The following is a 56864-nucleotide window of genomic DNA, read 5'->3' on the forward strand; positions in this document are numbered from 1 at the left end:
GATCTTGCAATCACAGCCAGTCTTGAAGAGATTACTTCTCTACAAACGCTTTTTCAATCACGTAGTCACCCAGTTCACCAATGCGTGGTGAAACCTTGAAGCCGCGTTTATCCAGCATCGCCGCTGTATCCACCAACATGGCTGGGCTACCGCAAATCATGGCGCGGTCTGTTTCTGGGTTCAATGGCGGCAAGCCAATATCTTCGAACAGTTTGCCACTTTCCACCAGGTCAGTCAGGCGGCCCTGGTTTCTGAACGGCTCACGCGTCACGGTTGGGTAGTAAATCAGTTTGTTACGCACTTCTTCACCAAAGAATTCGTTATTTGGTAAATCTTTAGTGATGAACTCTTCGTAGGCCAGCTCGTTGACGTAGCGTACGCCGTGAATCAGGATGACTTTTTCAAAACGGTCATACACTTCGATGTCCTGGATCAGGCTCATAAATGGGGCCAAGCCGGTACCAGTCGAGAAGAAGTACAGATTCTTACCTGGTTTCAAGTCATGTGTGACCAAGGTGCCGGTCGGCTTGCGGCTGACCAGCAATGGGTCGCCCACTTTCAAGTGTTGCAGGCGTGAAGTCAGCGGGCCGTTAGGCACTTTAATGCTGAAAAACTCCAGATGCTCTTCATAGTTTGGGCTGGCGATACTGTAAGCGCGGGTCAAAGGTAGACCGTCAACTTCCATACCAATCATCACAAACTGGCCATTTTCAAAACGCAGACCTGGGTCGCGAGTGGCCTTAAAGCTGAATAAGGTGTCGTTCCAGTGATGAACGCTCAAAATCGTTTCGGTGGAATATTTTTTATTACTCATGTCTTATCTTTTACTCGCGACTAGGCAAAGGGGTTGAATTTAAAGGGTTAATTATAGCGCAGCTGTCAATTGTGGCACGGCTTCAAACAAATCAGCCACCAGACCATAGTCTGCAATCTTGAAAATCTGCGCTTCCGGGTCCTGGTTAATGGCCACAACGACCTTGCTATCTTTCATGCCGTAAGCATGCTGGATGGCACCGGAAATACCAACAGCGATATATAGCTCAGGCGCAACCACCACGCCAGTCTGGCCCACTTGCAGGTCGTTAGGCGCATAGCCTGCGTCTACCGCAGCACGGCTGGCGCCAATCGCGGCATGCAGTTTGTCTGCCAATGGCGCAATGACTTGAGCAAATGCATCAGCACTGCCCAGTGCGCGGCCACCGGAAACCACCACTTTAGCGGCGGTCAGTGCTGGACGCTCGGATTTGTTAAACGCCTCGGCTACCCAGCGGCTGCCTTGTGGGGCTGCTGGCACAGTGATCGTTTTCACTTCGGCAGTCGCACCCACAGCAGCGGCTGCAAATTTGCTGCCGCGTACCGTTAATACTTGTGTCGCATCGCTGCTCTGCACGGTGGCCAGTACGTTACCTGCGTAAATGCCACGCACATAAGTATTGGCATTCACAATTTCCAACACATCTGACAGCATGTTGACGTCCAATAGGGCGGCTACACGTGGCAACACGTTTTTGCTGAAAGCGCTGTGCGCGGCCAGCACGACATTGTAATTGGTAGCCAGTGGCACAATAATGTCAGCCAGGTGTTCTGCGGTAGGGTGGTGCAATGCTGCGTCGCTGGCGACCAATACGCTGCTCACACCTTGCAAGGCAGCGGCTTGTGCAGCCAATGCATCTGGCTGTGCGGCGGCAATCAGCACGTCAACCGGTTGTTGCCATTGTTGGGCAGCCGTCACGGCACGCGCGACCTGCTCATTCAAATGCTGGCCGTTGTGTTCGGCAATAATCAGTGTTCTCATGCAATGATCCCTTCGTGCGCACGCAGTTTGCTCAATAACTCATTCACGTCTTTCACCATGATGCCGGCAGGGCGCTCTGGCGGTGCAGCCACTTTGAGCTGTTGCACATTGTGCGTGAGGGAGACGTTCAGGGAATCCAGTGGCACATTTTCCAGGGGTTTCTTTCTGGCCATCATCAGGTTAGGCAGTTTGACGTAGCGTGGTTCGTTCAAGCGCAGGTCAGCAGTAATCACGGCGGGCAGGCTAACGGCCAATGTTTCTGTGCCGCCATCAATTTCGCGGACGACGGTGGCCTGGTTGCCTTCAATCGTGATTTGCGAAGCGTAGGTCGCCTGAGGCAGTTTCAGTAGCGCTGCCAGCATTTGGCCGGTTTGGCCTGCATCATCGTCAATCGCCTGTTTGCCCAGCAAGATCAACTGTGGTTGCTCGCGCTCAACCACGGCTTTTAATACCTTGGCGACGCCTAATGAGTGCAAAGTGTCTGACGTTTCAATCAACATGGCACGGTCAGCGCCCATGGCCAAGGCATGGCGCAGGATGTCCTGGTTGGCAGCGCCACCAATGGTTACGGCAACAATTTCAGTCACAATGCCTTTTTCCTTGAGGCGGATCGCCTCTTCAATCGCGTTTTCATCAAACGGATTGACGCCCATTTTGACGCCATCAATATCCACATTTGAGCCATCCGCTTTGACGCGGACTTGGATGTTATAATCAACGACCCGTTTGATCGCTACCAGTGCTTTCATAAAACGTTTGCCTTTGTTGGGGTTTTACTCGTAACCGAGCATTTTAAGCTAGCTTGTAATATTTATTAAATTGATTATTATAATATTATATATCTATTTTGTAGATTGATTTTGACGCGGCGCAAATGTCGCGCAATCCCTTACCCTGCAATGAAGTACACACTCAGACAGCTGGAGATTTTTGTCGCGATCAGTCGCGCTGGCAGTGTGTCGCGCGCCTGTGACCAACTCGCCTTGTCACAATCTGCCGCCAGTACGGCCCTCATTGAGCTGGAAAAGCAATTTGATATCCAGTTATTTGACCGTGTCGGCAAGTCATTACGTATTAATGAGGCCGGGCAACAATTGTTGCCAAAAGCCGTGGAATTACTCGACCGGGCGCGTGAAATCGAGCGCATGCTGCAAGGCCAGCAAGGCTATGGCAACCTTAAGATTGGGGCGACGCTGACCGTGGGTAATTACCTGGTGACCTTGCTGGTGGCCAAATTTCTGCAACAATATCCACAAAGCCACATCCAGTTGCAGGTGCAAAACACGCGCACCATTGTCGAGCAGATTGCAAATCATACCCTGGATTTAGGTATGATTGAGGGTGAGTGTAACCACCCGGATATTGCTGTTGCGCCCTGGATTGCCGACGAACTGGTGATTTTTGCGGCGCCCACGCATCCGCTGGCGCAGATTGCGCAAACCGGTAAAACCATCCACAAGTCAGATTTATTGCTGCAACCGTGGATCGTCCGTGAAAAGGGTTCTGGCACGCGCGAGACGTTTGACCGCGCGTTCAAGCAGGATTATTCGCGGCTCAATATTACGCTGGAGCTGGAGCACACCGAAGCGATTAAACGCGCAGTGGAGTCCGGACTCGGCATCGGCTGCATTTCAAGGCTGGCGCTCAAGGACGCATTCAGGCGCGGTAGCCTGGTGCCGATTGAGAACCACAGTTTGCAGTTTCACCGCAATTTTTATTTTTTATGGCACAGGCAGAAATACCAGACCGGTGGCATCCGTCAGTTTCTGGCGTTTTGCCAGGCGTTTACCCAAGGGGCAACGCGTAGCGACCTGATCGATATTCCGGCGATTGCCTGACGGAGGAGGAAGTATGGACAGAGATGTCATGGAATATGATGTGTTGGTGGTTGGGGCAGGCCCGGCGGGCTTGTCGGCCGCCATCCGTCTCAAACAATTGGCACAAGCACAAGGCCAGGAGTTGAGCGTGTGTGTGCTGGAAAAAGGGGCCGAAGTCGGCAGCCATATTTTCTCTGGTGCCGTGCTGGACCCGAAAGCCTTGCAGGAGCTGTTTCCAGACTGGCAAGCCTTAGGTGCGCCTTTGAATACGCCTGTGAATAAAGATACCTTTGTGGTACTCGGCGAAGAAAAAGCCTGGGACATGCCTGAGTGGGCCTTGCCGCCGCTCATGGGTAATCATGGTAATTACATTATCAGCCTGGGCGAAGTCTGCCGCTGGCTGGCTGGCCAGGCAGAAGCGCTGGGGGTAGAAATTTATACCGGCTTTTCTGCGCAATCGCCCAGCTATGACGAACATGGCCGCATGGTAGGCGTGATTACCGGCGATATGGGCCTGGACAAACAGGGTGAACCAACGGCGAATTACACGCCAGGCATCGAAATTCGTGCCAAATACACGCTGGTGGCTGAAGGTACACGCGGTTCATTGACCAAGCAGCTGGAAGCGCGTTACGGCTTGCGTGCCGCTTCCAGCCCGGCCAAATATGGCATTGGCTTCAAGGAAGTCTGGCGCGTGAAGCCTGAGTTACACCAGAAAGGCCTGATTGAGCACACCTTGGGCTGGCCGCTGGATGCCAGTACCGGTGGCGGTGGTTTTATTTATCACCATGGTGAGAACCTGGTATCCGTCGGTTACGTGGTGCACCTGGATTACCGTAATCCTTATTTGTCCCCGTTTGATGTGTTCCAGACCTATAAAACACATCCCAAACTCAAGGCTTTATTGCAGGATGGCAAACGCCTGAGCTACGGCGCACGCGCGATTTCTGAAGGTGGCGTGCAATCGTTGCCGGAAATGGCCTTCCCGGGAGGCGCCTTGCTGGGCTGCAGTGCAGGCCTGGTCAATGTGCCTAAAATCAAGGGCACGCATTACGCCATGAAATCCGGCATGCTGGCGGCAGAAGCTGTCTTTGAAGCCATCGCACAGGGTAGCCCGGAAGTGTTGACCAGTTATGTGCAAAAACTACGTGCTTCCTGGGTATGGCAAGAGTTGTATGCGGTGCGCAATGTCAAACCATATTTGTCCCGTTGGGGCACTTGGGCAGGCACAGTGTTGGGTGGTGCTGAGATGTGGCTGGCGAGCTGGAATATCAGTTTGCCGTGGACACTCAAACACAATTATGCAGACCACGCCACGCTGGCTGAGGCGTCACAAAGCCGCCAGCCGGTCTACGCCAAACCCGATGGCGTGCTGACGTTTGATAAACTCAGTTCGGTCAGTTTGTGCAATATTGCGCATGACGATCATCAACCCTGCCATTTGAAACTGGGCGTGGCCGATATGCCGGTACGTGTGAACTTGCCACGCTACGCTGGGCCAGAGCAGCGTTATTGCCCGGCTGGGGTGTATGAGTTTGTTGAGCAGGCCGGTGAAAAAGCCTTGCAGATCAATGCGCAGAACTGCATTCATTGCAAAACCTGCGATATTAAAGACCCAACACAAAATATTAATTGGGTGCCACCAGAGGGTGGTAGCGGACCGAATTACGTTTCGCAGTGATTGGAAAAGGCGTTGCTCCGGCGAATATGCAGTGTAACGCCTTTTTTGTTTCTTGATGTGTGAATAACTTTGGCTGTATGTTGGCTGAATTATGTACGATTTATTTCGCCTCTCGGCGAGTCACTTTCTGATGCTTGCCCCTCAGAAAGTAACCAAAGAGGAGGGCACCCAGCCATCACGGCCTTCGGCTGCCTTGCGTTGCTCAACAAAACAAGCGGTCACGAAACTCGCCCTAGCAGCTTGCACACTACGCAAGCTGCCGCGGAACTCAAACAGTCGCTCCCTTCTTCCTTGTTTTGTCTCCGCTACTCAGCGTGATGGGATGGGATTGATCTCACCAAACTGACATTGTCGAAATCTGAACGATTCAAAAACCGGATTCTTTTATTAAGCCCTCTAAACGATGGCGCTCGTAGGTGTTCGGGGCCCCCATCTGCCGCGCCGAGCAACACAGGGTTGGCGGGGGCCTTCGGCAAGCAACTGTTTGAGCTCCGTAGGAGCGAGTTTTTGATTGCCGCCCGGCAATTCGAGTAGCACAGGAAATAAGCGGAAGCTGGGGTGTCTTGTTCTTTGCCTTCTTTCTTATGGACAAGCATAAGAAAGAATGGTCGCCGAGAGGCGAAATAGATCGATCTTAGCGCTTCTGCGTCAATGCAATAAACGCCGCAATCCAACCAATCGCAATGGTGGTGAGCAGCATCAGTCCGCCGACATTAAACAGGTGGAACACCAAGTGAAAATTGCTTTGGTAATTGTTTGCCAGCAGTTGCACTGGTTGTCTCAGGTTCCACACAATCATGAATAATAGAGCGATGGCAATCAGGCCACCCCCCAGCCCGTAAGCGCCTCCCATATATAAAAACGGACGGCGTATAAAGCTGTGGGTTGCGCCAATCAGACGGCTGACTTCAATTTCGGCTTCGTGCGTGAGCACTTGCATGCGCACGGTGTTGCTGATGACGGTGATCATGGCAATGCCAAGCAGACTGGCAAAAATGATAGCAATGCGTTTGCCCAACACCAGCATGGAATGCAGGCGCTCAATCCAGACGCTATCGATGACTAGCTCTTCGACCTCTCCGCGTTTTTGCAGCAAGTCCTGCACCGGTTTGACTGAAGCAGGTTGCGTGTCCGTCAGGGTGATAAACAGTGCATCAGGCAGCGGGTTTTGTGGCAGGTCTACGAGCAGGTCTTTTTGCAAAAACTGCGCGCCCAACTGTTTGATGGCATCTTCCTTGGGCACGTAACGCACCTCTTTGACTTGCGGCAAGGCCTGGACGTCGTTAATCAGGCGCTGGATCAGGTTGGCATTGACTGAAGGTTTGAGGAATGCGCTGATTTGCGCATCTTGTTTAATTGAGCGCGACATATCTTGCAGGTTATCCAGGCCGACAAACAGCAGGCCGGGCAGGGTGGCGGTGATGCCGATCACCATGCAGATGGTAAGCGTATTCAGCCAGTGACTTTTTAAGCGCTGCAGGACCAAATCTATGGCCAGCGCGTGTTGATTGAGCCAGTTTTTCATGCACTTATTCTCGTTAACGTAGCACTCATAAAGGTGGCACTCATAACATTGCCGTTTGCGCAGGCATGGCGCTGATGGTTTGCTGGTCGATATGCAAGGTGCGATAGGCGATGGTGCTTACCTGGCTCACGTCATGCATGGCAATCACCACGGTCACGCCAACATCGTTAAAGGCTTTGAGCAACTGCATGATTTCCAGTGAGGCGGCTTGATCCAATCCGCCTGTAGGTTCGTCAGCAATGACAATCGAAGGGCGGCTGACGACCGCGCGCGCAATGGCCAAACGTTGTTGCTCACCGCCGGAAAGCGTAATCGGCATGGCTTTTTCTTTATTCAGCAAGCCGACTTTATCCAGCGCAGCACGCACGCGGCGCGCGGCTTCTTCACCGGTAATGCCCTGTATGCTCAGCGGCAGGGCGACATTGTCAAAACTGTTGCGGTCATACAGCAATTTGTGGTCCTGGAACACCAGGCCAAAACGACGGCGCAGGTAAGGCACGGCATTCGGGTGCAACTGGCTGATGTCCTGCTGGTTAATCAGGATATGCCCGCTGGAAGGTAACTCTATGCCCGCCATGAGTTTGAGCAGGGTGCTTTTACCCGCGCCAGAGTGGCCGGTGACCAGCACAAAATCGCCTTTGTCTATGCTAAAGCTGACCTGGCGGAACAAATGTGCGCTATTGGGATAGCGCATGCTGACATTATTAAAAACGATCATAATTTAAAGCTGTCATGGCTAGTCATCAATCAAGGCATCAATAAAGTCATTGGCATTAAACGGGCGCAAGTCATCAATACTTTCACCCACGCCAATAAAGCGTACCGGAATCTTATTGGCAGATTGCTGGCTGAGGTGGGCAATGGCTGCAATGACGCCACCTTTGGCCGTGCCGTCCAGTTTGGTTAAGGCCAGGCCTGTGACGCCTAACGCCTCATTGAACGCTTTGAGCTGGTTGACGGCGTTCTGGCCGGTGTTGGCATCCAGCACTAGCAAAATTTCGTGCGGTGCGCCAGGCAATGCCTTGTCGATGACGCGTTGCACTTTCTTGATTTCATCCATCAGGTGTAACTGTGTTGGCAGGCGGCCGGCCGTGTCGGCAATCACCACGTCGATTTTTTTAGCGATTGCTGAATTGACCGCATCATAAATCACGGCAGCCGGGTCACCACTTTCTGAGGCAACCACATGCACATCGTTGCGCTCGCCCCATACCTGCAATTGCTCGCGCGCGGCGGCACGGAAGGTATCGCCTGCCGCAATCAGCACGCTATGGCCTTGCGCTTGCAGGTATTTAGCCAGTTTGCCGATGGTGGTGGTTTTACCAGCGCCATTCACGCCGACCATCATCATGACATAAGGACGATGGGCGCTGACATCAAGCGGCGCTTCTAATGGAGACAGCAGATCAAGTAAGGTGTCTTTGAGCGCTTGTTTTAACGCAATGGTGTCTTGCAAATCCTGTTTTTTGACCCGATTGCGCAGTTGTTCCAGCAAGTATTGTGTGGCGTTTACACCGACGTCGGAGGTGAGCAGGATGGTTTCCAGCTCCTCGTAAATCTCTTCATCAATCTTGCCGCCGCCAAACAGGGCACTCAGTTGCCCGCCCAACTGCTGGCGTGTTTTGGCCAGGCCGTTTTTTAAGCGCTGCGTCCAGCTCAGGCTGGAGGCTTCTGTTGCGGGGGGCGTGACGGGCTCGGTTTTTTTAGCAAAAGGATTGAACATGGCGGCTTAAAACTCGGTAATATCGGTATTTTAAGCTGAATCGACGTTTCCTGCCACGATTAGGCGCAGGCAGCGACTATTGATGCGGTGCCAGAACTAACCCAGGCGCTGGCTGGTCTCAAACAAGACTTTTTTGAATCCTTTTATTTTCCTTCTCTTTGTGAATCTGGACAACATGAAAACATCAATCAATTTGGCGCGGCATTTAATGCGTCCAAGCTTGCTGGCTGCGCTGATCAGCAGTTATGCCTTACCGGGGCATGCCGAGATTGTGCAAACGACCCTCAAAAATGGCCTGAAAGTCATTGTGCAGGAAGACCACAGGGCGCCGGTGGTGGTGTCGCAAGTGTGGTATCGCGCAGGTTCGCTGGACGAGGTGAATGGCAAAACCGGGGTGGCACATGTGCTGGAGCATATGATGTTCAAGGGCACGCAAAAAGTCCCGGCCGGGCAGTTCTCGCGCCAGGTGGCTGCGGCAGGTGGTAAGGAAAATGCGTTTACCAGCAAAGATTACACCTGTTATTTCCAGCAACTGGAGAAATCCAGATTGCCACTCTCTTTTAAGCTGGAAGCTGACCGCATGGCCAATCTGCAAATTACTGACGCAGAGTTTGCCAAAGAGATTGAAGTGGTGAAAGAAGAGCGGCGCTGGCGTACTGAAGACAAGCCGCAATCACGTGTGAACGAGCAGTTTGAGGCTTCTGTGTACCGGGCACATCCTTATGGGCGCCCGGTGGTGGGTTTTATGAATGACCTGGAAAATATGACCGCCGCCGATGCGCGTGAGTGGTATCGCACCTGGTATGCCCCCAACAACGCGACTATTGTCGTTGTCGGCGATGTCAAGGCGCAGGACGTGTTTGCGCTGGCTGAAAAAAACTTTGGCAAACTGGCGGCAAAAACCTTGCCCGTACGTAAACCACAAGTCGAGCCTGTGCAATTGGGCGAGCGTCGTGCCATTGTCAAAGCCCCGGCCAAACTGCCATATTTTGTGATGGGCTTTCATGCGCCTGCGCTCAAAAATGGCGAAGCGTATAGCGAGCAGGACTGGGAGCCTTATGCGCTGGAAGTGCTGTCCAGCATTTTAAGTGGTAACGGTGCTTCGCGCCTGAACCAGAAACTTGTACGCGAGCAGGCGATTGCCCTGGAAATTGATACCGCTTATGACAGCACGAACCGTGGCCAGACCTCGACCTTTGAGGTCGCGGCTTCGCCGAGTGATGGCGTGTCGCAGGAGGCATTGATCAAGGCCATTTGGGCGCAAATCGATGAACTCAAGAATAACGGCGTGACTGCGGCTGAGTTGCACCGCGTGAAAGCCGCCGTGATTGCGGCAGATGTGTATAAACGCGACTCGGTGTTCTATCAGGCCATGCAAATCGGGCAACTCGAAACCATGCATTATCCCTTGTCCTTATTGCAAAGCAATGCTACCAGGGTGCAGGCCGTGACGTCTGAGCAAGTGCAGGCAGTGGCTAAGAAGTATTTGTTGCCGGATCAACTGACCCTGGTCAGCCTGGATCCGCAACCGATGACAGCCGACCAGAAACCCGTTGGTCGTCCGCATCAGCACTAGTTTATTTTTACTGATTTAATTTAATGCGCCTGCACGACAGGCGAATCAAGGAACAGCATGAACGTAATTGGTTTTTTAAAAGTGGCCTTACTGGCACTGGTGTTGCAAAGCTATGCAGCCAATGTCCTGGCCGCCCTGAACATCCAGCACTGGACGACAGCAGAAGGCAGTGAAGTGTATTTTGTTGAAAATCACTCACTGCCCATGATGGATGTCAGCATTAATTTCCGCGCGGGTAGCGCGTATGACAACCCTGAAACTGGCGGCACCGCGGCGGTCACGCATCATTTGATGGCATTGGTCGCTGGTGGGTTGGAAGAGGAGGCGCTGACCAATCGTTTTGCGGATATTGGTGCCGTGCTGGGTGGCAGCTTTGACGCTGACCGCGCCAGTTTCAAATTGCGTACGTTGACCAGCGAACAGCAGGCTGCGCTGGATGCATTTGTACTGATTTTGCACAAACCAGATTTTCCGCAGGCGGTGCTTGCGCGTGAGCAGGCACGTATTGTTGCTGCTTTGCAGGAGGCTGAAACCGAGCCTGACAGTATCGCGCAAAAAGCGTTTATGCAGTCCGTGTATGGCATGCATCCTTACAGCCTGGATCAAAACGGCGAAATCTCCACTGTGCAGTCGCTAACGGCGGCGCAGTTACGCCAGTTTTACCAAACCTATTACACGGCCAAGTCTGCAGTGATCGCCATGATGGGCGATTTGACGCCCGAGCAAGCCAAGCATATTGCCGCGCGCTTGAGTGCCGGTTTGCCACAAGGGCCTGCAGTAGCCGCGGTGCTGCCTGTGACGGCACCTGCCTCGGCCAGCGTGAAAAAAATACCGCATCCGGCGGTGCAGGCGCATATTCTGCTGGGGCAGCCCGGCAATAAACGCGGCGATGCGGATTTTTTCCCTTTATATGTGGGTAACTATATTCTGGGTGGTGGCGGTTTTGTTTCACGCCTGACTGAAGAAGTGCGTGAGAAGCGCGGCCTGGCCTACAGTGTGTATAGTTATTTTATGCCGATGAGCCAGTTAGGCCCGTTCCAGATCGGCCTGCAAACCAAGAAGGAACAGGCCGATGAAGCACTCAAACTGGTGAAAGAAACGGTGCAGCAGTTTGTGGATAAAGGTGTGACGGAAAAAGAGCTGGCGGCGGCCAAGGATAACCTGATTGGCGGTTTTCCGTTGCGCATAGACAGCAATAGCAAGATTCTGGAATACCTGAATATGATAGGTTTTTATCAACTGCCTCTGGATTACCTGGATAGCTTTAACGACCATGTGGCCCAAGTGACCGTGCAGCAGGTCAATGATGCCTTTAAGCGGCGAGTACACCCGGAAAGTTTTGCCACCGTCATTGTCGGGGCCGAATAGCAAAAAAGCCGACCATGTGGTCGGCTTTTTTATTACGGTGTATCAGGCAATACGTTTCTTACGAGCGAGCAGATAGTATAAAAATGCGCCCAGCAGGTTGAGGAAGAAAATGACCAGAAACCAGACCAGTTTGTCTTCGCTTTGATTGGCCAGGCAATCGACCAGCATCCAAACCCAAAATAATCCCAGTGCCAGTGCAATCAGGCTGCCCAGTATGCCAAACCCCAATAAAAATTCCATGCTGTTTTCCTTTGTGAATTGCCGTGAATCATAGCACGATCCATTTGCATGGATATCCATGTAAATGTGGCTGAACCCTTGAACGCCTTTATAATCATGCTTTGTTGTTGCTAACGAATAGAACCATATTCATGAATCAAGTTCGACTGAATGCAGGCATTTGGCGTAGCCGCGTACTTAAGTTTCCAGATGCAGAAGGCCTGCGCCCGACCTCTGACCGTGTGCGCCAGACCTTGTTTAACTGGTTAGGCCAGGACCTGACAGGCAAAACCTGCCTGGATTTATTTGCTGGCACCGGGGCTTTGGGCTTTGAGGCTTTGTCACGCAATGCCAGGCAGGCCACCATGCTGGAGCTGGCCAAAGCGCCATTACAGGCCTTGCTGCAAAACCAGCGTTTGCTGGGGGCCACGCAGGCCGATATCCGGCAGATGGATGCCTTGCAGTTCCTGGCACAAAACAAACAGCGTTTTGATGTGATTTTCTGCGATCCACCCTACCATAAACAGTGGCTGGATAAGTTGTTGCCGCAGTTGGCCAGCCATCTGGCCGACGATGGTTTGCTATATGTGGAAGCGGAATATGCGTTAAAATCCGACTCGGACTGGCAAGTGATCAAGTCCGGCAAGGCCGGGCAGGTGTTTTACCATCTGCTGCAGCCAGTACAAGCATAGGTCGGGAACACCTTAAAAAAAATATTCGGGGTAAAGGTGAATGAGTAAAACCAGAGTGGCAGTGTATCCGGGGACGTTTGATCCGATTACATTGGGGCATGAAGATATTGTGCGCAGGGCCGCCAATCTGTTTGATGAAGTGATTGTGGCGGTGGCGGGCAGCACCAGCAAGCAAACCTTGTTCAGTCTGCCCGAGCGCGTGGCATTGGCTGAGTCTGTGTTTCATGGTGGCAATATCCGCGTGGTCGGGTTTGATGGCTTGCTGATGCAGTTTGTGCAGGCACAGGGCGGACAGATGGTGATTCGTGGCTTGCGGGCTGCCAGTGATTTTGAGTACGAATTTCAACTGGCAGGCATGAACCGCAAGTTGTATCCCAAACTGGAAACCCTGTTTATGACACCGGCTGAAGAGTTTATGTTTATTTCTTCCAGCCTGGTGCGCGAAGTGGCGCGTTTGGGTGGCGATGTGAACCAGTTTGTGTCGCCAGGCGTCGAAGTTGCGATCAAGCAAAAACTGGCTGCTGCTTAACGCTTTGCCAGATAGAGAATCCCTTATTTTTAAAGAGTCATGGCTTTATTTATTACCGACGAATGTATTAACTGCGATGTCTGCGAGCCGGTGTGCCCGAATGAGGCCATTTCGCAAGGCGCAGAGATTTATGAAATCAACCCTGACTTGTGCACGGAATGTGTTGGACATTACGATAAACCACAATGCCAGCAGGTGTGTCCTATCAGCTGCATCCCACTCGACCCTGACCGGCGCGAAACACCGGAGCAGCTGATGGAAAAGTATGTGCGCATCACTGCACATCCATGATTAGAACCAAAATTAAAACCTAAAATTAAAACTGAAGTTACCAGGATCTCAAGGAGTCAATAATGCGAGTATTACATACCATGTTGCGCGTAGGCGATTTGCAACGTTCGATTGATTTTTATACCGGTGTGCTGGGCATGAAGCTGATCCGTACCCAGGATTATCCAGATGGTGAATTTACGTTGGCGTTTGTCGGCTATGGCAATGAGTATGACAACACCGTGCTGGAACTCACATACAACTATGGCAAAACCGCTTATGAAATGGGCGGCGCTTATGGCCATATGGCAATTGAGGTCGATGATGCCTACAAGGCCTGTGAGCTGGTGAAATCCAAGGGTGGCAAAGTGGTGCGCGAAGCCGGTCCGATGAAGCACGGTACGATAGTCATCGCGTTTATCGAAGACCCGGACGTACTAACAAGTAAACGCCTATTACACTAGATACTCAAGTAATTAAAAAATGGACACCCAGTTGATGAGAGTCAGCTGGGTGTTTTTTATTGTGGAAACGAAGTAATAATTTATGCTGATTTAAGTGATTGAATAGCTGATCTAAGATATTCAATTTCTGAAATTTTTAGTGCATTTTTTAACAAAATACACTTTAAAATCAATTAGTTATTGTGTTTTATTTTTTTTCGGGATGGGTTATACTTGATTTGTTATCAAGATTTGGTTTTTCCTATGAGTCCTGCATCAAATCTCTGTAAGTCATACAGGTTAGCTAGAAATTTGTCACAGCGAGATGCTGCAAAGCTATTAGGCTACGAGCAAAGTTTTATATGTGCGTTTGAACGTGGCAAAAGAGGGGTGCCCACAGGAAATTTCAAAAATGTGCTTGTTTCGAAATTTGCATTAAGCGAAGAGGAAAGAAATCAGTTTGAGAATGCTCTGAAGCGCTCAAGCAACAAGATTGTTTTGCCATTCACGCTGGATGAGGACAAGTTTTATTTAGCACATGAGTTTGCAGAGCATCTTGAATCTTTAAATAGCAAGCAGATGGAGTTGATTCGGCTTGCTATCAACATTAAGGCTAAACCCAATGAAGCTAAAACAGGAGAGTGAAATGTAAAAAAGGCGAACCCCGGAGGATCCGCCCTTTTTAGAATCGCGTTTGCCGCAACTCCTCGGAAAGTTCAGTATCGCTGATTAAATCAGGCTCGTCAATCCTCCCTCAAACTGTCAACACCACTTTTTAGCTGCTTGATAAGCAGTGACGGCGAATTGTTGCCCTCATTTTCTAAATCCAATTAGATCAATGGTTCAACTTACAAGGCCATACACTAATGGAAATTCGTTTTCCGTAAGGCATTTCATGCCTAAAAAGTAATGCGTGTTGATTATCTAAAAAAGTTAAATCGATGGAAACGAAAATGAATTTAAAAAAGGCAATCACTTGGATATTACCTAAATTTCAATTGAAAGAGACTGTTGAGGTTGAGGGTGAAGGTATAAAAAGTAAATCAATCACGGTGTTATCCGAAACAATCAGGTTCATTAAAAAAGTTGTGCTTGTCCCAAAGGTATTTCGAGACAAAAAGAAGCTAAAGCAGAAGTTAGTACCGGTCGAAGGTGTCCAATATCCACTAATATTTGGTAACAATGGAAAACCATTCGCAGAAGGTAATCTTTACATCCATTCTCTATTCCAGGACTCATTAGATCCAAATATGCCGTCGCTAGTTGGAGCAGCTAGAGACCTAACTGATTTTTGGAATTTCATTCAAACTGAAAACATTGATTTTCTAGATTTTCCAAAGCTCAAGCACTACAAACCCACTTACCGATACAAAGCCCATTTACAAAGCCGAGTTCAAATTGGGGAGCTCGCTACTTCTACTGCTAATCGAAGGATTAGGAGGATGAAGAAAATGTACAAATGGATGCTTGAGGAAAATCTGATTCATTTCACTAATCCACTTTGGCAAGAAAGCGATATTCATTTATCTCGTAAATCAATTTTTGGAGGTGCTAAAACAGTCGCCGTAAAGAAATCTGATTTAACCATCCCCAATTCCAAATCGGATGATGTTTTTGATAATCACATAATGGACGGCGGAAGGCTAAAGCCGTTACTTCAACAAGAACAAGTCTTTTTAATAAAGGCCTTATTGGCATCTAAAAATACTGAAATGATATTGATCCATTTACTTGCGCTCTACACAGGCGCACGTATCCAAACAGTATTAACTTTCAGAAAGAAACATGTATCTAAGGGGTTGGAGGCAAATGATCAGCAATCAGTACGAGTTCCTGTTGGAAGAGCTACTGATATTGATACAAAAAATGATAAACAAATGGTCCTTCATATACCTAAATGGCTTTATGAAAAGATGAACATTTATGTACATAGCGAACGGGCAATAAATCGTCGTCTTAAATCAGTTAACGGTGATACAGATAATCAATACCTATTCTTATCCAAACATGGTTCGCCGCACTACACTGCGAAGAGTGAAAGGGGTTTGAATCCTAAGAACTTAAGACATTTTAAAGAAGGGCAGGGTGTTAGACAGTTCATCACTGAAGATGTATTACCCTACATCAGAGCGAATTTTGATCCCAATTTCAAGTATAGCTTCCATGATCTTAGAGCTACTTTTGGGATGAATCTGGTTGATGCAGGATTAAATTTAGTTGGGACGAATAAAGTAACCTTGGACTGGGTTTTTGATATGGTTCGATCACGACTTGGGCATACATCAATTGTTACCACGAATGCATATCTAAATTTTCGAGGGCGTTTGAGGCTGGCTTACGAGGCTCAACAGCACTGGGAGCAAGAACTACATAAGTTGGCTGGAATTGAGGTGGACAATGAGTTCATTAAGTAGGCGGAAGAAGAGGTTTTTACACCTACCATGTCCAAATTCGGTTTCAATTCCCCAGCCAGAAGCGGTGGTCCTTGTTTTTGGTCCACATCAATCTGTTGATCTCGGGTCACTTTGTTATTTGGTGCGTGAAACATCGCAGGAGTCTCGCCGATCGGGGGCCTTGATTGATTTAACATCTTTTGATGTGAATAGAGCCAAAAGAGTCACAAAAGTGATTCAGTACTCAATCGCAAGATCCAAAGATGGAGGAGTCAATTTCGAAACTTCGTATACTTATTTCGCTGGTTTTAAAAGGTTTGTTAACTGGAGTGATGAAAGAAAATATCCTGATGTCCTGGATAGTAAGTCCAATTATCTTATGGCCATGAAGGACTACATAGCTGACCTTAAGCGCAAGGTCTCCCAAAATTCATTAAGCCCTTTTACGGCAAGAAACCTGAGACATCATGCTATTGAAATTCTAGATGACTTATTGACCGAAGGAGATAGTACTGAAAGTGACAAGCTTGAGAAGATCAACACAAAAGGTGAGGCATACAATTCTATCGCAGTACCCAATCAGGAAAATGTTGGAAAGCTAATTGCCTGGTGTCATTGTATTTTTGAAGGTTTTTATGATCTTCTGGTAAATAACCAGCCTTATCCATATGCTCTTGCTGTTCCAGAATATATGAATTTGGCTATGCACAAACTATGGGTGTTTCCCTTGCAAAAGGTTTGGTGCTGTCCTCCTGATCGCGCATCTAATATCTCTGGAAAGTTCTTGGCATATGATTATGCAAACGGAGTTTTACATAGCAAACAACACATCTTAAACCATTCCAATAAATCCCTAAGACCAGTAAAAGTTCAGAAGATTCTGGATATTGCACAAAGGCATATTAGATTTTCGAATGCAAACATTCAATGTGATGAACGTATAAGTAAGGGACTATATTCATTACATGCATTTCTGACCTTGTTCATTGCAGTGACAGGCTGCAACTCTTCCGTTGCAATTAATCTACCTTGGAATGAAGAGCTCGAATTAGCTGTTTTAAATCCAGAATCAGAAGTGCTGGGAACCAGAACTGTTAAATACAGGGCTGGTAACAAGCCCTATTCATTCATATTGACTACTGAATTTCTGCCTTGTTTCAGAAAATATCTCAAGCTACGAAAGTTTTTGTTGAAAGGGACTAGATTCGACTATTTATTCTTTAACTATGGATCAAATCTAAAAGGTCTAAAGCAATCCAAACCGGTCAAGTTAACAATGGATAGTTGTCACAGTTTGTATAAAACTTTTTCTAAACTATTTCCAGAATTTCCTAAAGTGGTTCCTAGGGAGTTACGAGCGTACAAACAGGATAAAATTTTGAATTCAAAAGGACCGATTGTCGCTGCAGCCTCTATGCAACATGGTTTGTCCGTAGCACTTAGAAACTACAGTAATGGGACAGAAGAAGCTCTTCATGATGAATTAACAGAATATCTGAAGCAGGCTGAAGAGGTTTTGATCAGGCAAAGCAAGGCCGAGTTCGCTGTGCATTCAATCTCTTCAGGTAATTGTATAGCACCAAATGAGCCTAAGTTAATTCATCATGGTTCACCAATAATCCCGGATTGTAAGACTCCGGATGGTTGTCTGTTTTGTGAGAAGTTTAAATTACATGCTGATGTAATCGATTTAAGAAAACTCTTCAGTATCAAGTTCTACATTGCAACCCTTTCAGATCTTATACAAATCTCAGAAGAGTATGTCTCCAAAATTTATGACCGGATTAATAATCTAATTGGCATCATACGTCTCGAAAATGAAAGTATGGTCAGTAAAATTGAATACGAAGTGACTGAGCTAGGAGAGCTCGATGAATACTGGAGTGCGAGCCTTGAGAAGTTGATATCTTTGGAGTTGCCATGATATTTGTAAGCGCTACCCAATCGGCTCAACTTGAAGGTTATATTGCATATGACATATCAACGGGTGAGGATCCACCAGATAACTATGTCGTAACTAGAAACAAGGATTCGAGTCCACGATCCTATTATGGTGATGACAGGCTTGATTTAACACCCTACAACGGCATCGATCGCACAGTAACAATCGGTTATCACTTCTGGGGTGACGAAGAAACCACCATACACAAAGTACGCTTGCAAAAGTTGATTCGCTGGTACATTTTTTTGCTATTTACTAAGCATGAAATTGGCTTATCTATTGGATCGCTTCAGAAATACCAATTACTTTTGCACTCAGTTGCCCGCTATTGCGATACAAGTGGGATTAGTTTTAATCAGTTTTTCTCATCTAAAATTCATGTCATAGGATTTCTCAAACTATTTCCATATTTAGCCTCCAAGTTGGGAGGTTTCATCAACTTCATAAATCAACTTGGCCCTAAAATCTCAAGATTAGATTATGTAAAAGCTTCAATCATAGATATTGTTCGGAAAGTCCGTAAGGATTATTCCAATTCAAGAAAACAACATTCACCACTTCCACAACGCATATATTCTGAGTTGCTTTCAAGGTGCTATGAAGACCTTGAGGAGTTCGATTCAATTTCGGATAGGGTTATCGATCTGTACCGCAGATGCGCAGAAGATCCCTTTTACGGAAGATCTATTGCCAATCAATTTAAAGTCAAACGAAGCTTGAAATTAGATTGCGTAGCAAATCAACCAAATTTTCCCAAGCTACTAAGTGAATTTGACCTCGAAAGTTTTTGGGAGGAGAAAGGCTATATAAAAGCAGTTTCTGGGTTGTCCAAGCTATTGACTGAAGTATTAACAACCTCTTCAATACTTATTCAGGCATTTACGGGAATGCGGGCTGGAGAGGTTGGTTCCCTTCCATATGATTGCCTCGTTGAGTATAAAAAGATTCTCGATAAAAGTACTCGATATCTAATAAATGGTTACGTCACAAAACCAAATGGTGGCAAAAAAATGTTGGTGCAATGGGTAACCTGCAAGACTGGGGTTTTCGCAATCAACATTGCTAAGAAAATTTCTAATGCAATCTATTTATCTAAAGGAATCAATGTTGATGATTCAATGAAGACTGAGAGAGTTTATGGTCTTTTTATATCCCCCAGTATTATTAGTGAAGAGCATGCACTTAAGCAGGCTCACTTGACTCTATGTAATATGAAACTTCTAAGAAATCGTATTCAGCCAATTGTTACTGAAGAGGACATATTAGAACTTGAAAATATAGATATGCATCGCGCTTGGCGCTCAGAGGACTCTTTCAAAGTTGGGGAGCCATGGGTCTTTACAACACATCAGTTGAGAAGGTCTCTTGCCTTATATGCCCATCGATCGGGATTAGTCACTATCCCATCCTTGAAAAAGCAGTTAAAGCAAATAACCCAGTTGATCACTTACTTTTACTGCAATGGATCCAGTAATGCCAAACCCCTTGTTGCTGGACACCAAGATCACTTTTTTTATGAGTGGGAACAAACTCAGTATCTCGCAGAGTTTTTGGATTATGAAAAAAGCGTGTTGCAAGAAGGTCAACCATTAAAAGGCCCTCATATTCATTGGGTTAATGCAAAACTTAAGAATGATGAGGGCGTAATTGAGTATGACCGTGAGGCCACAATGTTACGGTTTAAAAAGGGTCAACAAGCCTACGTCAGCACCGTCATTGGCGGATGTACAAAGGTTGGGGCTTGCGATAAGAGCCCCTTAGATATTACTCACTCTGGATGCATATCATCAAACTGCAAAAATCTGGTTGTGAATATTGATAAATTGAAACGATTGATCGAAGTGGAAATAACGTTTGTAGAGCAATTGAAAGTTATTGACTCTGCATCGTCCGAATATCGGCAATCCCAGGACAATTTGCAGCTTTTACAGGCTGCATTAATTTGATTTATACCAAGGTAGGAATACGAATGGAAATCCACAAAACTCTCGCCATTTACCTGCAAGCTCTCGAAAGGTTAGTAAATGGTAAGCCATTAAACGTCCCAAAAGGCACTCAAATCACGCTTAAATCTGTTTCTTTGGAAGCAGGTCGCAGTGGATCAAGTATAAAAAAATCCCGGCCTGAATTCTTGCCTTTAATCGAAAAGATTAATGAAGCTGAACTTAAACAGAATAAAAGTGATGAAGATATTAGCCAAACTTTAGAAAAACTAAAACTTCAATTGCAAGAGTATCGAATCTTAATCGATGGCTTGGGGGAGGATAATCAATCACTACTTGTCGAATTATTAACGGTAAGACGGGAGCTGAGTGCATTGACTGGAGGAAACGTATTTCCAATTCGCCCAAAACTGTAATTTATGCCATCTGCGACGTATACTAAATTTAGTGATTCAGACAGTGGGCCTCATCTACAAGCCAATCCCTAAACGCTACCATTCTAGGGAGGCTCGACCAATCCGGTCTGTAAACTACGTAATAAGCAAGTTCAGAGATGTAGCTAATCTCAGGATAGAGGCGAATCAATCTTCCACTGACGATATCTTCTCTAGCCATCACGCTTCTGGCTAACGCAACTCCGTGGCCATCAATTGCAGTTTGCAATACCGCTGCGGAGTTGTTTATTTGCATGCCTCGGTTCCCACTGGATAAGGACAAGCCAAGTTTGTTAAACCACTTAGCCCAATTTACAAACTCCAGCTTTTCCCCGATGGATAAGTCATGAATCAAAGTTTGATTGATTAGGCTTAAAGGATCTGTTGTTAGTTCTTGATGGTTGTTTAGGTAACTGGGCGAGCAAACAGGATAAATCTCTTCATCCATCAACTTTTCAGAAACTAGGCCTGCCCATTCGCCAGCACCATATCTAACCCCAACATCAATATTATTCTTCACGAAGTCGATCGGTTTAAGACTCATATCCAGTCGCACATCCGTCTCAGGGTTCATTGCCTGGAAATGCTCTATTCGCGGCAATAACCACTTCGCCGCGAAGGCAGGACTCACAGTCACGGTCAGTATTCCACTGCGGCTACCGTCTTTCAATGTTTTTAATCCAAGGCTTAGTTTCTCTAATCCCTCGTGGATGAAAGGTAATGCTTGTTTTGCCTGGTCAGTAACGATAAGCCTGGCCTTTCCTGTGGTGTTCCGGTGGAACAGGGGCGCTCCTAACCAATCCTCTAAACCACGTACTAACTGGCCAACGGCTGCAGGAGTGACGTTCAACTCGTTTGCGGCAGCAGAGAAGCTTTGATGTCTTGCGCTGGCTTCAAATGCCCTGAGGGCGTTCAAATGAACTGGTAGTTTCATGTGAGATAGATTTTCTTTCAATTGCCGACAGAATATCTCATTTGTGAATATGGATCAAAAGTAAAAGAATAGGCATCACTAATCATCATGCGGAAGATGCTTAGCGGTGGAGTATTCATTAGTTTGTAATGGGGAGTTTATTATGAGTAATAGTTTTTCTTCTAAGGTTGCCATTGTTACCGGAGGTAGTTCTGGTATTGGAAAAGAGGTGGCGATTAGATTCGTACAGCTTGGCGGTCAAGTTGTGATTGGAGGCAGAGATCAAATTAAGTTACAGCAGGCAGCAAACGAGATTGATTCTTCGGGCCGTGATGTGCGCATTGTTTCTGGAGATATTGCAAAGCTTGAGACCATAAATTCACTCGTTGACATTGCAACGCAAGCTTTTGGTGGTGTTGACGTACTGTTCAACAATGCAGGGGTGTTTCACCCAAAGCCATTTTTAGAACTAACAGAGACTGAATATTCGTGGTTCCTGGACACTATCCTTAAAGGTAAGTTTTTCATGGCCCAAGCTGCAGCAAAAGCCATGAAGCTCCGTGGGGGCGGTGTCATCGTACAAACAGGTTCACTTTGGGCACTACAAGCAATCGGCGCAACGCCGTCTGCCGCCTATTCGGCAGCTAATGCTGGCGTGCATGCGTTAACGAAAAATCTGGCGATTGAATTAGCTCCCGAAAACATTCGGATCAACACGGTCGCCCCTGCAGTAGTTGAAACACCTGTTTATAACACCTTCATGAGCCAAGACCAGGTCGAGAAGGTTCTTTCCACATTTAATACCTTTCATCCACTGGGCCGTAATGGCCAGCCTGCTGATGTTGCTACGGCAATTTTGTTCTTAGCCTCTGAGCAAGCTGGTTGGATTACAGGCACAGTGATTCCTGTTGATGGAGGCGTAATGGCCGGCCGTCCCATAGTAAAGATTTAATCAAATGCTAATCAATTCAGACTTTCTTCTCAGAGCTTCATTAACCCCGGATTTATATCAATGGGTTGAATCACCTCAACCAGGTGTCGAGCGAGTAATGCTTGACCGTTTCGGCGGTGAATCCTGCCGAGCAACTAGCATCGTGAAATATGCGGAGGGGTCACATTTTCCGACCCATCTACATCCGGGGGGAGAGGAAATTCTGGTGTTGAGTGGCACATTTTGCGAAGGGGACCAAAAATATCCTGAAGGTTGGTACCTCCGTAATCCTCCTGGCTCTAAACATCAATCATCAAGTTCAACAGGCACAGTTATTTTTGTGAAACTCTGGCAGATGGGAGAAAACGACACTGGCAGGGTTCGTATTAATACTAAAGATCCATCAGAGTGGATCAACTGGGGGACACATGAAGTTTGTCCCCTGTATTCAAGTGAAACCGAATGTGTGTGGTTAGAGCGAATTAGACCCAAAACAAAACTCTCTACGAAAGAATTTGATGGTTGCGAAATATTAGTCTTAGAGGGTGAGGTAACCATTGATGGCTTGCAATATCCCGTGGGAAGCTGGGTGAGGCTACCTATTGGTGATATCCCAGATATCCAGGCTAATGATAGTAGAGCTTGTATATACATTAAGACCGGTCATCTTGGTCAGGCTGTTAGTCAAAGTGTGTCTGTATGAACGAAGCGCACGTTGCAATTATTGGAGGAGGTTTGAGTGGGCTTTATGCTGCATATCTGCTCGAACAAAGCGGTATCACTAATTACATTCTGTTTGAGGCGAAGGATTCCTTGGGTGGGAGGTTAAGTTCTCCCAGTGCCGCCGATGAGCATGTGCAGTTTAACGAGCAGCTTAAGCATTTCGATCTCGGGGGAACATGGTACTGGCCCAAGATTCAAACTCGTCTGGATGCTGTCATTAAGCGCTTCGGTTTGCAAGTTTATCCGCAACATGAAGTTGGTGAAATGCTCATTGATAGAGCTGATTTGGGAAGGCCAATTCGCGTCAACGGGTATACCTCTTATCCACCAATGATGAGGGTTTCGGGCGGCATGCACGCATTGATCAATGCCATCAAGCAAGCAATCCAGCCTGCCAAAGTCCTAACAGATCATACCGTCACTGGGGTTGAATACAGTAGCAACAAGGTTTGTATAACTGCAAACGGTACTCAATGGATTGCAGATCATATCTTGCTGGCAATTCCCCCCAGGCTAGCTGCATCAACAATCGACTTTTCTCCTCATTTACCAGAGGAGACTTATCAAGCATGGATGGGGGTTAATACTTGGATGGCAACTCACGCCAAATATCTAGCGATTTACGATGAACCATTCTGGAAGACTGATCATTTATCTGGAGATGCACGTAGTGATTATGGACCGCTTGGGGAAATTCACGATGCCTCCTCAGATATAGGTGTGCCAGCTCTTTTTGGTTTTTTTGAGTTGCCAGCCTCCGTTCGAAGTACCTTTCCCGAGTCGGAGTTGAAGGAGCGCTGTCGCAAGCAACTGAAAAGATTGTTCGGGCCTGAAGCCGCCAATCCCAAGTTTGATTTCATAAAGGATTGGAGTGCAGATAAATACACTTCAACACTTTCAGATTTAGATCAGATGGGTGCACATCCGATACCGCCGCCTTGCATTGCTTCAGAGCCCTGGAGACAGAGGCTAATCGGTATCGCTACGGAGTGGTCAACCCAATATCCTGGCTATATCGCAGGAGCCGTAGATGCTTCATTCAATGGGGTGAAGCAATTGTTACAACAGAAGCTTGATAAGGCTGAGAGTTAAAGGGATAAATATGAGGAAGACTTACAAAGCACTGCAAGTTTCTGCGTCTGGAGAGCTTGAACTTATTGAAAAGAAGGTGCAACCGCCTAGCAGTAAGCAGGTGCTTATTGAAGTTGAGGCATGTGGGATGTGTGGTGCTGATATATCCGATATTGATATCGCCGCGTCGAGTGATGTTCCGAGGGTGCCAGGTCATGAGGTTGTTGGTCGAATTGCTGCTAAGGGAGAGGATGTTCCCAATTGCTGGAAAATTGGGCAGCGGGTTGGAGTCGGCCGTTTGGGTGGGCATTGTCATGAATGCATACAATGTCGAAAAGGGCAGTTTCATCTCTGTACAAACCAACTCTACGTCGGAGCCACTTGTGAGGGTGGATATGCTGAGATGATGTTGGTGTTACACACCGGGTTAATCGCTATTCCTGACGAATTGTCTTCTGAAGAAGCCGCTCCAATCCTCTGTGCAGGTTTGGCCACCTTTAATGCGCTTAAAAAAAGCTCAGCCCAAGCCGGTGATGGTGTAGCCATTCTCGGAATTGGTGGTTTGGGACACATGGCAGTCCAATATGCCCGCAAGATGGGATTTAAAGTCATTGCAATCGGAAGAGGAGAGCATGATGTTAAAGATCTTAGGCATTTAGGGGCTCATTTATTCATTGATGCCGGTAGAACGGATTCAATTGATCAGCTAAAAAGTGCTGGAGGAGTTCAGGCAATCATTTCGACGGTCCCAACCGCTTCGGATGTTGCTCCATTTCTAAGTACATTATCCCCTCAGGGGAAAGTAATTCTACTGGGAGCAGGAAAAGCCACATTAGAAATATCACCCGGAGGCCTCGTTGGTGGGGAGAGATGTGTCGAGGGGTCTTTCACCGGCACACCGTATGAAACTGAGCGAGCGTTAGATTTCAGCGTTTTATTCGAGGTGATACCTAAAGTAGAGACCACTCCCATGTACCTGGCCAATGAGGCTCTAGCAAAGTTGAGAGCCGGCAAGGTTAATTACCGGATGGTTTTAATCATGCGCAAAGAGTTGCATGCAGACTGTTCTTGAACGAAATTCTCGCTAAGTTTGTCTTCAAAGAAACAAATCGATAAAGGAAACTCATGAAAAAGAATATTTTGATTTCAATATTTGCGCTGCTTTTTGCTCAGTCTTCGATTGCCGCCGAAGATCCATTTGAGCATAACCGATTGTATGTGGGAGCTGAAGCAAGTAAGGAAACCTATCGTGCAATCTATCAGTTGGATAGTAATAATCCTGAGATAATCAAAAAGGCTTTTCGTAACGTCAACAATCTACTTGAGGATCCTCGGTTAAAAGGAAAAGTGCAGGTCGAGTTGGTTGCCTATTCAGGAGGGTCTGAGGTTATGATGAAATCAAGTGGCTATGAGGCAGTCCTAAGAGACCTGGTTTCTAAAGGCGTAATTGTTGTTCAATGCTTAAACACTTTAAAAGAAAAGAAGCTAGAAAAGTCGCAGTTCTATGACTTCATTGGATTTGTACCTTCAGCCAATGGTGAATTGGTAATTAGAGGCTCGGAAGGGTGGGTTATCATTAAACCTTGAGGCAATCCCCATTTCTATTCTAACCTCATCCACGGTATACGTTTATCACGAGCGAGGTTGGATTATTTGAATTCATTCCTTGCAAGGGTTATTCATGAGTAAACTACTTTATCGCGGTGTTAGTAAAGAACTGGACCATGAAAATGATGGGAGACTTGTAGCCAAGGGAACAAACAGCATGGTGGTCGCTAAACATGATGGTCGAATTACTTATGGCGATAACTTTAAGTACGGCCCATGTTTTGAAAATACTGTAAGAGCGCAGCAAATGGATACCAAGCCTTATAGTCCACGAGCTATTTCCACATCAACCTCCGCAGCCATTGCGAAAAATTTTGCAACTGCAGGAAATACGACGGATGGTTTCATCTATGTTATTAACGCTGAAAGGTTGGGGGAGTTTGGAGTAGTTGCGATAACCCTCGTTAATCCAAAAGTCCCAGCTGAAAAGGAAGTTACATTAATCCTTGGGGAATTAGAATTCATTCCCCAAGGATTAATAGTCGAGAAATATGAAGTGAAAAGTGATTGGGTATTCGATTAGTTTTGTTTTGATGTTAGTGCAGCATCAACAATCGAACGAATCTCATCTGATTTAATTCTACCTACATGTCGATCCAGTATTTTCCCTGTCTGGTCTATTATCAAGGTAAAGGGTAAGACGCTGTTGTTATTGCCCAGGCTTTGACTTAGCGGAATAGCATCAAACTCTGCAGTAACAATTTTGTATTCCACTTTAGTGGACTCCAAGAATTCACCTACCTGCTCAGCATCATCAGCGGCAATTCCTATGAATACGACATCTCTGTCTTTGTAGTCTTGGCTTAATTGATTTAGATCTGGCATCTCATCTCTGCAAGGTCCGCACCAAGTTGCCCAGAAATTCACAACTGCAACTTTCCCACGAAGCTGACTAAAGTCATAAGCATTCTTATCCTTGTCGGGAAATGAAAGAGCATAGACTGGATTATTCGATTCAGCTTTGTTTGCAGTTGGGAAGAACCCAAGACCTTCAGTGTAGATGGCACCAGCAACGAAGGTTATAGCTGCTATAACAACAGCCACACGAGTTATTTTTTTCATACAGATATCCTAAATGCCGTTGATAGGAATTTTCAGGTAGCTAACCCCATTTTCTTCTGCACCAGGCATTTTCCCGGCTCTAATATTCAACTGGATAGATGGAAGAATTAGAGTAGGGAAGGCTAGTGTTTTATCTCTCGTTGTTCGCATCTGTACAAACTCATCTTCACTAATTGAGTCCTTTACGTGGATATTACTTTTGCGCTGCTCAGCAACAGTGGTTTTATATTGGGGTTCACGACCGGAAGGAGGGTAGTCATGGCACATGTAAAGCACTGTCTCAGGCGCCATGGAGAATATGCGCTTGATTGATTTAAAGAGAATGTGGGCATCCCCGCCTGGGAAGTCGCACCGAGCGGTCCCCACGTCAGGCATGAAGATTGTGTCACCCACAAATACCATCTGGTCCTCTACTATGTAAGCCATGTCAGCCGGGGTATGGCCAGGGACATTAATTGCTTGAACACGAAGATTCCCAATATTGAAATTTTCTCCGTCCGCAAATAGATGGTCAAATGCTGTGCCATCTGAAGCTTCTAACTTGTCATAGTTAAATACAACGTTGAAGACTGTTTGTACTTTCAGAATGTTTTCACCAATGCCGATCTTGCCTCCCAGCTTTTTCTGTAAATAGGGGGCAGCGGTGACATGGTCTGCATGGGCGTGAGTTTCAAGAATCCAATCAAGGCGTAGATCGTTAGACAGGATATATTCAATCACTTTGTCTGCCATCTTGGTAGAGGTACGCCCTGACTTGGCGTCGTAATCCAAAACTGCATCCACTACGGCGCAAGATTTAGTGACCTCATCGCTGATTACATGGGTGATGGTGTAGGTTACATCATCAAAAAAAGATTCAACTGTAGGTTTCATGGGGATTGCTCCTTCGCTATTACTCAATTCTCTGTATGTGGTTGTTTAAAAAAGCTTGCACGAGGTCTCAAGCTCTTCTTGCCAGTGCTTCAAAAGCCTCGTAAGCATGCAAGAAATTGTTGCCGGTTAATTCTGAAATCAGGTCACTTCCGCGTAGGCGATCCATCACAGGCCCTTTTATCTCTGCCAGGTGTAATTTCTTCTTCATGGCACCAATCTGTGTGTTTAAGGCACATAGAACTTCAAGAGCCGTTGAGTCAATGCTGTTGATTGCAGGCCCAAGAATGACTATGTTTTGTACTTCAGGATGTTGGTGCAGGACGCTGTGAATTGTTTCTTCAACTGCCTGAATATTTCCGAAGAACAGGTTCTCGTCAATTCTGATAAACACAGCATTGGGTAAGGTTTGCACGCTGTAGCGCTCAATATTTCTGAAGTGCTCCGTACCCTCCACTCGTCCAACGATGGCAATATGCGGGTGACTGGCATTCCAAAGATAGGAGAGTATTGATATGGAAACACCTACTAGGATCCCAGGTTCAACTCCAACTAATATCACTGTTAACGTTGTTCCCAGGAGTGATAGGCCATCAGCCTTGCTGTATTTCCAAGTATGTTTGACTGTACTGAAGTCGACCATTCCCAGAACCGCAACGATAATGGTGGCAGCCAATACCGCATGGGGAAGATAGAAAAAGTAGCCTGTGAACCCCAACAATACAATTAGCATCAATACAGCGGAAAATATGCTCGCCAGAGGGGTGTTGGCACCGGCCGCATAGTTAACAACGGATCTTGCGAAGCCGCCGACGACGGGATACCCACCAGACAGTGCACTGGCTGCATTTGCAGCCCCTAAGCCAAATAACTCCTTATTAGGTTTTATTTTTTGTTGTCTACGCAACGCTAAAGACTGCGCTACAGATACGCTTTCAATAAAGCCAACGATAAAAATGAGCAAAGCTGGCATCAGTAATGATTTACTTTGAGCGACTGTCGGAAGCGAGTAGCTCAAACTAGGCAGCCCTTCTGGAATGCTTCCTACAATCTTGACTCCAAGCACTCCTGCCCAATCATTGGTGCCTACGAGCAAGGTAGAAATGATGACTACTACCATCGGGGCGAGTTTTGTTAACAATCCTGCCTGTTCTTTACTTAGCCCCAACTTATTCAATAAGCTGGCTAGGCCATTTCTTGCATAAAAAAGGAAGGCTATGGATGCGATGCCAATATATAGCGTTGGGTAATTTATAAGTCCCAGAGAAGCATAAAGACTGGATAGTGTGTCAACGACACTTCCGTTTGGAATACTTACCCCTAAAATGCCTTTAAGCTGGCTAATCGCAATGAGGATTGCAGACCCAATAATAAAACCATTAATGACCGGATGGCTTAAAAGGTGCGAGAGAAATCCTAATCTGAATACACCACAAAGCAAATAAATCACGCCTGTAAACATTGCCAACTGCATAGCCAGGAAAGTGTATTCACTTGACCCCGGGGTTGCTAAAGGCGTAAGTGCTGTTGCTGTCATGAGTGAAGCCACAGCGACCGGACCTACCGCTAATGTCATACTTGTGCCAAAAACGGCATAAGCTATTAAGGGCAAAATGCTGGCATAAAGTCCAATTTGGGGAGGCAGGCCTGCTAGTAATGCATATGCCAAACTCTGTGGAATGAGCATAATTGTGACAATTATACCTGCAGACATATCCCCTTGAAGATACGATCTCTTGTAGGATTTAAGCCATTCAGGAGCCATTTTACTAAATGAACTAGCTAGGTTTGATTCATCTTTAAACATACGGTTTACCAAAAAAATGCAGAATTTCCATACCTCTGAAATTCATTATATGTATTTGCTTTTGCTCCAAAAGGTATTTACTGGTCAATTCGAATATTTATTTTTCGTTTCAAAGAGGTGGTGTCATATCTGGCACAATTGTCTGAAAATTCAATAATTTAGTGACATTTATTGCAATCAATACACTGCAATACTGCGTTGGCTAACCTAATATCTTCAATAAATTGATATTAATCAGGTGTTTGATAGCTATGGCAAAGGTCTTGCTTTCAGGGAACGACCAAGTAGTAAATATCAAATTAAAAATGGAGAAAGAGGCATGGCGAAATTCAGCCAGAAAGTATTAGGAAATCAAAAATTTGATGTGGTGGTTGTAGGGGGTGGTTCTGCAGGCATCAGTGTTACAGCAAGTCTTTTGAAACGTGATTCTGATTTAAGAATTGCGATTATCGAACCCAGTAACTTTCACTTTTATCAACCAGCGTGGACTCTGGTAGGTAGTGGTGATTATCCGATTGAGAAAACAAGACGCCCTATGGCCGATGTGATCCCATCTAATGCGACCTGGATTAAAGCTGCAGTGAGCAAATTACATCCAGATAGAAATGCCGTGCAGCTGTCAGATGACTCAACAGTATTTTATGGTCAGTTAATTGTCTGCCCCGGTTTGCGGTTGGCATGGGAAAAAATTGAAGGTTTGCAGGATACGTTGGGGCAAAACGGAGTTACCTCAAACTACAAGTTTGAACTTGCCCCATATACGAGAGAGCTGATAGAAAAGGTTCGGAGTGGGACGGCGCTCTTTACACAGCCACCAATGCCAATCAAATGCGCAGGAGCGCCTCAGAAAGCCATGTATCTGTCATGTGACTATTGGCTGAGAAACAAAGTCTTGAAATCCATCAATGTTGAATTTCATAATGCAGGTGCTGTGTTGTTTGGTGTTAAAGAATTTGTTGGCCCACTCATGGAGTATGTTAAAAAATACAACGCAAAACTCAATTTCAGTTCAACGCTAGTCAAAGTGCACGGCCCGAGTAAAACAGCCTGGTTTGATGTTAAGGCTGAAGATGGAAGCGTGATGCGCGTAGAGCGTAAGTTCAGCATGATTCATGTTGTACCACCACAGGTACCTCATGACTTTGTTAAAGAGAGTCCACTAGCCGACGCCGCAGGTTGGTGTCTGGTTGATAATGCAACGTTGCAGTCCCCCGCATTCCCTAACGTATTCTCTTTAGGAGATATCGCCTCCACGCCAAATGCCAAGACCGCTGCTGCAGTCCGTAAGCAAGTCGTAGTTGTGGCAAAAAATCTATTAGCTCTGCGTAATCACAAACAACTACTTTCCAAATACGATGGCTACGGATCTTGCCCACTCACTGTTCAGAAAGGGAAAATTATTCTGGCTGAATTTGGCTATGGTGGAAAGCTGTTACCCACATTCCCATTGGACCCAACGAAACCGAGAAAATCCGCTTGGGCTTTGAAAGCTTCATTCCTGCCAAGATTTTATTGGGCAGGGATGCTCAAGGGTAAGGAGTGGATTACAAAGTGTTCTGAAGTTTGATTTGATCCTTAGCTACAACAAGCAATTAAGATCGGCCCAAAGGGCCGATTTCTTTTCTACTCTCCTAAACAACAAGTCTATGTCAAGCTGTAGCGGAAGGTTCAAAGCCATTTTGAATCATGGGTGTGTTACAAAACAGTTTTATCAGTCCAGAAACTTTTTTGCTTTCAAAAAGCGCTTGAATGCGACGTACTGCTTGTGGATATTGAGGGAGATAGGATCTTCAGATATAACAAAGCCCTTATTAAAAGGGCTTTGTTATTTTTAGGCTTTAGTGATTGTGGTTTTGGTGACTATCACTTCCGGGATCTTTTACAGGGACCACAACATAAATCTGGGACTCTGTACCGTCAGTATTTGCAAATTTGAGAGTAATTGGGACATGGTCACCATCCTTCATTTGCTTTCTAATATTAGTCAGCATCAAGTGATAGCCACCGGGTTTTAAAACCAGTGGCTCACCTGGTTTGATGGTGATTTTATCTAATCTACGCATTTTCATGATGTCACCTTGCATGCGCATCTCATGAACCTCGACCGCCTCGGAAAGTGCCGAAACGCCACCGACTAGTTGTTTCTCTGTATCGGAGGTTATAGTCATGTAGCCACCCGCAACCTGCTGTCCTGGTTGAGTTGACCTGATCCATGGAGATTCAATCTTTACCTCAGCAATTGCACTCATCGAGAGTGTTAAAAGACCAATTAATAAGTATGTTGATTTCATATTAGTTATCCTTAACTGAGGCAGCCGGCATTTCAACTGGCGTTACGTAATACGCAGCACGAGCTTCTTTTTCCAGTTTAGCTACATTGGCCCCTGTAAGCGCCTTCATGAATGCCACTAGTTCAGCCTTCTCCTGTGTAGTGAGATTAAGAGGTGTGAGTAGCGGATCTTTGAGTGGGTTGTCTTCTCCACCCTTGTCGTAAAAGTCTACGACAGACTCCAGGGTCAGCAATGAACCATCGTGCATGTAGGGCGCGGTCAAAGCCACGTTACGTAATGATGGTGTTTTATATGCCCAGCGATCCTTCGGGTTCTCTGTAACCTCAAATCTGCCCACATCATTTGGTGGACGTTCACTTGCATGGTCAAAATGATCTGAAGGCGTCTGAACTGTAATGCCCGGTGCCAATGTAATAGGCATAGTTGCTTCTCGGTGGTACACAGTGTTATTTCTGGTGTAACCAATACCTGTATTGTGGAAGCCCTGATCCGTGAAAATGGCTGATTTTTCTTGTACTGCGTGGCAAGTCACGCAGCGAGCCTTACCCATAAAGAGCTTGAAGCCATTAATCTCAGAGGCGTTCATAGCTGTTTCTTCGTTTCTATACTGATAACGGTCGAATTTTGAGTTTGCAGAAACTAGCGTGCGTTCGTAGGCTGCAATTGCTTTATTGATATTGTCGAGATTGACTGGTTTACCGAAGGCTCTCTCAAACATCCCATCATAGTCAGTCGTGGATTTGATTTTTTCCACGACATAACCAACTGACGGATTGCCCATTTCGTTGAACGCTACAAGTGGGCCAATAACCTGATTTTCCAAACTATGTTCACGTCCATCATGGAAGAATCTGGTGTAATAGACTGCATTGAGAATGGTAGGGGTGTTTCGTTTATTTGTTCTACCCTCAATCCCAACTGCCATTGCTAACTCATTTGAAGCAAAGGCTTGTTCTGGCACATGGCACATGGCACATGAGATGGTGTTGTTATGTGAAAGACGACGATCCATAAATAACTTCCGCCCCAAAACGACCTTATCATCCGTTGTTGGATTGTCTTCCGGCTCGATAATTTTCGGCAGGCCTAAATCGTCAGGTGGATGAATGTCTGTTGTGATACCTAACACTGCTGCGACGGCAGCGGCCAGTAAAACAACAGTTCCAATTGCAGCTCTAACCCCACTCATTTATTAACTCCTTTTTCTGTTTCTATCATTAATGTTTCAATATCATTCAACAACATTTCTGGGTTTAGAAATGTTGTTGAATAAATTTCGCGCACATATCCATTAGGGTCAATCAGGAAGATTTTCAGCACATGCGGGAAGTCTAGAGTCCGTTTTCCGGTTTTCGGATCAATTGCTATGTCTACGTTTTGACCATAACCATCAATTAATGGAATCAATACGTCGTAATTCTTAGTGGTAAGAAACTTCCATTCGACACTGTATGGTTTGTTTTCACGGTTAGTCTTCTTTTCCAACCCCGCCATCATGACCGAAGTGTCACGTTCTGGATCAAAGCTAATGTGTACCATCCGAACTTGTTTGGAAAGCGAGGGTGTCTTCTCCAGGTACTGTTTCACAATTTGCATTGTGCTCATTGCAAAAGGGCAGCCTTTAGCATCAGAGCAGAACTCATAGAAGAAAGTAAGAAGGGTATATTTACCCTCGGTGAATTTTTTGAGTTTGACTGTTTCACCTTTGCCATTCAGTACTTCTGCATCAGGTGCTTTGAATATTTTGCTTAACTCGTATGTCCCTGCGGCCGCCAAACCTTGTTTTGCAATTCTTGTCTGGAGCTCTTTGTTGAATTTATTTTCGATTGGCCCAGAGATCTTCTGGCCAATAGTGGTGTTAGAAAGAGCATCTGCCAATGCATAATTTTGAATATCCGAGCGGAGGAAATATCCAATCACGACAGATGCTATAAAAATCAACCCTGCTATTAGAAATTTAAACTGCAAGTTGTAGATCATATTTAAACCATCTAAAGCAAGGTTGAAGGGGTGGAGACTCTAGTTGTTATTAAGGGTTCGATGCGAAGTTCAGCTTGTTTGCTGTAGATGCTTGCAAAGGCTGCAATGTCTTCAAATCACGAGCTTGGAACTTCATATGGTGAGCACGGCCCAGTTTTTCTTTGTAGAAGTCAATTTCGAAAGCCAACTTCAGGTCTTTACCGTCCCAGTTATAGGCCTTCAGGAATTGGTCGTCAGACTTACCCTTCATGTCCCAGTTGGAAAGAAGTGATGTCGTGAAGTAAACACGTTGACCATCAAAACTAGGTGAAACCATGTTTACTTGCTCACCAATTTTCTTGGTGTAAGTTTCTTTTGGATGCATCGGGTCAGTCATATCCCAGTAGCGTGTCATACCGTCCATGAACGTATTGATCCACAAGCCTTTACCACTTGAAACCAAGCTAATGTCGACTGGCAGAGGGATTTTAGCTGGGTCACCAATAGTACCAACTTTATGTTGTTGCCATTCACCGTGGTCATCTTGTTTGTAAACATAGATTTCTGAAGTCAGTGCTGTTGTTGTCACAGCCCAGTTGTCACCTGGAGCATATGACCAGCGTGCTTCCAATGCCGCGCCTGGTGTATTGAAAATCTTCATTGGTTTCATAGTTTTGTAATCCCACATCACAGTGGTATTACCAAACTGTTTCATTGCATCTTTATCCTTGATCAACTTACCCAAGTCCATCATGTAGTTGTTCCAACCAGTAAATGCAGTGGTCAACATTGCATTTTTGTTTGGGTTGATCGCAGCATCATAGCCGAAGCCATCGCCACCGTTTGTGGTTGGCATCATGGTTGTTGATACATACTCACCAGCATTTGTGTAGATCGCCATGCCAGTTTGACCACCGTGATCTTTAGCATTTGACAATGCAGCAACAATCATACGGCCAGGAATTGCATAGAATGTATGTGGGCCAACTAAGCCAGATTTAGCAACGAAATTGTTGAGTGTTTTAACCAGTTTTGGTTTGGAAGGATCTGTAGCAACATCGAAAATGAAGATTTTGTTGCTATCCAGGGCGCCTGCCCACATGTATTTGCGGTCATCTGTAAAGCCCATGTGGTGAGCTTCACCACGGCCACCTACGGACAGTTTGCTAATTACTTTACCGTATGATTTAGATGCTGGATTGGCATCCACAGTAACCAACTTGTCGGATTCGTCGCCCAGACCTTTCACACCAAGAGTCCAGACGTAAACAAAGTCTTCTTGACCTTTGACGAGTGGGGTGAACGGAGAGCAGCTGGTTTCATCAGCAATCGCACTCGGCATTTGAACAGCAACACCCATCACAACAGCCATACTTACGGCTTGTGTAACCGTCTTCAGTTTTAAAAACTTTTTCTTAAGATACATTTTTTTCTCCTATCTAATACAAACTTTTTAGAATTTACTTCTTAAAAAATTGAGTTGAATAACGCATAACAAATAAGTTACTTGCGTGACCTCTTAAGGCAACTCTTGTGCCAGTTCAGCTAATCGTCTGATTTGTAAGTAGATATTTCAAATTGTTACTAACGTGCGCGGTAACAACCGTCAAAATAACGGACAGTAATGGCACATAAATCAACAGCTTTATAAACTTTATGTCATAAATGGCACTAGTTGTTGTGATCAGCATTGTTGAAAAAACATCTTATTTATCAATGAACTAACGCCATATTTGGAGTATCAAAAATACAAGTACGCCAAAAATGAACACCAGTATGTCATTTTCTTGACAGTACAATTTATAAATGTATATATTGTATTTAGATGTAACAATTGTTACAGACTACACAATAAAAAATCACTCTAATAATGTTCTGGGAAGGACTGGGGGCAGTCATGACTACTGAAATAACAGTAAGCAAAGACCTACTTGATTTCTTAAATTCACTACCTGAGCCAAGGCTTGTGCTTGGCACAGACTACAAGATTATTGCTTCAAACCACGCCTATCAAAAGATTTTTGGTGAGGGGAAGCCGCTTAAAGGAAAACACTGTTACGAGGTTTCGCACCATTACCTCAAACCATGCGATCAACAAGGTGAATCATGTCCACTAAAAGTCGCAAAAGAGACGAAATCAACGCACCGTGTATTTCACATCCATCACACTCCTAGAGGCCGAGAACATGTGGATGTTGAGCTAACTCCGATCCTGGATGAGCAAGGCCAGCCGGCTTTTTATATCGAGACATTGAGAAATCAAAATCATCATCTCAAACAACATAGTCCTGACTGTGTTGCTGGTAAAAGTCCATGGTTTACGCGTGTTTTGGGATTGGTTGAGCGAGCCTCAAGTAGTGATACGCCAGTAGTTTTATTAGGTGAATCGGGTACTGGTAAAGAGGTTATGGCTCATTTGCTGCACAAGAAGAGCACGCGGAGTGCAGATAGTTTTATTATCGTTGACTGTTCAGGCCTGACCGAGACGCTTTTTGAAAGTGAAATGTTTGGACATGAGAAAGGGTCATTTACTGGCGCTTATCATGATAAAAAAGGATTGGTCGAAATGGCCAATGGCGGTACATTGTTCCTTGATGAAGTGGGTGATATTCCACTGAGTCAGCAGGTGAAACTTTTACGTTTGCTTGAGTCCAGCACATATCGAAAAGTTGGCGGCCTAGAGGTTAAGCGTACTAATTTTCGATTAATTTCTGCTACTCACCGAGACCTCAAAAAGATGGTACAAGAGGGCACCTTTAGGCAGGATTTGTATTATCGAATCAACGCTTTCCCAATTCAAATCCCTTCTCTTAGGGACCGACCAGAGGATATTCTGATATTAGCGGAGTACTTTCAGAAAAAACTCTCTCCAACCAAAGAGATGACTTTCGAGGACAGTGCTAAGCAGTTTCTGCAGAGCTATTCTTTCCCAGGCAATATCAGAGAGCTTCGCAATATGATCGATAGAGCCATTCTGCTTTGCGACTCCCAAGTGATTTCTAAGCATCATTTAACCCCTGATGAAGTGTTTCCGGATGAAAGCCATCATCCATCATCGAATAAGTACTTCAGAGGGGACATCCTCCCTCTGGAAGAGCTGGAGTCTATGTACTTACAGTGGGCCGTGAGTGAAAGTAACGATTCCAAAAGAGATTTGGCGGATAAGCTTGGTCTAACCCCACGGACACTTTATCGCAAACTTAAAGAGATTAAGAGCCAGGTTGTAGAGTAGGGTAGTAATTTTACTTTGACTCAATTTTGCTGATTCTTCTCTGGAAGCGTGCCAAACGATGCTTGTCATTTTGACTTGCGTGCATCCTTGCTATGCCCATTTCTTCTGATTCAGGAGGTCTGGGCACTTTTTTCCATAGATGCCCAAATCTAGATCTAATTGCATAGCCGTAACCCTTTCTAGATTTAACCGAAGATGATGCTTTCGTAGTATAAATCTATCGTTATTTTTAATGATTAAATTGCCTTAATAAATTAACTTTAGAAAATGAAAAACACTCTTTTGGAAGAAGTTCACGTTGACCTTTTAGTAAAGGTATTTCGAAACGAAATCAGTGACACACCTTTTGTAGTTAAAAAATTCAGAGTAGGCAATTCTGACTATCTAGAGGTTTTGGATTATCTTGAGACCAATACATATATTACAAATCAGACTGATGTTTATCATCTCAAAATTGAAGCCTTGAGTTTAATCTGTGACATGGAGCCAACGGCAGCTCACTATATTGAACAAATGAAACCGATATTTAACATGTTGGTTCATACATACCGCGCCGAGCCAGATTCAATTCTGTATCTACGAGATATAGAGCAAGAGTTCCATTATCCTAGAGTGCTCATTAATCGTTTTGCTGAATTCTTGTATGACTTGCCATTTTTTGGGGGCAGATCTACGGATCTTTCTTTGGAAGACGCATATGTGATGCCTTCTGAGTCGATACTCAAATATCGCACTATGGCTGATGCTATTGAGAAGGTGAAAAGTCGGAGAGAACCTCTCAAAAAGCAAAGAGTCGAGGATTACTATCGTATTCAACCAGCACTGGGCGACTTTTCATTTCTACTTCATACAAGGATCGCTCAAATACCTCTAAAACTCTATCATGACGGTTATTTGCGAGAGGCTGTGCTGAATTCTATGATTGCTCTGTTTGACTTTATTCGCGAAAGGAGCGGCCTGCAGGAGGACGGAAGCACCTTAATTAACGAAGCATTCTCAATAGATAAACCTTGTTTAGTTTTCAGCGATATACACACAGAATCCGGAAAGAACGATCAAAAAGGTTTTATGCAGATATTAAGAGGGGCTTATCAGGGTATTAGGAATCCACAGGCACATACTTTAGATCATGATCTGACAGAGGTAACAGCAGCTCAATATCTGGTGTTTGCAAGCATGTTGATGCGAAAAATTGAGGAAGCTCAATTAGTTTCACAAGAATAATTTAAAAAAGCATAGAACCCACTAACATGGGCTCTATGCAACTTGGAGATTCAATGATGTTATTACTTAAAGGACCAGGTCAGGCCCAATCCTGCTTGCCAGGTACTCGCTGAAACGGAAGTGAAGCCAATTGTTTCACGGTTTTTAAGTGCGAATGCAACATGTGTGTCCAAGGCGAGAGACTCGGTAAGAGCATAGCCAAAGCCTGCAGTTACTTGATCCTCCCAGATTGGTTCAGCATTGGTTGCCTGGAAGTACTGCACTAATGATGGATTCAGCGTTAAGGTACCTACTGGTGAGCCCATAGATGTCACCCCAGCAATTGAGGATCCAACATTTCTCTTAATTGGATCACGCGCATGGGTGTAACCAAGGCGCCACTTCGCAGCACCTGTTTTCAGTTCACCACCCAGGGCAAAAATAGTTTGATCGCGGAAGATGTCTTTGTACAAATCTGCTGAAGACCAGTCTTTATAAATCACATCAGCGCCGATGCGCAGATTGCCATCCAAAAGAGAGTTGTTCGATACACCAATTGCAAATTCCTGTGGTTGCTCAACATTGACGTCCCAGAAGTTACCCTTGCCTGGAGCAATAGCAGCACCATTGTCAACGACGTTGTCGTATTTGATTTTCAGAGGGCTTCTGTAGTACGCGCCCAAGCTTGTAGACTCTGTGACATCGTATTTAGCACCAAACGTACCTCTTACGCCAAAACCATGGCTTGAGGCAGTATTTGAAGACAGGCCCATTTGCAGATAACCATTCCCGATAGTAACTGCGCCACCTAAAGAAAGGTTGTCAGTCAACTTGTAACCTAAGCCTACATTGGCAGTGAATACCAGTAATTCTGAGTCTGGATTGAGGCTACCTGGTTTATCACGGAAGTCTGAACCGATGCCTGACTGAACTGTTAAACCCAAACCAGCAACCATTTTGTCACTGAAGGCTTGCGTTACCGCTACCGTTGGCACCAGGTAATTAGTTGCTTTTGACTTGCCGCTCCAAGGCACGCCTGTATTACCGCCGTTATGGCTAGCTTTAACATCTGGTTTATAGAAGGTCGCTCCGAAGCTGAATTTGGTACCTTCATTGTATTGAGTAAGCGTTGCAGGGTTACCAAAAACCGCAGCTGCTGGTTCGATTGAGTGAGCAATTGAAACGCCTGCTACACCCCCTGCAGCTGGCAGCATTGTATTGTTCAGATCAGTACCATAGTTTGCTGAAAAGGCTGTGCTTGATACAAAAAGGCCCGCTACCGCAAATTTAATTGGTGAAGCTATTTTTTTAATTGTACTTAACGTACGCATACTTTCTTCCCTCCTGGAATTGGCTCAACTACATAGAGTCAAATGGCCATTGGTTAATTGTTAATCGTTACCTTACAAATATGTAACTAGCTGTTAGCAGCTGGGCTTACATAGCAATTGATAGGCCAACCGGCGCAAGCGATTGAAATTAAGCAACTAATTAACAAATATCGGTAAAACGGCTGTTTGGGGTAAAGGAAGAAAAATGCCAAATCTGGCATAGTTTTTTTGTGAGAGGGAGGGAAAGGGACATTTTTGTCCCTCTTGGTTTGCGTAGTTGTTAGATATTGGCGATTGCCCTGGATTTCGTTTGTAAATAGACGCAAAAAGGAGCGGCAATAATAAAAATGTCCAATAGCATGTCGGCCTTTATAAGGCCTATTTCTGTGAGGAGAAACCCTTGGGCAATGTAAAACTCGTTGAAAGATTACGATTTGGAAATTGAATCGATCAACAGCTTCTTATAGAGGGTTAGTGAACGGGTAATAGACTTGGGGTCGCCACTAGCTTTAGCTAACAGCAAAGCGCCTTCCAAGGTGGAAATGTAAAAATCACTCCAGGTCTGAGCGTCTATGCTTTGACCCGTTTGTTCAGCAACCTTATTGAACATCTCAATGAGTTCTTTGCGCCAAGTAGCAAAATGCGTTGAAGCAATCTCAAAAAGGGCTTGATTACTTTCAGCCAACTCCATAGTGAATATGGCAAGCATGCAACCCTGTTGCAGCTTTGGGTCTTGGTAGGAAAGGATTGCGTGATCAATATAGCCTTCCAGGAACTCAACCGCATTTGTTTTTGCATGATAGGGAGCTATAGCTTGTCGCTCTTCCACATCAGCCCAGAACTTTGTTAATACCGCCTCGCCTAATGCTTCCTTATTGGCAAAGTGATGAAAGAAACCACCTTTAGTAATACCTGCAGATTGGCAGATGGCATCAACTGTCATTGCTGCATAACCGCGACTCATTATTAAATCTTGCGCACCTTCGAGGATGCGAGCCTTGGACGCTGCAGCTGCTTCTGCTTTAGTTGTAGCCATCGTAGGTTCTCCAGAATTAGTTCTTTGGGGTATTGACAAATAATACCATAATAATAACATACCAACCGGAAGGTATGTTATTAAGGAGCAATTAAATGCGTGTAAAACAAATATCATTGATTTGCAGTTCAATTTTTGCGCTAACTCTATCTCTCGGAGCAAGTGCTGAAGCTATCGATAAATACTGGGGACAAATGGAGAACGATTATTTCCCTAATAAGCGGCTACAAGAGTCGGATTCAGTCCAATTAACGGCGCCTCGTCGCGCTGAGAGTGGTGCACAGGTACCATTCTCTTTCAAAATTAATCACCCCATGACAAATGGAAGCTATATCAAGGCAGTTTCAGTCATTGCTGACGCAAACCCAGTGCCATTAGTTGCGGTTTACCACTTTACCCCAGAGTCTGGAAGTGCCGAAATCAATACAAGAATTCGTCTTGAGGTTGATTCATTTGTCCATGTGGTCGCAGAAACGAGTGATGGGCAGTATTTGATGAACAAAATCGCAATACGTGCGACGGGAGGTTGTGGCGGTTCAATCGGTGATGATGAAGCAGCTGCTAAGCAAGCTGCTGGGAAAATGCGGTTATCTGTTTCACCAGAGGCTAATGACCAGAACATCGTAATGGCTCGTTTGTTGATCAAACATCCGATGTACACAGGTCTTCAACGCGATCTGGTGTCACAAGGATTCAGGCCCGCATTTTTCATCAATAAAATTATCGCGAAATTCAATGACAAGATTGTCATGGATGCCGACACGTTTATTGGTATGAGCGAAGACCCAAATATTCAATTCCCCCTGAAAGCAAATGAGCCGGGCAAGCTTATCGTGGTGATTAAAGATAACGAAGGCGGTACTTTTACTTCTTCAACAGATGTAGGTATTAACTGAGCTAAAAGTAGCATACTAAAATAGGGTTTACGGTGTCTGCTGCCTGAGGAAATCAAAATGATATCTAGTCGTTTATTAGCATTTTTGATTGCCTCAATCATATCTTCCTCAATTCAAGCTGGGGAAGCAGGCACTGTAAACTTTCTGATCAAGTCCATAGCAAATTCTTGCAGCTCATGCCATGGGGTCAATACTCTAAGTGATTCAGTGATTCCTGGTATCGCAGGATTGGATCAACGATATTTCATTTCCAAAATGACCGAGTACCGACAACAAAATCAACCAGCGGAGTTAAGAGTGCCGCATGCCAAAGATGTCACTGAAGAAGAAGTTGTTCAGCTAGCTGCTTTCTTTGCGCAAAAGTCTCGTGCATGTCCATATTACCAAACTCATCCTGCCGGCAAATTCGCCGAATAAAGTCTCAATAGTTCGACCTAAGGGCTTATCAAGCCTAGCAGCAGCCTGATCAGTGTCTGCAGTTCTACTTCGTCTCATTTTTGGGTGATATAACCTGTTTAAAAGTGGACAAAATACTCTCTCTTCTCTGCATTTTCATAAGCCTTTGAGTGTTTGCCAAATTTGACAATCTGCATGTCAGATCCGACATATGGGTGTCGTTTTTGACACTCTTACCTGTAGTCGAAAAGGCAATCAACCGCACGTATTAGGATTAATTCACTACAAAACAAGCATTTATCTACCTTGGCATCAGTCTTGCTGAAAAGGAACGCCGATTTACCGGGAAGAGGTACAAATCCGCAAATGTTTTAAGCGAAGTACAAATTAAAAATCTAAATGAATCGACCAAGGAGGGTTTAAGAATGTCTCAGGAGTCAGTAAAACAAGCTTTAGGTAGTTTGATCGAAAACATTAAAACAAATCCAGCTGCATCACGGGTAGTTTTCCGTGCTTCAACAAAATTAGAAGAGGATGTTCGTTGTTCTGCAACGGTTCGTAACTTCCCACCATTAACCATTGATGAGCCGCCAGATCTGGGTGGTGGTGATCAAGGCATGAACCCAGTGGAACTGGTTCTTGTAGCACTGGGCACTTGCCAGGAAATCATGTACTCAGCTTACTCTGCAGTCATGGGTATCAAGCTGGATGAGTGCAAAGTAGAGGTCAAGGGGTATCTGGACCTGCGGGGCCTGCTGAGCATCGACCCTGCCATCAGTGCTGGTTATCAACAAATCTCTTATACAACTACGCTCCGTAGCTCTGCAGATCCTAAAGCAATTGAGCAGTTGATTGAGGTTGTTGAAGGACATTGTCCAGTTATGGATATTTTAGCCCGTGCTCAAAAGGTAACTGGCCAAACAACTTTGAATGGTAATCCCATTCATTCGCTTGCTTTAAATCAATAAACCCCATAGAGCTCACTGGCAATAGTGAGCTTCTCGTATCTACATGGAATGAAATATGGAAATTCTAACCTCTAAACAAATGGTTGCATTGGCGAAACAAGACATTCAAGAAGTTGATGTCAATAAAGCGAATGAAATGATCAAAGATTCTAAGACTTTGATAGTGGATGTTCGTGAACCTGGTGAGTTTGCTGAAGGGCACATTGCAGGTGCAGTTAATGTCCCTCGTGGCGTTCTGGAATTCAAACTGGATCCTGAGAATTCCAAGGAGCTTGAACATTTACAGAAGAAGGATTTGCCAATGCTGGTGTACTGCAGATCCGGATCACGCAGTGCACTTGCAGTTCAGTCCATCCAAAAGCTTGGTTATAGCCTGGCCGTTTCCATGATTGGTGGAATGGAGCAATGGAGTAAAGACGGCTTGCCAGCGACCTGTAAATAAAAACTACATAAATAATATCAGGAGGGTTTGTATGAGTTTAGCTAATGATTGTTTGTATCACATCGAGCACGCATGGGTGAAAAGAATCGAGGGTGATGACGTGTTAATCGGTGTATCCGATTTTGCACAAGATACATTAGGTGACATTGTGGAGGTATACCCTCCAACAGTTGGTAGCACTATTTCTCTTGGTGTCCCATTCGGGTCACTGGAATCTCGAAAGACAGTTTCTGACCTTATTGCGCCTGTTAGTGGCGTAGTAATGGAGGTCAATAAAGCACTCATCTCAGAGCCATTTTTGATCAACGATGATCCTCATGGCAAAGGCTGGATTGTTAAAGTCAAAATGTCTAATCCAGGCGAGCTTGATCTTCTGATCGATGTTGACGGCTATAAGGCAGCCGTTGGAGTTTAACTAATACAAAGCCCATTATTTCCTAGCTGAATGATGGGCTTTTTAAATGGTTGGAAATAATGAGGCCAATGACAGAAATCAGGGAGACAGGTGAATCCAAAACAGCTCGGATTCCAATTAAGATTATTCCCGAATCCCGACTTAAGAAGCCAAATTGGATAAAGATGCATCCAATCCAGGGGCCAAAGTTTATGGAGGTCACAAATCTGCTTCGAGAGCAGAGTCTTGTGACTGTTTGCGAACAGGCATCTTGTCCAAATATCGCGGAGTGTTTTAGTAAGGGTACTGCCACATTCATGATTTTGGGTGACCTTTGTACTCGTCGTTGCCCCTTTTGTGATGTTCCACATGGACGGCCTAAACCCCCAGATCAACTAGAACCATTACATCTTGCTGAAGCGATTCAAGTTCTAAAGCTGAAGTATGTCGTTATTACTAGCGTGGACAGAGATGACCTACTAGATGGCGGGTCGCAGCACTTTATGGAGTGTGTCAAATCTGTAAGGGATTTAAACCCACAAGTAACTATTGAGTTACTTGTCCCGGATTTCAGAGGACGGCTGGGAGTGGCGATAGAGAGTTTGAGCCAACATCCTCCTGAGGTGCTTAACCACAATCTTGAAACGGTACCTCGCCTATATAAGCAGGTTAGGCCTGGAGCTGACTATCTTCATTCGCTAAGTTTGCTGGAGAGTTATAAGGCAGGCAATCCACAAGTATTAACCAAGTCAGGGTTAATGGTCGGGTTAGGCGAGACCGAAGGAGAGGTCCTGGATGTAATGAAAGACCTGCGGGACCATGAAGTGGACATGTTGACGATTGGACAATATCTACAACCTAGTGAGCACCATTTGCCAGTGAAAGAATATATAACTCCTGAAAAGTTTGAATTTTATACAGAGAAAGCAAAAGAGTTTGGTTTCTTGCATGCGGCTTGTGGGCCCATGGTTCGTTCGTCTTACCACGCTGATAAACAAGCCTCACCATTAATAGGCAATCAAAAGGCAACAGCGGATTTATAAACAAAATGATCAGAGGAAAATAAATGCATAAAGTAGAAACAAATCATACACCAGATGCAATCCAAGCAGATGTATTGGTTCTTGGCGCTGGACCGGGTGGCTATACGGCAGCTTTTCGTGCGGCAGACTTAGGACTCCGAGTTGTGTTAGTTGATAAAGGGGATGCTCTGGGCGGCACGTGTTTGAATGTTGGTTGCATTCCGTCCAAGGCATTACTTCATGCTGCGAAGGTACTGACAGAAGCAGAAGAAATGAGTGCACACGGAATCAAGTTTACGAAGCCAAGTATTGATCTGGACGCTCTCAGGAATTGGAAGTCAAACAATGTTGTGGATCAATTGACTGGAGGTTTAAATCAATTGGCCAAGCAACGTTCAGTTCAGGTCATTCAAGGTAAAGGCACTTTCATCTCTTCTCATGAGTTGAAAGTCCAAACCTCTGATTCAGCTACTCAAATCATCAAATTTACGAATGCGATTATTGCTGTAGGTTCTTCACCAGCAATTTTGCCTGGTGTTCCAAACGATCCTCGCATTATGAATTCGACAAAGGCATTAGCATTAGAAGACATTCCAGAGCGGTTGCTTGTCGTGGGTGGTGGGATTATCGGTCTTGAGCTCGGCACAGTATACGATGCACTTGGTTCACGTATCACCATCGCTGAACGCTCTCCTACTTTGATGAAGGGAAGTGACAAAGATGTCATTCGGCCACTACATCGCCGCATGTCCAAACGTTTTGAAAAAATCATGGTGAACACCGTAGTAGATCACGTCACCCCTAAAGAGGATGGCATCCATGTGGGTTTCTCTGGGGACAATAATATTGAAGATGAAGTCTTTGATAAAGTGCTTGTTGCGATTGGCCGTAAGCCAAATGGTCATTTAGTTGGAGCAGAACATGCCGGTGTCTATATTGATGAAAGAGGATTTATACCGGTAGATAAAAGTATGCGTACCAATGTGCCTCACATCTTTGCTATCGGTGACGTCGTGGGCAATCCAATGCTTGCCCATAAGGCTACCCATGAAGGCAAAATTGCTGCCGAGGTTATTGCAGGCCACACCACTGAGTTCACTGCATCTGTTATTCCATCAGTCGCATATACAGATCCCGAGATTGCTTGGGCAGGTATCACTGAAAATGAAGCCAAAGAACGTGGTATCGGTGTTGAGGTTGCTTCTTTCCCTTGGGCTGCGAGTGGGCGGGCGATGTCTATCAACCGCACAGAAGGCATGACCAAACTGATCTTTGACAAGTACACCAATCAGTTACTAGGTGCTGCAATTGTAGGTACCAATGCCGGTGAGCTCATTACTGAAGCGGTGTTGGCGATCGAATCTTCTATTAAAGCTTGGGAAATTGGCCAAACAATCCATCCGCATCCAACGCTTTCTGAAACCATTTGTTTCGCAGCAGAAATGAATTTGGGCACGATTACTGACCTGTACGTTAAAAAGCAGAATAAGGCCGCCTAACCACTTGAGATGGCATTCGTCGTCGGATGCCATCCAACTCTGAGTCGATGTCATTATGAATAGCAAATCGGTTGTCTTAAGTTCTGGGGAAAGGGGGATGGTTAATGAGCAATATCAAGCTTTTGATTGGACATCCTCTGACACTATCCACTTGCCAGTCCCGGAAAACTATCAGGCGTATACCGTAGACCACATTCCATTTGGGGCAAATACCAAACAGGCCTTCAAATTGGTTTCCTTGGAGACGCTTGGAGCATTATTTTGGTTAACCTCCAGGCAACAGTTTTCAGAGAAACACACTATGCGCCATTACCAGCGCTTGAGACCATGCTTTGAAGAGTCTAGTGTTTATCCGATACAGATGCTGACTTGGAACCAACGAGAGCAGGTTTTACGCAGATATAACCCTTTTAACCATACCCTTGAGGCGGTGACGCGATTAAGCCCCAAGCCTCTGAGAAGCTTATATAGAGCGGTTGATATTCAGGAAGGCGAGTTAATTATGCTTGTAGCTGAGCCTGGTAAAACCCCATCGTATATTAGTGGTGGTGAGAATCAGGTTTGGAGAGACACCCACGTTATACAAGGTTACCTTTCATTAGCTGCAGAAATGCTGGGTTTGAACTTCACCTCAATAGCGATGACAGGGCAGACCCTTGTATACCAGCTAGATAGCTTTGGCAGACTGCATGGCGTCGGAATGAATGTTGTTGGATCTAAGCAATCGTAATACTTTAGTTGCATAAATACCGACCGGATGGTATGTTTACGGTGCAAGCTAATTATTCAATCTGATGAGGGGTAAACTTTAATGACGACACAACAAGTGATAACGATCGAGATTTGGTCTGATTTCATTTGTCCATGGTGTTGGATTGCCAAGCGGCGCCTTGAACAAGCACTTGAAAAGTTTGAGCACAAAAATGCAGTCGAGATCATTTATAGAGCGTTCAGGCTGTCTGTTAATGCGGCGCCAGAATCATTTACTAGTGCTGTGGCCCAAAAGTTTGGAAGTGAAGCTAGAGCAAACAAGCTTATGGGGATGGTGGCAGAGCAGGCGGCAGTTGAAGGCTTGGTTTATGACTTCGAAAGCATGCTTTTTGGGGATACGTTGCAAGCACATGCATTGGTGAAAGCAATCATTGATCCAAAACGTAAGGAAGCTCTTGTAGAGCTGCTTTATGAGGAGTCAACATCAAATGGAAAGTCTATTTTTGATAAAGACTCTTTGAGGGCAATTGCAATCAAAGCTGGTATTTCAACAGTGGTGATTGACGACGCCTGGCAAAACAAAAGGTTGGAAGCCCTTGTATATCAAGATGAAGCAGCATCTTCAAGATATGGAAGTAGTGTTCCGCTGTTTGTGTTTGATGGACGTGTCGTGGTGTCTGGTGCTCATCCTGCAGAAACTATTCTGGAGTCGTTGAATTCATTAAAAATCTCTCAGCAGCTCTCCAGCCAGGAAGGCGCACAAGTGTGTGACCTAAATGGCTGTGATTGAATGATTAGGAAGCATTTCAATAGATATTGAAGTATCTATTGAAATAACCTCTGTTAACAGAGATTCCGATAAATGAAACAGGAGAAACGAAAATGATGGACTGGGAAAATTATAGAAACGAGCTGATGGGTCGCATTGGTGATTTGGGTAAGTTGTCTCCAGATACTGTTGGTGGATACATGATGGCTAGTAAAGCCGGGTCTAAAACAAATAATCTGGATGAGAAAACACGTCAACTGATCTCAATGGCTGTAGCGGTCACAACACGCTGTGACGGTTGTATTACTGTTCATGCGGAAGCTGCCGTCAAAGCCGGTGCAAATGAGGCGGAAATCGCTGAAGCATTGGGAGTTGCAGTTGCGATGAACGCAGGTGCAGCATTGGTATACTCAGCGCGTGCTTTAGACGCTGTGAAAAGTGTAACCAAGTAAGAGAGTGATCACCAGGCACCAAGGGTGACTGGTGAGTTTATTGCTGAATCATAATAATCTGAAAATCTAGTAGAAGCTAAAATTGGATATGGGAAATCAAAAAGTACAACGAATGATTGCAAGGATTGCCATGATGGCAATGCTTTTGATCAGCCTCGTGCCTACTTTGAGTATCGCATTTCCAATGCATAACCAAACAAGTTTCATCCAACAAGTTTGCTCTTCTACTCAAGGCACTAAAGTAATACAGGTGATTACTACCCAAGGTAAACAAATTTCCACTTTTATTAAATACAAGCCATCTGAAAAACCAATTTCACTAGATCATCACTTAAACCATTGTCCGTTTTGCCATATCTCGGCCGATCAAGTGGTTGTGCCTTCACAAAATCCTTCATTTGTATTATTTCAACTTGCACAGACCAAGATTGCATTAAGTAGCTATAAAGCTCCTGTCGTATCAAACTTCAAACCTACAGCGCATACAAGCCGCGCTCCCCCTCGATTCTTCAGCTAGTTTTCAAGCAGTCGTTCTTCAGATAAGCGAGATCAGGTCACTCCTTCCATTGGCGTGTCATGCGTATCTGCAGGCGAAACCGCTTGTTAACTCAACCTTAAAGCACACATTTCGTGCTGACCGGATTATTTTTGGCTGAATATTTACTCCTAATTTACAGGAAATTATTCAGTTCATTTGATCCGCCTAAATGAAGCAAACAAGAGGATAGGTTAGATGAAAAAATCATTAGTTTTGGTGGCATTTTTTACGATGTCACAGAGCGCGTTTGCGCATTTAAGTTACACCGGTAGAGCCTTTGGGACATTCTCGGGGCTTGAGAATGCTAGTGCGACTATCAGTAATCAGGCTGTTTCTGGCAATTATGCGTGGGCCGATGCGGCTGACGGTAATTTGGGTGACAGTCACAAATCAAAAGCTTTTAGTTTCAGCTTATTAAATGATGCATGGGTAACTTTCTCGGTGATAGCAAACCCATCCGCTACAGCTAGCTCCGTAGACGGATTGATCCCAGGGTTTTCTATTTACTCTGGTCTTGCGGCCTTAACTCCTTTTCCTGCACCTCAAACTAGCGCGGACTATGACACTTCTGCCGCATCGTTGGCATGGCGTAGTGAATGGGCTCAGGCAAATATTGGGCCTGGTTCTGACTTCAGTGCAACTAATGGCTCTTGGAATGCCATAGGCAGTTGGAAGATTGGTGGAGATGGGGATCCTTCAGGTGTTGAAAGTGCATTAACGAGTTTTACATATCAAGGCTCAGTGTCCTCAACTACACACTCTGTCACAGGCACCTTTTTCCTATCAGCAGGAGACTACAGCATCTTTGTAGGTGGTAATGACATTGCCAATAAATCCGATGTTTTGAACTCAGTCCGCAATTACGGACTTTCCGCCACGTTATCTGTTGCTGCAGTTCCAGAGCCAACTAGTTATGCATTGATGTTGGCAGGTCTTTCGTTCTTGGCTTGGCAGGTTAGGCGTTCCAGCAAGGCAACAGCACATTAAATCACTTACAAAATTTGGAGAATCGATATGAATACTATTAATAAATTATTGGCCACTACAGCCTTTTTAGCACTGAGCAATTCAGCCTTCGCCACGGTTGCAACTTACAACATTACAACCACTTGGTTTGAGCCAGACACCCAGCCTAAAAACACATATTTTGTGGGTTCATTTAACTATGACAGTACTACAAAAACCATCACTAGCTTAGCAGGAAAGTTAAGTGAGGCTATGACTGGATCAGTCAATTACAACGCAAGTACAGGTATCAATGGTGCCGACAATATGACTTGGTTGAGTTTGAACTACCAATTGGTTTCTTGGTATGACGCCTCCTTGGGAGGTACTTTTGCAGCAACTTTCAAAAATAACAGTACAAATACCTTTTGGACAGGAGCCGGTGGAAATGGATGGAGCCCAGCATCCGGAGTGGCCGCTGGCGGTATCTACTATGGCTTTCCATCAGCAGGTGCTAATCCAGGTAATGCCTACGCCTTAATTTTCGTTCCTGATAATCCATTAACGGTACTGACTCAGGCTCAGATCAACAAACTGGCTTATGCAGATTGCTCAGCAGGTGGAATCATGGGTGCTTCATGTATGACAGGTACTTCAGCAAGTGGTTATGGTTCAGTTGGCACCATGAGTGGCTATCCACTTTCACAAGTTATCAGTATGACGACTGTTCCAGTACCTGAGCCAGAGACATATGCAATGTTATTACTGGGTTTAGCTTTTATGGGTCTGTCTTCCAGACAAAAAACCCTCAGTAGATAAATTAAGGAGGAATGCCGCGCCTGAGCTCAGGCGCGGTGACACATATGAAGACACACTCAAAATATCAACCGGTCAAACTAAGTGCTTCGGTGCAGCTTAGTGTCATATTTCTTACATTAGCTTCATCCCCCTCATATGCAGATACTGCTGAAGTATCTGCAGCGTTGGATATTCCTGTCGTCGAAGTCGAGGGCGTAAGGGCACACTCTGTTCCGTTGTCAGGTAAAGAAATAAGTGAGCGAGATATCAAGACGCGTAGCTCCACCACCTTGGACACTACGCGTTTGTTAGAGGATATTCCTGGGCTGACTGTGAATGAGGCCGGTGCGATCTCCGCTTTACCAGCCATACATGGGTTGGCAGATGAAAGGTTGAAGATTCAAGTAGATGGTATGGACCTATCTGCAGCATGTCCAAATCACATGAATTCTATTCTTTCATATATTAATCCCGTAAAAGTTGGGAGTGTCAAAGCCTTTACTGGAATCACACCGGTGAGCGAGGGAGGGGATAGTATTGGTGGGACGATACAAGTGTCCTCGTTAAGTCCAGTCTTTGCTGAGGTGGGAAAGCAGCTTATAAATGGGAGTGTTGGTACCTTCTATAGAAGCAATGGGTATGCACATGGTTGGAACGCTTCCGCAGGCTTTGCTACCGATCAACTGAGCTTCCAGTACTCAGAGTCTCATCTGAGCTCCTCAAATTATAGGGCAGCGAAGAATTTCAAAGATGCAAGTACATGGGCGCCAGTTTTACGTAATGGTTTGGAGAAAACAGATTTAGATGAGGTCGGATCTAGTTCGATATCAGGCTCGGTTAACAAGTCTCTGGATATGGCTTTCAAACGTGATGGTCATTTATTCCAATTAGGGATTAGTCAGCAAAGCGTAGGGTTCGAGGGATTTCCGAACCAGCGTATGGACATGACCAATAATGAAAACACGTCCTTCAATTTCAGATATACAGGTTTGTTTGATTGGGGTGACTTGAATCTCAAATTGTTCCGGCAGCGAGTTAAGCATGCCATGGATATGTCATACGAGCGAAGTTATGCAATGCCCGCTATGCCCATGCTCTCTGAGTCACAGACCGAAGGGGGTAGTCTTACTGCATCACTTCCGTTCTTGAATGACCATCTTTTCAAGGTGGGAGGAGATTTCAAACTTTATAAATTAGATGATTGGTGGCCGCCGGTTCAGGGGATGGGACCTGGCGCAATGTGTTGTAATAATTTTTGGAATGTCAGAAATGGCAAACGTGACAGGGTAGGGATCTTTGCTGAGGTAGAAAGCAATTGGACTGAAGATTGGGTTACTTCACTTGGAGTGCGTACAGATATGATCAATGCTGATGCAGGTAAGGTTCAAGGATATAGCGCCGGTCTCTATCAAACTGACGCAAATACTTTCAATGCTAAGAGCCAAGGTCGGCGAGATCAGAACTATGATTGGACTGCGTTGGCTCGCTATACGCCTGATCGTACACAATCGTATGAGCTTGGATTGGCTAGAAAAAGCAGATCACCTAGTGTCTATGAGCTTTATCCATGGTCCTCATTCACGATGGCGGCCCTAATGAATAATCTTGTAGGGGATGGGAATGCATATATAGGCAATATGTCACTTGATCCTGAGATAGCTCACACAGCTAATATTTCAGCCGATTGGCATGATGAAAATCGTTCGGTATGGGCAGCGAAAGCAAACGCCTATCTGACTTATGTAGACAATTATATTGACGCTGTAAGATGCACATTAGCCAGTTGCGGGGCAGCCAATACGACCAAGACTAATGGGTTCGTAACACTGCAATATGAAAATCACGCAGCGAAATTGTATGGCTTGGATTTATCTGCTTATCGGGTACTAGCAAATGATGGTCAACTTGGTCAATGGACTGCAAAGTCAATGATTGGGTATGTGAGAGGTGAAAACACCAGGACCGGTGACAATCTGTATCACATCATGCCACTTAATGGCCGTTTCACTTTAGAGCATAAGCTAGGTGGGTGGACATCGCAAGCAGAGGTGCAGATGGTTTCTGCTAAAACTCATGTCTCAGCTGTTAGAAACGAAACAGAAACCGATGGCTATGGTTTGTTGAACTTGAGGACTAGCTATAGCAATAAATTCATGAAGGTGGATTTAAGTCTGGAGAATGCTTTGAATAAGCTTTATTACTCGCCGTTAGGGGGAGCTTATCTTGGCCAAGGGTTTTCTATGACGTCAGGGATTATTCCATGGGGAATTAATGTTCCTGGCATGGGCCGGTCTGCCAATGTTGCGGTGACGTTCTTCTATTGAGTTCTGCATGCAGATGCCTATTTTGTTTTTAAAAGATAAATCAAAATGAACGTACAACTCGGGCTAAGAGAGAATTGGAAACAATTTTCTCTTTTAATACTCATCAATGCCTTCGTGGGGGGCATGATTGGTGTTGAACGAACTGTTGTCCCTTTGATAGGTAAAGTGGAGTTTCATATTGAGTCAACGACTCTAATCACTTCATTCATTATCAGTTTTGGGTTGGTCAAAGCTTTTGCAAATTTAATCTCTGGGCAACTGGCAGATTATTGGGGGCGTAAGCAAGTATTAATCTTGGGGTGGATGTTCGGTTTACCTGTCCCATTTCTAATCATTGCTGCGCCTTCCTGGAATTGGATTATTGGTGCAAATATCTTGCTGGGTTTAAGCCAGGGGTTTGCTTGGTCTATGACTGTCATAATGAAGGTAGATTTGGTTGGCCCAAAGGGTAGGGGAACAGCTGTAGGCTTAAATGAGTTTGCAGGTTATTTTTCAGTCGGAGTAACTGCACTTGTTACCGGATATCTTGCAAGTAGTTATGGCTTACGTCCTGTCCCAATACTGCTAGGTGTAGTTTATGCGGTGGCTGGCTCGTTGTTAACCTTGTTGTTGGTACGAGATACAAGTGAACACGTAAAGCTTGAAGCCAGGATTAATCCAAAACAGACCTCATCTATGACATTCAAGGAGGTGTTTCTACTCACCTCTTTTAAGGATAGGAATCTCTTTGCCGCATCTCAAGCGGGAATGATCAATAACCTAAATGATGGAATGAGTTGGGGAATCTTGCCACTGTTCTTCAATACCTTTGGTTTGAGCGTGGCTAATACTGGTTTACTCAGGTCAATACACCCAATGGTCTGGGGCATAGGCCAGCTTGTCACCGGACCTCTCAGCGACCGATGGGGTAGAAAAGGCCTGATTGTGGTTGGTATGTGGATACAAGGTATTGCGCTGATTCTGACCGCAGTGACAGATAAATTTGAATACTGGTTTCTTGCAGCCATGATGATGGGTATTGGTACTGCAATGGTTTATCCAAGCCTAATCGCGGCAGTCTCAGATGCTTCACATCCAACCTGGAGGGCTAAGTCTCTGAGTGTCTATCGGTTCTGGCGTGATCTAGGATATGCGATCGGTGCTCTTTCAGCCGGAATCATGGCTGACCGCTTTGGATTCAGTTTAGCGATTACTGTCATAGGCGTTGTGAGCTTGATTTCAGGAGTCGTGGTGGCCTTCAGGATGCAGGAGCGTTAATTGGTTTGTTGCTTTGAGTCAAATCGATACCTATGACCTGAATGTCATCGTTATTGGAAAAATAGGCTTAAAGCAAAACGGCGATCACCGTTTTTACTTTTCCTGAAGGCTGGGATGCAATATAAGCAGACTAGTAATTATATGGGTGCAAATACATTGATTAACATTTATCATAATCATACTTACCTATCAAAATAGGTTCATCGGCGTTAGGTAAATTTTTGACGTACCTAAAAAGAATGGAAGACCCATATGGGAGGGGATATGAATCGATTTACTTTGATGGTATTTCTGATTTTAACATTTAGCTGTTTAGTATCTAATGCGCATTCTGGCAGAACTAATAAGCAAGGTTGTCATCATGATAAAAAAGCTGGTACTTACCACTGCCACTAATAATAAAGAGGTTTAAAAAAGAAGAAAGAAAAACTAGATTATAAAAGGCTCTATAACTGTAGCTGAGTTTGCGAAGCGTAGAAGTCTAAAATAAACTTCCAAGTGTCATAAAAAATTAAAAGCTGAAATAAAAATAAAAGGGGAGCGACAGGGTGGCTATTCAAAGCTTCCGATTAGTGATGAGGTGCAAGCGTTGTCAATGGAATCTGACAGCGCCTCAATCTATTTGCAAAAAATGTGGAATAGCCCCTGCCTACATTATCAAACGCGAAATTGATTCAGAGATTTCCTACATCTGCAAAACATGTAATAACTCAATAATTCATAGTCACGTACCTCAACATTGTATTCAATGTGGGTCATTAGCTTATGACTGGTGGGACTATGATGGTAGTAACTGGTTAGCTCCTAATTTAACCCTGAAAAGAGACATTAAGGGAATCTGGCTTATCGGAGAGTTTGAAGGCGATTTCGTCGGTACACTTTCAAACACAGGGATTCCAAATGTCCTGGCTGTAAAAGAGAATTACCATCGAGACTACGACATAAAGATAGCCCGTGGCCATCTAATCAATTACAAATTCACTGATAGGCGTCCAAATCTCCCAATCACGGCCGATCCCAAGCCAATCAGACAAGACTTCAGCAATTCTATATTAGTAAAAGATTTGAATTCGGAAGACTATTTGCCGGCAAATCTTGCCGATTTAGTCATCTATGATTGGCAACGAATTTCTGAAAAAGAATTTTTAGATCAAAATAAAATCGCTGGGCATATCAAAGGTACGTTGTGCGCTTGCTTGGTTAAAGAAGAAGAGTTTGAAAACGCGGTAAATTCTCCGCCAGAAATACAAAATATCCCTGCAATTGCGGCTGCATCAGCGACTCAAACATCAGTGCCGCAAGAGCAGACACTGACAGATGGTTCTGCACCCTCGACTAATACCCCGGGAATATCAGGTAAAGGCCCCACTCCACCATTAGCACCCCGTTCAGATAAAGATGAATTTGAGACTGATACCCTTAAAACTGGAGGCGGGGGGGTGCGCAATATTTTGGCGAGGAGTCGCGTTGAGGAGTGTTGGCTATGCAATAACATTTTGCTTTCGATACTGACCTTTTATCTTTTCTTCTACTTTAGGTCTGATGGGGGCTGGAAGGATTTCTTCTGGTGCCATCTTGTACAAGCCTTATTCTTCTTTTTCTCGACCAAAGCAATTTGCATACTTGGAGATATAGTCCAGGAGCGAGGTTTGACCATACGGGATGCAGTACAGAAGAAAAAATTCAGAAGTTTTCTAATTGGAGTATCGCTGTTTAGTTTATTGGTGGCATTCTCAAATGCTAAGCAGCATGCTTGTTATGACCTTTCGTCATTTGGAATTTGGGAAGCAATAATTCTCGTCAGTTTTATTCTTTCAGCATTCATTAGAGATTGTTTTGCAAAAACTGCATTAGCCATCGCCTTTGCATTGGCGGTCATGTTGACTATGAGTTGCACAAAACCCAAATGCGACATTAGTCATCCTGAAAGTTCAAGCCATAGTGATAAAAAACATTCTGTTGCTTCTCAGCTCATGAATACTAAGAAAGTGGTTGAGAATACTGTCGTAGAGCAGACTGCAAATTATAGTGAAAATAAAGTCAAATCTTTAACTGGGTCAAACGCCTCAAATAAGAAAGTTACTGCTGGCGACTTAAAATCAAATCCAAATGTTTTAGATGATTGTAATACCAGTGTTTACCTGGGTGAGTTGGGCTTATTCGAAAGAAACAGTTTCGTTATCAAAGAAACGGCAATTACAAAACTTGAACAACTAGCCTCCTGGATGGCCGAGCAGGACAAGTCGAAAAAATTCATTATCACTGGTCATGCAGATCAAACTGGGGAGACGTTTGAAAACGGAATACCAAACCCCGCTGGTTATGCCAGAAACATGAGATTGAGTAAGCAGCGAGCAAATGCTGTTGCAGAATGGATATTGGATAACGAAAACATTAACTCTGAGCAGTTAATTGTTAGAGGTGTTGGTAGCTCTGAACCACTAACAACTGATCCAGATCCTGAAGCTCAGAAAATGAATATTAGGGTTGAGCTTAAAGGCAATTGTGAAGCAGATACCAAAGGTGACCAGTAAATGTTATTTCATAAGACTAAACCTTTAGTGGAATTAAAGCTTGCTCATCCTAAGCTGATCTTTGGTCGGCAACTCACTTGGGTCAACGTTCATATTCGAGGCAAATGTAAGGTCGTTATTAGTTCGAAAAGTCATCCTCAATGGAAATCTGTAAAGATCAAATCACCTGCAGTTAACACCGCGATGATAGCGGTACCTATTGGTGCGCAATTGGTAATTAAAACCAGCACATTATTCAGTAGTAGTAAGACATATTTCGAGGTGGCTAAAGCTGATTGGAAGCTCACACCGCCAAATATGCCAAAAGTGGCTTTAAAGCCAATCGAAGCGGCAAAGCAAATATTGTTGGAATGGCGAGAATTTGTTTACAAATTAAACAGAACTAGGTCGAACAAAGCTCTAAGAAACATTCGCAAAGTATCAATGAAGCCAAGATTCATCAATATGCGAGTATCAAAGGCTAAGTTTAGCAATGAAGCATTAACTAATGAGCCTTCGGTTCATTAATGTATTAGCAACAGTTAATAAACAC

General features: G+C 45.0%; 57 protein-coding genes. 40 read left to right on the forward strand and 17 right to left on the reverse strand.

What is annotated here, in order from left to right:
- Positions 1 to 31: 31 nt before the first annotated feature.
- Genes ACIDE9_RS00285 through ACIDE9_RS00295 form a run of 3 tightly spaced genes read right to left on the reverse strand, consistent with a single transcriptional unit; the run spans position 32 to position 2544 of the window.
- A complete protein-coding gene (locus tag ACIDE9_RS00285; RefSeq protein ID WP_019881630.1) occupies positions 32 to 814 on the reverse strand; it encodes a ferredoxin--NADP reductase in 783 nt (260 codons plus the stop codon).
- Between the two features lie 51 nt (positions 815 to 865).
- Positions 866 to 1795, reverse strand: a complete 930-nt coding sequence (locus tag ACIDE9_RS00290; RefSeq protein WP_411991899.1) for an FAD-binding protein — start codon at positions 1793 to 1795, stop codon at positions 866 to 868.
- Positions 1792 to 2544: an electron transfer flavoprotein subunit beta/FixA family protein gene (locus tag ACIDE9_RS00295; protein ID WP_411991901.1), complete on the reverse strand. Its 753-nt coding sequence runs from the start codon at positions 2542 to 2544 to the stop codon at positions 1792 to 1794. Before ACIDE9_RS00295 ends, ACIDE9_RS00290 begins: the two co-directional genes overlap by 4 nt.
- 150 nt (positions 2545 to 2694) lie before the next feature.
- On the opposite strand from ACIDE9_RS00295, the gene ACIDE9_RS00300 reads away from it, so the two are divergent.
- Positions 2695 to 3633 (forward strand): LysR family transcriptional regulator, encoded by a 939-nt coding sequence (locus tag ACIDE9_RS00300; protein WP_194753036.1) that lies wholly within the window; start codon positions 2695 to 2697, stop codon positions 3631 to 3633.
- A 13-nt stretch (positions 3634 to 3646) separates the two neighbouring features.
- Positions 3647 to 5293, forward strand: a complete 1647-nt coding sequence (locus tag ACIDE9_RS00305) for an electron transfer flavoprotein-ubiquinone oxidoreductase (protein ID WP_411991903.1) — start codon at positions 3647 to 3649, stop codon at positions 5291 to 5293.
- Between the two features lie 634 nt (positions 5294 to 5927).
- Here ACIDE9_RS00305 and ftsX read toward each other — a convergent pair.
- Genes ftsX through ftsY form a run of 3 tightly spaced genes read right to left on the reverse strand, consistent with a single transcriptional unit; the run spans position 5928 to position 8541 of the window.
- Positions 5928 to 6818: a permease-like cell division protein FtsX gene (ftsX, locus tag ACIDE9_RS00310; RefSeq protein ID WP_292782262.1), complete on the reverse strand. Its 891-nt coding sequence runs from the start codon at positions 6816 to 6818 to the stop codon at positions 5928 to 5930.
- A 40-nt stretch (positions 6819 to 6858) separates the two neighbouring features.
- On the reverse strand, positions 6859 to 7536 hold the full coding sequence (gene ftsE / locus ACIDE9_RS00315; RefSeq protein ID WP_194753041.1) for a cell division ATP-binding protein FtsE: 678 nt from the start codon (positions 7534 to 7536) through the stop codon (positions 6859 to 6861).
- Positions 7537 to 7554: 18 nt separating this feature from the next.
- Positions 7555 to 8541, reverse strand: coding sequence for a signal recognition particle-docking protein FtsY (ftsY, locus tag ACIDE9_RS00320; protein WP_411991906.1), 987 nt, complete (start codon positions 8539 to 8541; stop codon positions 7555 to 7557).
- Between the two features lie 175 nt (positions 8542 to 8716).
- On the opposite strand from ftsY, the gene ACIDE9_RS00325 reads away from it, so the two are divergent.
- Both ACIDE9_RS00325 and ACIDE9_RS00330 read left to right on the forward strand, forming a co-directional pair.
- Positions 8717 to 10117: a M16 family metallopeptidase gene (locus ACIDE9_RS00325; protein ID WP_411991909.1), complete on the forward strand. Its 1401-nt coding sequence runs from the start codon at positions 8717 to 8719 to the stop codon at positions 10115 to 10117.
- A 57-nt stretch (positions 10118 to 10174) separates the two neighbouring features.
- Positions 10175 to 11485: a M16 family metallopeptidase gene (locus ACIDE9_RS00330; RefSeq protein WP_411991911.1), complete on the forward strand. Its 1311-nt coding sequence runs from the start codon at positions 10175 to 10177 to the stop codon at positions 11483 to 11485.
- A gap of 42 nt (positions 11486 to 11527) precedes the next feature.
- Here ACIDE9_RS00330 and ACIDE9_RS00335 read toward each other — a convergent pair whose 3' ends face one another.
- Positions 11528 to 11725, reverse strand: a complete 198-nt coding sequence (locus ACIDE9_RS00335) for a PLDc N-terminal domain-containing protein (protein WP_411991913.1) — start codon at positions 11723 to 11725, stop codon at positions 11528 to 11530.
- Between the two features lie 131 nt (positions 11726 to 11856).
- Between ACIDE9_RS00335 and rsmD the strand changes: the two genes are divergently transcribed.
- The 9 genes from rsmD (at position 11857) to ACIDE9_RS00380 (ending at position 20332) form a co-directional block, all read left to right on the forward strand.
- Positions 11857 to 12396 (forward strand): 16S rRNA (guanine(966)-N(2))-methyltransferase RsmD, encoded by a 540-nt coding sequence (gene rsmD, locus ACIDE9_RS00340; protein WP_411991915.1) that lies wholly within the window; start codon positions 11857 to 11859, stop codon positions 12394 to 12396.
- A gap of 40 nt (positions 12397 to 12436) precedes the next feature.
- Positions 12437 to 12925: a pantetheine-phosphate adenylyltransferase gene (gene coaD / locus ACIDE9_RS00345; RefSeq protein WP_194740703.1), complete on the forward strand. Its 489-nt coding sequence runs from the start codon at positions 12437 to 12439 to the stop codon at positions 12923 to 12925.
- 39 nt (positions 12926 to 12964) lie between these two features.
- A complete protein-coding gene (locus ACIDE9_RS00350) occupies positions 12965 to 13216 on the forward strand; it encodes a YfhL family 4Fe-4S dicluster ferredoxin (RefSeq protein WP_194753048.1) in 252 nt (83 codons plus the stop codon).
- Positions 13217 to 13278: 62 nt separating this feature from the next.
- On the forward strand, positions 13279 to 13659 hold the full coding sequence (gloA, locus tag ACIDE9_RS00355; RefSeq protein ID WP_411991918.1) for a lactoylglutathione lyase: 381 nt from the start codon (positions 13279 to 13281) through the stop codon (positions 13657 to 13659).
- A gap of 243 nt (positions 13660 to 13902) precedes the next feature.
- The gene (locus tag ACIDE9_RS00360; protein WP_411991920.1) at positions 13903 to 14283 is read left to right on the forward strand and encodes a helix-turn-helix domain-containing protein; all 381 of its coding nucleotides are present in this window, start codon (positions 13903 to 13905) and stop codon (positions 14281 to 14283) included.
- 308 nt (positions 14284 to 14591) lie between these two features.
- Positions 14592 to 16052 (forward strand): tyrosine-type recombinase/integrase, encoded by a 1461-nt coding sequence (locus ACIDE9_RS00365; protein ID WP_411991922.1) that lies wholly within the window; start codon positions 14592 to 14594, stop codon positions 16050 to 16052.
- Positions 16036 to 17955 carry a hypothetical protein gene (locus tag ACIDE9_RS00370; RefSeq protein ID WP_106288069.1) on the forward strand — a complete coding sequence of 640 codons (1920 nt, stop codon included), beginning with the start codon at positions 16036 to 16038 and terminating at the stop codon, positions 17953 to 17955. Before ACIDE9_RS00365 ends, ACIDE9_RS00370 begins: the two co-directional genes overlap by 17 nt.
- Complete coding sequence (locus tag ACIDE9_RS00375; RefSeq protein WP_106288068.1) at positions 17952 to 19919, forward strand: hypothetical protein; 1968 nt, start codon at positions 17952 to 17954, stop codon at positions 19917 to 19919. Before ACIDE9_RS00370 ends, ACIDE9_RS00375 begins: the two co-directional genes overlap by 4 nt.
- A 23-nt stretch (positions 19920 to 19942) precedes the next feature.
- On the forward strand, positions 19943 to 20332 hold the full coding sequence (locus ACIDE9_RS00380; RefSeq protein WP_106288067.1) for a hypothetical protein: 390 nt from the start codon (positions 19943 to 19945) through the stop codon (positions 20330 to 20332).
- Positions 20333 to 20360: 28 nt separating this feature from the next.
- On the opposite strand, the gene gcvA is transcribed toward ACIDE9_RS00380, so the two are convergent.
- Entirely contained in the window at positions 20361 to 21284 is a 924-nt protein-coding gene (gene gcvA / locus ACIDE9_RS00385; protein WP_106288066.1) for a transcriptional regulator GcvA, read from the reverse strand.
- 142 nt (positions 21285 to 21426) lie between these two features.
- Between gcvA and ACIDE9_RS00390 the strand changes: the two genes are divergently transcribed.
- From ACIDE9_RS00390 to ACIDE9_RS00415, 6 genes are all read left to right on the forward strand, one after another.
- Positions 21427 to 22215: an SDR family NAD(P)-dependent oxidoreductase gene (locus tag ACIDE9_RS00390; protein ID WP_411991925.1), complete on the forward strand. Its 789-nt coding sequence runs from the start codon at positions 21427 to 21429 to the stop codon at positions 22213 to 22215.
- Between the two features lie 4 nt (positions 22216 to 22219).
- Positions 22220 to 22897, forward strand: a complete 678-nt coding sequence (locus ACIDE9_RS00395) for a cupin domain-containing protein (RefSeq protein WP_106288064.1) — start codon at positions 22220 to 22222, stop codon at positions 22895 to 22897.
- Positions 22894 to 24009 carry a flavin monoamine oxidase family protein gene (locus ACIDE9_RS00400; RefSeq protein WP_106288063.1) on the forward strand — a complete coding sequence of 372 codons (1116 nt, stop codon included), beginning with the start codon at positions 22894 to 22896 and terminating at the stop codon, positions 24007 to 24009. The genes ACIDE9_RS00395 and ACIDE9_RS00400 overlap by 4 nt, the downstream gene beginning before the upstream one ends.
- Before the next feature lie 10 nt (positions 24010 to 24019).
- Positions 24020 to 25060 (forward strand): zinc-binding dehydrogenase, encoded by a 1041-nt coding sequence (locus ACIDE9_RS00405; protein WP_106288062.1) that lies wholly within the window; start codon positions 24020 to 24022, stop codon positions 25058 to 25060.
- Between the two features lie 53 nt (positions 25061 to 25113).
- The gene (locus ACIDE9_RS00410) at positions 25114 to 25575 is read left to right on the forward strand and encodes a hypothetical protein (protein WP_106288061.1); all 462 of its coding nucleotides are present in this window, start codon (positions 25114 to 25116) and stop codon (positions 25573 to 25575) included.
- A 94-nt stretch (positions 25576 to 25669) separates the two neighbouring features.
- The gene (locus ACIDE9_RS00415) at positions 25670 to 26119 is read left to right on the forward strand and encodes a hypothetical protein (RefSeq protein WP_106288060.1); all 450 of its coding nucleotides are present in this window, start codon (positions 25670 to 25672) and stop codon (positions 26117 to 26119) included.
- Here the strand turns inward: ACIDE9_RS00415 and ACIDE9_RS00420 are convergent.
- The 3 genes from ACIDE9_RS00420 to ACIDE9_RS00430 all read right to left on the reverse strand — a co-directional run bounded on the left by ACIDE9_RS00420 (position 26116) and on the right by ACIDE9_RS00430 (position 29335).
- Positions 26116 to 26658: a TlpA family protein disulfide reductase gene (locus ACIDE9_RS00420; protein ID WP_106288059.1), complete on the reverse strand. Its 543-nt coding sequence runs from the start codon at positions 26656 to 26658 to the stop codon at positions 26116 to 26118. The two genes, ACIDE9_RS00415 and ACIDE9_RS00420, sit on opposite strands and share 4 nt — an antisense overlap.
- 9 nt (positions 26659 to 26667) lie before the next feature.
- Entirely contained in the window at positions 26668 to 27531 is an 864-nt protein-coding gene (locus ACIDE9_RS00425; RefSeq protein ID WP_106288058.1) for an MBL fold metallo-hydrolase, read from the reverse strand.
- A gap of 67 nt (positions 27532 to 27598) precedes the next feature.
- The gene (locus tag ACIDE9_RS00430) at positions 27599 to 29335 is read right to left on the reverse strand and encodes a SulP family inorganic anion transporter (protein WP_219884577.1); all 1737 of its coding nucleotides are present in this window, start codon (positions 29333 to 29335) and stop codon (positions 27599 to 27601) included.
- 238 nt (positions 29336 to 29573) lie between these two features.
- Here ACIDE9_RS00430 and ACIDE9_RS00435 point away from each other — a divergent pair, with 238 nt between their 5' ends.
- Complete coding sequence (locus ACIDE9_RS00435) at positions 29574 to 30902, forward strand: FAD/NAD(P)-binding oxidoreductase (protein ID WP_219884576.1); 1329 nt, start codon at positions 29574 to 29576, stop codon at positions 30900 to 30902.
- Between the two features lie 271 nt (positions 30903 to 31173).
- On the opposite strand, the gene ACIDE9_RS00440 is transcribed toward ACIDE9_RS00435, so the two are convergent.
- From ACIDE9_RS00440 to ACIDE9_RS00455, 4 genes are read right to left on the reverse strand one after another with little or no spacing between them, the layout of a single operon-like run.
- Entirely contained in the window at positions 31174 to 31626 is a 453-nt protein-coding gene (locus ACIDE9_RS00440; RefSeq protein ID WP_106288057.1) for a copper chaperone PCu(A)C, read from the reverse strand.
- Between the two features lies 1 nt (position 31627).
- Complete coding sequence (locus tag ACIDE9_RS00445) at positions 31628 to 32815, reverse strand: cytochrome-c peroxidase (protein ID WP_106288056.1); 1188 nt, start codon at positions 32813 to 32815, stop codon at positions 31628 to 31630.
- On the reverse strand, positions 32812 to 33606 hold the full coding sequence (locus ACIDE9_RS00450) for an SCO family protein (RefSeq protein ID WP_106288055.1): 795 nt from the start codon (positions 33604 to 33606) through the stop codon (positions 32812 to 32814). The genes ACIDE9_RS00445 and ACIDE9_RS00450 overlap by 4 nt, the downstream gene beginning before the upstream one ends.
- Before the next feature lie 49 nt (positions 33607 to 33655).
- Complete coding sequence (locus ACIDE9_RS00455; RefSeq protein ID WP_106288054.1) at positions 33656 to 35011, reverse strand: selenium-binding protein SBP56-related protein; 1356 nt, start codon at positions 35009 to 35011, stop codon at positions 33656 to 33658.
- A gap of 471 nt (positions 35012 to 35482) precedes the next feature.
- Here ACIDE9_RS00455 and ACIDE9_RS00460 point away from each other — a divergent pair, with 471 nt between their 5' ends.
- A complete protein-coding gene (locus ACIDE9_RS00460; protein ID WP_106288075.1) occupies positions 35483 to 36817 on the forward strand; it encodes a sigma-54 interaction domain-containing protein in 1335 nt (444 codons plus the stop codon).
- 267 nt (positions 36818 to 37084) lie between these two features.
- A complete protein-coding gene (locus tag ACIDE9_RS00465; RefSeq protein ID WP_219884575.1) occupies positions 37085 to 38041 on the forward strand; it encodes a TIGR02391 family protein in 957 nt (318 codons plus the stop codon).
- A 62-nt stretch (positions 38042 to 38103) separates the two neighbouring features.
- On the opposite strand, the gene ACIDE9_RS00470 is transcribed toward ACIDE9_RS00465, so the two are convergent.
- The gene (locus tag ACIDE9_RS00470) at positions 38104 to 39351 is read right to left on the reverse strand and encodes an OmpP1/FadL family transporter (RefSeq protein ID WP_106288053.1); all 1248 of its coding nucleotides are present in this window, start codon (positions 39349 to 39351) and stop codon (positions 38104 to 38106) included.
- Positions 39352 to 39778: 427 nt separating this feature from the next.
- Positions 39779 to 40387: a TetR/AcrR family transcriptional regulator gene (locus tag ACIDE9_RS00475; RefSeq protein WP_181256653.1), complete on the reverse strand. Its 609-nt coding sequence runs from the start codon at positions 40385 to 40387 to the stop codon at positions 39779 to 39781.
- A gap of 95 nt (positions 40388 to 40482) precedes the next feature.
- On the opposite strand from ACIDE9_RS00475, the gene ACIDE9_RS00480 reads away from it, so the two are divergent.
- The 18 genes from ACIDE9_RS00480 (at position 40483) to ACIDE9_RS00565 (ending at position 56839) form a co-directional block, all read left to right on the forward strand.
- A complete protein-coding gene (locus ACIDE9_RS00480) occupies positions 40483 to 41283 on the forward strand; it encodes a quinoprotein dehydrogenase-associated SoxYZ-like carrier (protein ID WP_106288051.1) in 801 nt (266 codons plus the stop codon).
- Between the two features lie 57 nt (positions 41284 to 41340).
- Complete coding sequence (locus ACIDE9_RS00485) at positions 41341 to 41700, forward strand: c-type cytochrome (RefSeq protein ID WP_106288050.1); 360 nt, start codon at positions 41341 to 41343, stop codon at positions 41698 to 41700.
- 404 nt (positions 41701 to 42104) lie between these two features.
- On the forward strand, positions 42105 to 42647 hold the full coding sequence (locus ACIDE9_RS00490) for an OsmC family protein (RefSeq protein WP_411991935.1): 543 nt from the start codon (positions 42105 to 42107) through the stop codon (positions 42645 to 42647).
- Positions 42648 to 42702: 55 nt separating this feature from the next.
- Positions 42703 to 43089: a rhodanese-like domain-containing protein gene (locus tag ACIDE9_RS00495; RefSeq protein WP_106288048.1), complete on the forward strand. Its 387-nt coding sequence runs from the start codon at positions 42703 to 42705 to the stop codon at positions 43087 to 43089.
- A gap of 31 nt (positions 43090 to 43120) precedes the next feature.
- Positions 43121 to 43504, forward strand: coding sequence for a glycine cleavage system protein H (locus ACIDE9_RS00500; protein ID WP_106288047.1), 384 nt, complete (start codon positions 43121 to 43123; stop codon positions 43502 to 43504).
- A 68-nt stretch (positions 43505 to 43572) separates the two neighbouring features.
- Positions 43573 to 44526 carry a lipoyl synthase gene (lipA, locus tag ACIDE9_RS00505; protein WP_106288046.1) on the forward strand — a complete coding sequence of 318 codons (954 nt, stop codon included), beginning with the start codon at positions 43573 to 43575 and terminating at the stop codon, positions 44524 to 44526.
- 23 nt (positions 44527 to 44549) lie between these two features.
- Positions 44550 to 46004, forward strand: coding sequence for a dihydrolipoyl dehydrogenase (gene lpdA, locus ACIDE9_RS00510; protein ID WP_106288045.1), 1455 nt, complete (start codon positions 44550 to 44552; stop codon positions 46002 to 46004).
- A 97-nt stretch (positions 46005 to 46101) separates the two neighbouring features.
- The gene (locus ACIDE9_RS00515; protein ID WP_106288044.1) at positions 46102 to 46734 is read left to right on the forward strand and encodes a hypothetical protein; all 633 of its coding nucleotides are present in this window, start codon (positions 46102 to 46104) and stop codon (positions 46732 to 46734) included.
- 81 nt (positions 46735 to 46815) lie between these two features.
- The gene (locus ACIDE9_RS00520) at positions 46816 to 47505 is read left to right on the forward strand and encodes a DsbA family oxidoreductase (protein WP_106288043.1); all 690 of its coding nucleotides are present in this window, start codon (positions 46816 to 46818) and stop codon (positions 47503 to 47505) included.
- Positions 47506 to 47597: 92 nt separating this feature from the next.
- Positions 47598 to 47936, forward strand: coding sequence for a carboxymuconolactone decarboxylase family protein (locus ACIDE9_RS00525; protein ID WP_106288042.1), 339 nt, complete (start codon positions 47598 to 47600; stop codon positions 47934 to 47936).
- Between the two features lie 88 nt (positions 47937 to 48024).
- Positions 48025 to 48453, forward strand: a complete 429-nt coding sequence (locus ACIDE9_RS00530; RefSeq protein WP_219884574.1) for a DUF2946 domain-containing protein — start codon at positions 48025 to 48027, stop codon at positions 48451 to 48453.
- Between the two features lie 216 nt (positions 48454 to 48669).
- Complete coding sequence (locus ACIDE9_RS00535) at positions 48670 to 49461, forward strand: PEP-CTERM sorting domain-containing protein (protein WP_106288041.1); 792 nt, start codon at positions 48670 to 48672, stop codon at positions 49459 to 49461.
- A gap of 27 nt (positions 49462 to 49488) precedes the next feature.
- Positions 49489 to 50238, forward strand: a complete 750-nt coding sequence (locus ACIDE9_RS00540) for a PEP-CTERM sorting domain-containing protein (protein WP_106288040.1) — start codon at positions 49489 to 49491, stop codon at positions 50236 to 50238.
- Between the two features lie 44 nt (positions 50239 to 50282).
- Positions 50283 to 52541: a TonB-dependent receptor plug domain-containing protein gene (locus ACIDE9_RS00545; protein ID WP_411991938.1), complete on the forward strand. Its 2259-nt coding sequence runs from the start codon at positions 50283 to 50285 to the stop codon at positions 52539 to 52541.
- Between the two features lie 45 nt (positions 52542 to 52586).
- Entirely contained in the window at positions 52587 to 53798 is a 1212-nt protein-coding gene (locus tag ACIDE9_RS00550) for an MFS transporter (RefSeq protein ID WP_106288038.1), read from the forward strand.
- Between the two features lie 282 nt (positions 53799 to 54080).
- Complete coding sequence (locus tag ACIDE9_RS00555) at positions 54081 to 54194, forward strand: YHYH domain-containing protein (RefSeq protein ID WP_106288072.1); 114 nt, start codon at positions 54081 to 54083, stop codon at positions 54192 to 54194.
- A gap of 152 nt (positions 54195 to 54346) precedes the next feature.
- Complete coding sequence (locus tag ACIDE9_RS00560) at positions 54347 to 56332, forward strand: OmpA family protein (RefSeq protein WP_146131538.1); 1986 nt, start codon at positions 54347 to 54349, stop codon at positions 56330 to 56332.
- On the forward strand, positions 56333 to 56839 hold the full coding sequence (locus tag ACIDE9_RS00565; protein WP_106288036.1) for a hypothetical protein: 507 nt from the start codon (positions 56333 to 56335) through the stop codon (positions 56837 to 56839). It abuts the gene before it with no gap.
- Positions 56840 to 56864 lie beyond the last annotated feature (25 nt).

The organism is Methylophilus sp. 'Pure River' (assembly GCF_046765995.1).
Taxonomy (GTDB): Bacteria; Pseudomonadota; Gammaproteobacteria; order Burkholderiales; family Methylophilaceae; genus Methylophilus.

What these genes read in the sequence shown, in the direction of transcription:
- ACIDE9_RS00410 (WP_106288061.1), top strand. Translation starts at nt 25,114, where the DNA reads ATGAAAAAGAATATTTTGATTTCAATATTTGCGCTGCTTTTTGCTCAG.
- ACIDE9_RS00375 (WP_106288068.1), top strand. Translation starts at nt 17,952, where the DNA reads ATGATATTTGTAAGCGCTACCCAATCGGCTCAACTTGAAGGTTATATT.
- ACIDE9_RS00430 (WP_219884577.1), bottom strand. Translation starts at nt 29,335, where the DNA reads ATGTTTAAAGATGAATCAAACCTAGCTAGTTCATTTAGTAAAATGGCT.
- lpdA (WP_106288045.1), top strand. Translation starts at nt 44,550, where the DNA reads ATGCATAAAGTAGAAACAAATCATACACCAGATGCAATCCAAGCAGAT.
- gcvA (WP_106288066.1), bottom strand. Translation starts at nt 21,284, where the DNA reads ATGAAACTACCAGTTCATTTGAACGCCCTCAGGGCATTTGAAGCCAGC.
- ACIDE9_RS00520 (WP_106288043.1), top strand. Translation starts at nt 46,816, where the DNA reads ATGACGACACAACAAGTGATAACGATCGAGATTTGGTCTGATTTCATT.
- ACIDE9_RS00450 (WP_106288055.1), bottom strand. Translation starts at nt 33,606, where the DNA reads ATGATCTACAACTTGCAGTTTAAATTTCTAATAGCAGGGTTGATTTTT.
- ACIDE9_RS00540 (WP_106288040.1), top strand. Translation starts at nt 49,489, where the DNA reads ATGAATACTATTAATAAATTATTGGCCACTACAGCCTTTTTAGCACTG.
- ACIDE9_RS00500 (WP_106288047.1), top strand. Translation starts at nt 43,121, where the DNA reads ATGAGTTTAGCTAATGATTGTTTGTATCACATCGAGCACGCATGGGTG.
- ACIDE9_RS00370 (WP_106288069.1), top strand. Translation starts at nt 16,036, where the DNA reads ATGAGTTCATTAAGTAGGCGGAAGAAGAGGTTTTTACACCTACCATGT.
- ftsE (WP_194753041.1), bottom strand. Translation starts at nt 7,536, where the DNA reads ATGATCGTTTTTAATAATGTCAGCATGCGCTATCCCAATAGCGCACAT.
- ACIDE9_RS00470 (WP_106288053.1), bottom strand. Translation starts at nt 39,351, where the DNA reads ATGCGTACGTTAAGTACAATTAAAAAAATAGCTTCACCAATTAAATTT.
- ACIDE9_RS00445 (WP_106288056.1), bottom strand. Translation starts at nt 32,815, where the DNA reads ATGAGTGGGGTTAGAGCTGCAATTGGAACTGTTGTTTTACTGGCCGCT.
- ACIDE9_RS00400 (WP_106288063.1), top strand. Translation starts at nt 22,894, where the DNA reads ATGAACGAAGCGCACGTTGCAATTATTGGAGGAGGTTTGAGTGGGCTT.
- rsmD (WP_411991915.1), top strand. Translation starts at nt 11,857, where the DNA reads ATGAATCAAGTTCGACTGAATGCAGGCATTTGGCGTAGCCGCGTACTT.
- ftsX (WP_292782262.1), bottom strand. Translation starts at nt 6,818, where the DNA reads ATGAAAAACTGGCTCAATCAACACGCGCTGGCCATAGATTTGGTCCTG.
- ACIDE9_RS00330 (WP_411991911.1), top strand. Translation starts at nt 10,175, where the DNA reads ATGAACGTAATTGGTTTTTTAAAAGTGGCCTTACTGGCACTGGTGTTG.
- ACIDE9_RS00405 (WP_106288062.1), top strand. Translation starts at nt 24,020, where the DNA reads ATGAGGAAGACTTACAAAGCACTGCAAGTTTCTGCGTCTGGAGAGCTT.
- ACIDE9_RS00485 (WP_106288050.1), top strand. Translation starts at nt 41,341, where the DNA reads ATGATATCTAGTCGTTTATTAGCATTTTTGATTGCCTCAATCATATCT.
- ACIDE9_RS00440 (WP_106288057.1), bottom strand. Translation starts at nt 31,626, where the DNA reads ATGAAATCAACATACTTATTAATTGGTCTTTTAACACTCTCGATGAGT.
- ACIDE9_RS00365 (WP_411991922.1), top strand. Translation starts at nt 14,592, where the DNA reads ATGAATTTAAAAAAGGCAATCACTTGGATATTACCTAAATTTCAATTG.
- ftsY (WP_411991906.1), bottom strand. Translation starts at nt 8,541, where the DNA reads ATGTTCAATCCTTTTGCTAAAAAAACCGAGCCCGTCACGCCCCCCGCA.
- coaD (WP_194740703.1), top strand. Translation starts at nt 12,437, where the DNA reads ATGAGTAAAACCAGAGTGGCAGTGTATCCGGGGACGTTTGATCCGATT.
- ACIDE9_RS00490 (WP_411991935.1), top strand. Translation starts at nt 42,105, where the DNA reads ATGTCTCAGGAGTCAGTAAAACAAGCTTTAGGTAGTTTGATCGAAAAC.
- ACIDE9_RS00465 (WP_219884575.1), top strand. Translation starts at nt 37,085, where the DNA reads ATGAAAAACACTCTTTTGGAAGAAGTTCACGTTGACCTTTTAGTAAAG.
- ACIDE9_RS00305 (WP_411991903.1), top strand. Translation starts at nt 3,647, where the DNA reads ATGGACAGAGATGTCATGGAATATGATGTGTTGGTGGTTGGGGCAGGC.
- lipA (WP_106288046.1), top strand. Translation starts at nt 43,573, where the DNA reads ATGACAGAAATCAGGGAGACAGGTGAATCCAAAACAGCTCGGATTCCA.
- gloA (WP_411991918.1), top strand. Translation starts at nt 13,279, where the DNA reads ATGCGAGTATTACATACCATGTTGCGCGTAGGCGATTTGCAACGTTCG.
- ACIDE9_RS00460 (WP_106288075.1), top strand. Translation starts at nt 35,483, where the DNA reads ATGACTACTGAAATAACAGTAAGCAAAGACCTACTTGATTTCTTAAAT.
- ACIDE9_RS00545 (WP_411991938.1), top strand. Translation starts at nt 50,283, where the DNA reads ATGAAGACACACTCAAAATATCAACCGGTCAAACTAAGTGCTTCGGTG.
- ACIDE9_RS00415 (WP_106288060.1), top strand. Translation starts at nt 25,670, where the DNA reads ATGAGTAAACTACTTTATCGCGGTGTTAGTAAAGAACTGGACCATGAA.
- ACIDE9_RS00325 (WP_411991909.1), top strand. Translation starts at nt 8,717, where the DNA reads ATGAAAACATCAATCAATTTGGCGCGGCATTTAATGCGTCCAAGCTTG.
- ACIDE9_RS00285 (WP_019881630.1), bottom strand. Translation starts at nt 814, where the DNA reads ATGAGTAATAAAAAATATTCCACCGAAACGATTTTGAGCGTTCATCAC.
- ACIDE9_RS00300 (WP_194753036.1), top strand. Translation starts at nt 2,695, where the DNA reads ATGAAGTACACACTCAGACAGCTGGAGATTTTTGTCGCGATCAGTCGC.
- ACIDE9_RS00525 (WP_106288042.1), top strand. Translation starts at nt 47,598, where the DNA reads ATGATGGACTGGGAAAATTATAGAAACGAGCTGATGGGTCGCATTGGT.
- ACIDE9_RS00530 (WP_219884574.1), top strand. Translation starts at nt 48,025, where the DNA reads ATGGGAAATCAAAAAGTACAACGAATGATTGCAAGGATTGCCATGATG.
- ACIDE9_RS00495 (WP_106288048.1), top strand. Translation starts at nt 42,703, where the DNA reads ATGGAAATTCTAACCTCTAAACAAATGGTTGCATTGGCGAAACAAGAC.
- ACIDE9_RS00395 (WP_106288064.1), top strand. Translation starts at nt 22,220, where the DNA reads ATGCTAATCAATTCAGACTTTCTTCTCAGAGCTTCATTAACCCCGGAT.
- ACIDE9_RS00350 (WP_194753048.1), top strand. Translation starts at nt 12,965, where the DNA reads ATGGCTTTATTTATTACCGACGAATGTATTAACTGCGATGTCTGCGAG.
- ACIDE9_RS00480 (WP_106288051.1), top strand. Translation starts at nt 40,483, where the DNA reads ATGCGTGTAAAACAAATATCATTGATTTGCAGTTCAATTTTTGCGCTA.
- ACIDE9_RS00475 (WP_181256653.1), bottom strand. Translation starts at nt 40,387, where the DNA reads ATGGCTACAACTAAAGCAGAAGCAGCTGCAGCGTCCAAGGCTCGCATC.
- ACIDE9_RS00425 (WP_106288058.1), bottom strand. Translation starts at nt 27,531, where the DNA reads ATGAAACCTACAGTTGAATCTTTTTTTGATGATGTAACCTACACCATC.
- ACIDE9_RS00380 (WP_106288067.1), top strand. Translation starts at nt 19,943, where the DNA reads ATGGAAATCCACAAAACTCTCGCCATTTACCTGCAAGCTCTCGAAAGG.
- ACIDE9_RS00515 (WP_106288044.1), top strand. Translation starts at nt 46,102, where the DNA reads ATGGTTAATGAGCAATATCAAGCTTTTGATTGGACATCCTCTGACACT.
- ACIDE9_RS00565 (WP_106288036.1), top strand. Translation starts at nt 56,333, where the DNA reads ATGTTATTTCATAAGACTAAACCTTTAGTGGAATTAAAGCTTGCTCAT.
- ACIDE9_RS00555 (WP_106288072.1), top strand. Translation starts at nt 54,081, where the DNA reads ATGGTATTTCTGATTTTAACATTTAGCTGTTTAGTATCTAATGCGCAT.
- ACIDE9_RS00390 (WP_411991925.1), top strand. Translation starts at nt 21,427, where the DNA reads ATGAGTAATAGTTTTTCTTCTAAGGTTGCCATTGTTACCGGAGGTAGT.
- ACIDE9_RS00535 (WP_106288041.1), top strand. Translation starts at nt 48,670, where the DNA reads ATGAAAAAATCATTAGTTTTGGTGGCATTTTTTACGATGTCACAGAGC.
- ACIDE9_RS00360 (WP_411991920.1), top strand. Translation starts at nt 13,903, where the DNA reads ATGAGTCCTGCATCAAATCTCTGTAAGTCATACAGGTTAGCTAGAAAT.
- ACIDE9_RS00455 (WP_106288054.1), bottom strand. Translation starts at nt 35,011, where the DNA reads ATGTATCTTAAGAAAAAGTTTTTAAAACTGAAGACGGTTACACAAGCC.
- ACIDE9_RS00335 (WP_411991913.1), bottom strand. Translation starts at nt 11,725, where the DNA reads ATGGAATTTTTATTGGGGTTTGGCATACTGGGCAGCCTGATTGCACTG.
- ACIDE9_RS00295 (WP_411991901.1), bottom strand. Translation starts at nt 2,544, where the DNA reads ATGAAAGCACTGGTAGCGATCAAACGGGTCGTTGATTATAACATCCAA.
- ACIDE9_RS00550 (WP_106288038.1), top strand. Translation starts at nt 52,587, where the DNA reads ATGAACGTACAACTCGGGCTAAGAGAGAATTGGAAACAATTTTCTCTT.
- ACIDE9_RS00420 (WP_106288059.1), bottom strand. Translation starts at nt 26,658, where the DNA reads ATGAAAAAAATAACTCGTGTGGCTGTTGTTATAGCAGCTATAACCTTC.
- ACIDE9_RS00290 (WP_411991899.1), bottom strand. Translation starts at nt 1,795, where the DNA reads ATGAGAACACTGATTATTGCCGAACACAACGGCCAGCATTTGAATGAG.